Below are 56,652 nucleotides of genomic sequence, written 5' to 3'. Positions count from 1 at the left end.
AGAGGGCGGGACCGCCGTCGTGGCGGGCGACCCGCTCGGCGGCGGCATGCGCCAGGGCGTTCGAGCGGCCGACCACGAAGCTCTCGAAGGTCAGGCGCGCATCGAGCGGTGCGCCGCCGAGATCGCCCTCCGGGGCGGACCCGCGGGCGGCACGCTCGGGCTCGGGCAACTCGACGACCGGGCTCGGGCTCGCGGTGGGGCGCGGGCTCGGGGCCGGCTTCGTCAGCGCGGCGGCGCCCGGCCGGGCCGGCGCCATCGCGCCGCGCACCCCGACTTCCAGGCTCTCGATGCCGTCGGCCTCGCTGCGGAAGGTGGCCAGCACCCGGTCGATGTAGTGCGACTCGATCCAGCTCTTGAGGAACCGGGTCGGGACGGTCAGGCGGGCGACGCCGCCGGAAACGTCCTGCAATTCGAGCCGGGCAAACCAGCTCGCGAACACGTCCTCGCCGAGTTCCGCCCGCAGGCGGCGCTTCACCCGTTGCCAGGCTCCCGCGATCTCGGCGGCTGCGACGTCGCGGCCGTCATCGCCATTGCCGCCACGGCCGGAACCGACCCCTTCCGCCAAGCTGCCGTCCACACGCATGACTGGTCCCTTCTCGGCCCGGTGACGGCTGCCCGCTCCCGGTCCGTACGCAGATACGCTTGCCGCCCGGGCCCCGAACGAGGGGATGGGCGGCGGGGTCGAAGGCCCGGGAAGTCAACTCCCTCCCGGCCTTTGTCCCCTTGGTTCATCCCGGTCTATCAACAACTGGTCTCGTTTCTCTTAAAGGCCTGAAGCCTCCAAATCCGCGAGGCGCCGCCGAGGCTTGGCGGCACGACGCGGCGATCCCGCGGGTGTTGCGCCGCGGTCGGGGCCGGTCGGTCGATCGAGAGCGGGACGAGACCCGCGCGAGCGGCGGGCATGGACAAAAGCTAGGCTGTCCAGGGGATGCTTCGCAACAGGAACGATCGGCGGCAGGGTGAACCGATCGTTACACCGATCCCTCGCCCACGCCCGATCCACAGCCTGTCCGGCGGCAACGTGCTGGAATCGTGACCGTTTCGTTGAAGTGCCCGTCGGCCCTGCGAAAGACCCGTGCGAACTCAAGGGCTTGTCGAGAATGGGGAGGGCGCCGGGGACAGGCCGGTGGAAATCGCCGCCGTGTCTCCCGCGCACTTGACAGGCGCTTCCGCCGCTCCAGGCCAGGGGATCACGGTCAGTTCGGGCCACAGCGCCCGGGCCCGCTCCGCCTTGGCGGCGTAGGCCGGCCCGTTGGCGAGGGCGGGGTTGGGGCGCAGGACCATCCCGAACAGGTCGGCGAGGCCGAACGGCGCGGCGATCGACAGCGTGTCGTCCGGCTCGAGCCGCACCCCGACCGCGTGGACCACCGCCGCGTAGCGGGCGAGCGCGGCGTCGGCGCTCGGAAGGGGAGGGTAGGGGCCGCCGAAGCGGCGCTCGAACCACAGATGGACGCGGGCCTGGTTGCGGATCTCGACCGGGCCGACGCCCTCCGCGAGCACGGGGGCCGCGCGACGCAGGACCGCGTCCTCGGCGTCCCAGGAGAGGTCGATATCGTCGAAGTAGATCAGGTCGTAGTCGCGGATGCCGTGGCCGCGCGGACGGCCGGTCAAGGCGTTCCAGACCGTCTGGTACAGGCAGCCGGCGACGAGGCGCCATTGCGGCAGGGCGAGGTGGCGGGCCTTCGCCAGGAGCGCCGTCAGGTCGGGGTCGGACCGGATGATGGCGGCGAGCCGCAATCGGTGCTCAGCCTCGTCAGGACCTGCGTGACTAGGCTTCACAGTTGGCTGTGTGATCACGGCAGGGTGTCCGGCTCTCTCACCTCATCCTGAGGTGTCAGTCCATCATTGATGGACTGACCTCGAAGGAGGGCTCCAGGGATCGCAGAGACTTCTGGAGCCCTCCTTCGAGGCTCCCGTTGGTCACACCTCAGGATGAGGTAAGAGGGTAGGAGCGCCTGTTTTTCGGAGCGCCGACTGACGTGCGCCCTCGAACAGGCACTCCGTGTCACGCGCCGGTATATTCCGCCCACGACATCGGCGTCTCGAACACCTTGACCGAGGACAGGAGCGGCAGGGCCGGCCGCGTCTTCTCCCAGATCCACACCGCAATGTGCTCGGCAGTGGGGTTCTCGAGGCCCGGCACCTCGTTGAGGCAGTAATGGTCGAGGCGTTCGAGCACCGGCCCGAAGGCGGCCTCGACATCGAAGAAATCGACCACCCAGCCGGTCTCCGGGTCGACCGGCCCGTCGAGGGTCAGCTCCACCCGGTAGGAATGGCCGTGCATGCGGTGGCAGCGATGGGTCGCGGGCACGTTCGGCAGCCGGTGCGCCGCCTCGAACGTGAAGGCCTGGGTGATCTTCATCTGTGCATGGTTCTGGGGATTGAGTTGCAAGCGCCTTAGCACCATTGGTCCGGCAGGCGAAATCGCTTGGCGTCGGGCCTAGGGAATCCCGATCAGCTTGTGGGTCTGGAGGCTCAGGCGCCAGCGGGCGTCGCGCAGGCAATGGGCCACCGCGGCTTGCGTGTTGGCGATTCTGTCGGGTCCGTCCATCGGCTGGAGCCAGAGGTGGCGGAAATCGAGCTCGGCCATCGCGTCCGGGTCGAGCTCGGCCTGCGGATAGACGAGCTTCAGCTCGTCGCCGCGTGTGAGGCGCAACGGCGCCCCGGCCTTGGGGCTGACGCAGACCCAGTCGATCCCGGGGGCGGCTCCTGCGTGCCGTTGGTCTCCACCGCCGCCTCGAAGCCGCGGGCATGCACCGCGGCGAGAAGCGCCGCGTCGAGCTGCAGCAGCGGCTCGCCGCCGGTGAACACCACGTAGCGCTTGCCCCGCGCCCCGTTCCAGGTCTGCTCGATCGTCTCGGCCAGGGCCTCCGCATCGGGGAAGCGGCCGCCGCCGATCCCGTCGGTACCGATGAAATCGGTGTCGCAGAAGCGGCAGACGGCGTGCGCGCGGTCGGCCTCGCGCCCGCTCCACAGGTTGCAGCCGGCGAAGCGGCAGAACACCGAGGCGCGCCCGGCCTGGGCGCCCTCGCCCTGGAGGGTGTGGAAGATCTCCTTGACGGCGTAGCTCATGATGTCGATCGTCGGGCGCCGCCGGGTGGCGTCGCGCGCTGCTCCAAAGGGTTCGTGTGGCCGTCCTGCCGTGTCAGATGGGAGCCGCGCCGGCAAGCCCACCGGATGCAGGCCTCCCGCGCAAGGCCGGGGCCCCTTTCTCCCCTGTGGACGGCCCTGTGGGCGGGCACGGGATGGCAGCGCCGCCATGCTCCCGCCACGGATGGCGGGTTGATGGGGACGTCGCGCGGCGCTGTCAAAAGCTTCGCCGTTGCCCTACAATCACGGTCGGTCCGCCGTGCGGTGCCCGGGGCGGCGCGATCGGACGGCCAACTTGAGGTCGGACGGTCGCGGGAGGCGCCGCGAGGCGGCGCCGGCACGACGGGGATCCATCGGAATGTTCACTGCTGCGCTGCTGCCGCGCCTCGCCGGACGCCTCTTCGGCCTCGGCGCCCTTCTGGCTGCCGGGACGGCGGGAGCGGTCACCGCACCGATGCTGGTCGTCGACGTCGATTCCGGCAAGGTGATCTACAACCAGGGCGGCACAGACCCCTGGTACCCGGCCTCGATCACCAAGCTGATGACGACCTACGTCGCCCTCGACATGGTGCGCCAGGGCCGCGCCTCGATGGACCAGCTCCTCACCATCTCGGAGGCCGCCGCGGCCGAGCCGCCCTCCAAGATGGGCTTCAAGCCCGGCACCCAGCTCACCCTCGACAACGCCCTCAAGATCATCATGGTGAAGTCGGCCAACGACGTCGCCTGGGCGATCGGCGAGAATCTCGGCGGCTCGATCGACGGCTTCGCCGCCCAGATGAACGAGACCGCGCAGCGCCTCGGCATGCGCGACAGCCACTGGTACAACCCCAACGGCCTGCCCGATCCGCGGCAATGGACCTCGGCCCGCGACATGGCGGTCCTCGCCCGGGCGCTGCTGCGCGACTTCCCCGAGAACCGCGACCTGTTCTCGATCTCGGCGATCCAGTTCGGCCGCGCGGTGATGCCGAACCACAACGGCCTGCTCGGCCGCTATGCCGGCGTCGACGGGATGAAGACCGGCTTCATCTGCTCGGGCGGCTTCAACGTGGTGGCGACCGCCAACCGCAACGGCCGGCGCATCATCACGGTGGTGATGGGCCAGGCGAGCGCCCGCGAGCGCGACCTGAAGGCCGCCGACCTGTTCGATTACGGCTTCGGGCAGTCGGGGTTCAGCTTCGGCGGCCAGACGATCAACGAACTGCCGGTCTCGTCGATTTCGGCCCCGCCGGACATGCGGCCCTATATCTGCGACAAGCGCCGGCCGATGCCGGCCGACTCGGATTCCTCCGCGGTGACCGCGGGAGCGGCCGCCGGCGGCAACGCCGACAACGCCACCGCGCAGCTGATGGCCGCCGGCGCGCCGCCCTCCTCGGCGCTCGCCTTCGCCACCATGAACAGCGCGGCCCTGCGCAACCGCGCCCTGCCGCCCCGGGCGCCGTTGCAGCCGGTGCTGGTCTGGACCGGCCGCGACCCGGCCGAGAGCGCCATCGCGGCGAACGACGATGCGGCGCCGGCCAAACCCGCTGCGGTGAAGCCCGCCCGGGTGAAGGTGGCCAAGCCCGTGCCGCAAAAGCCCGCTCCGAGCCGCAGCATCGCGGCGACCGGCGCCACCGTGCCGCAGCCCAAGCTGCTGGCCCGCCACAAGGGCGCGACGCCGGCCGCGGCCTCCGCCTTCACCTCGACCGGCCCGGCCACCGCGGTGATCGCCGAGCCGAAGGGGCACAAGGCGGCCGTGACGCCCGCCGCGAAGCCGGCTGCCAAGGCGGTGAAGCCGTCGGCCAAGCCTGCTCAGAAGGCCGAAGCCAAGCCCGCGGCGAAGCCGGCCGTGAAGTCGGCGCGCAAGAAGGACGACTGAGCCCCGGTGGGGCACGAGCATTTTCCGACGAAGCGAATGCCGGTTCGTCGTAGAAAATGCTGTAGAATCATAGGCCTGGCGAAGCTTCGCGATTGCAGCGCGATCGTAAGGTGCTCTGGCGGCACCGATCCTCCGCCAGGACTTTGCCTTGGTCCATGATCGTAGCTGCACCGTCTGCGTTCCGGGGCAGGTGCCGCTGTCACCCCCGCATAGGCTGCGGATCGACCGGTGATCCGGTGAACCGCTCGACCCGGATCTCGCCCTCGCGCAGCCGCGCCTGCGCGATGTCGAAGCTGGTCTGCATGCGCATCAGCGTATCCATGGAGACGCCGAACGCCTTCTCAATGCGCAGCGCCATCTCGGGGGACAGGGACGAGCGCTCGTTGAGCAGCGCCGACAGGGCAGGGCGGGTGACGCCGAGCATTTGCGCGGCGTCGGTCACCGAGAGGCCGTAGGCTTCGATGATGTCAGCCCGTACGAACCCGCCCGGATGGGCGGGGGTCTTCATTCGCAGGTCATTGTCAGGGTCCATGGGATGAGTCCCTCATGGTCGTATGATCGTGGTCGAACGTCGCCGGGTGAAGCGCGGGCTTCCCCTCTCCCCGCGGGCAGCTAGTGGATTCACAAAACTCCGCTGAGGTCTAACCCTTTGTAAAAGCGCGCGCTTTCCCCTCCCCCTTGTGGGGAGGGGCTGGGGGTGGGGGTGGTGCCGGAAAAGCCTCGCGCTCTACGTGGCACCACCCCCACCTCCAACTCCTCCCCACAAGGGGGAGGAGAGGCGCGTTACCTTTGAACGGGAACGCACTCGGACCGAGATGTGTGAACGCGATAGCCGCCCGCGGGGAGAGGAGAAAACCCCGCCTTTTCCGTCCGCCGGACTGCTTCCAGGTGCGGGTGGGACATGCGTGCGAGCTTGCACGTCTCTCGGCCACCGAACGGAAATCAGCCGCCCTCCCACCCTCGACATCAGCCCCACCCATCCCGCATGTCCACCGGGCTCCCCATCTCCGGACCATCGCCCGAGACGAGACCGCCCGCATGACCGACACCCCCGGCCGCCCGGCCCCGATCCCGCTCACGATCCTCACCGGCTTCCTCGGGGCCGGGAAGACCACCCTGCTCAACCGGCTGCTGCAGTCGCCGGACCTCGCCGACACGGTGGTGATCGTCAACGAGTTCGGCGAGGTCGGGCTCGATCACCTGCTGATCGAGACGGTGGACGAGGGGATGATCCTGCTCGGGGCCGGCTGCCTGTGCTGCACGGTGCGCGGCGACCTGATCGCCACCCTGGAGGACCTGCTGCGCAAGCGCGACAACGGGCGGATCCAGCCGTTCCGCCGGGTGGTGATCGAGACCACCGGCCTCGCCGACCCGGCGCCGATCCTGCACGCGCTGCTCTACCACCCCTACGTCGCGATGCGGTACGCGCTCCAGGGCGTGGTCACGGTGGTCGACGCGGTCAACGGCGACGGCACCCTCGACGCCCATCCGGAGGCCCTGCGCCAGGTCGCGGTGGCCGACCGGCTGATCGTCACCAAGACCGATCTGGCGGGCGGGAGCGCCGAGCGCGTGCGCGCCCGCCTCGCCCGGATCAACCCGGGCGCCGCGATCCTGGCGCCGGACGCCCCGGCGGACGCGATGCTCGGAGGGTTGTTCGATCTCGACGGCAAGGTGGCGGACGTGCGGGCCTGGCTCGGGGCGGAGGACGGGCATCACCACCATCACGGTCACGGCCATCACCACCACGACGTCAACCGGCACGATGCGGCGATCCGGGCCTTCCATCTGGTGAGCGACGCGCCGGTGCCGCGAGCGGCGTTCGAGATGTTCCTCGACCTGCTGCGCTCCGCCCACGGGCCGAAGCTCCTGCGCCTGAAGGGGCTGGTGGCGCTCACCGACGATCCGGCGCGCCCGGTGGTGGTGCATGGGGTGCAGCACGTCGTCCACACGCCCGCGACCCTGCCGGCCTGGCCCGACGGCGACACCCGCTCGCGGCTGGTCCTGATCGTGCGCGATCTCGATCCCGCCTTCGTGCGCCGGCTGTGGGACGCCTTCCTGGGCCGGCCGGCCATCGACGCGCCGGACGCCGCGGCACTCACCGGCAACCCGCTGGCGATCCCGGGCGGCTGATCCCGTCACGGGCCGGCACGCCGCTTGAACCGCCTCGCCCGGCGCGGCCGCTGGGGCCGCGTCCCTGTCCCATTTCGGGGCAGGTGACCCGGAACGAGGCTGCGATGAGCACTCCCTTCACGCTGATCGAAGGCGGTCTGACGGGCGCGGTGAGCCTGCGGGCGGAGCTGCGCCATCCCTCCTCGCTGCGCGAGCCCGAGGTGGAGGCCTGGCGCAGCCTGATGGCCCGGGTGCTCGAGCCCAGCGTCTACGCCGATCCGGACTTCACCCTGACGGTGGCGCAGCATCTCGCCGACGGCAGGACCCTCGCCCTGCTGCTGGTCTGGCAGGACGGCCTGCGCGTTCCGACCCTGCGCGGCGTGCTGCCGCTGCAGTTGCCGGCCCGCCAGGGGCTGGCCGGCCGCGCCCGGCTCTGGCGCCTGCCGCTCGCCGGGACAGCCGAGGCGGCGATCGATGCCGGCCATGCCGCGGCGGTGCTGCGCACCGCCCTCGACCACCTGCGAGGATCGCCGTTGCGGCTCGTCGATCTGCACTGGCCGGACCTGCGGCCGGATTCGGGCCTCGCGGTCGCGCTGGGCGAGGCCGCGGGCAGCACCGGACGCCGCCTCGCGGTGGTGGACCAGGAGGAGATGACGGCGCCCGATCCCGCCCCCCTGACCCTGCCGGCCGGGCGGACCTCGCTGGAGCGGGTGCGCGACCCGGTGCGCCTGCGCGACGCCGTCGAGCATTTTCTGGTGCTCGATGCCCGGCGCGGTCCGGGCAGCCTGCTCGCGGATCCGACGACGGCGACCGCCTTCCGGGTGGTGACGCGGCGCTTCGCCCATCGCGGCCAGGCCTGCGTCGATCTGGTGCGGCGGGACGGGGAGGTGGTGGCGGCGGCCGTCCACCTCGCGACGGGCCGGCACGACACGATCTGGCGCCAGGCCGGACTCTGCCTGGCGCAAGGACCGGCCCTGGCATCGGCGCCCGCGCGCATCGAGGCCCTGGTCACGGTCGAGGCCTCGGGCGGCGCGCGCCGGCAGCCGGAACGGACGAGCTTGCGCCGGCTGATGCGCCTGCGGGCGTGAGGCCTACTCGTCCTCGCCGAAGCGGTTGGCGAGGAGGGCGGTGATCGCCTCCATGCAGGAATCCTGGTCGGGCCCGAGCGCCGTGACCCGGATGCTGGTCCCCTGCGCCGCGCCGAGGGTGAGCAGGCCCATGATCGAGCGCCCGCCCACCGTCTCGCCGCCCCGGCTCACCGTGACCTCGGAGCCGAACTTCTCCACCGTCTGCACGAACTTGGCGGAGGCCCGGGCGTGCAGGCCGCGGCGGTTGATGATGGGGAGGTCGCGGGCGCTGGCACCCTCGGGAACCGGCGGCAATTCGCCGTCGGGCTCGTCTGTATCGGCAAAGGGCGTCATCGGTCGGGGCACCTGCTCGGATCCGGTTCGGACCGCCACGGCGGTCGTCCGGGTCTCGCGCGCGTCGTCGGGAAGCGTCCGGTTACGGTAACCGGGCTTCCGCAGAAAGCTAGAGCATTTTCCGACGAAGTGGAGACCGGTTTGCCGTGGACGATGCGGCAAAACCAGAACCCTGGACAGCGGCACGATCGAGCGACCGTCCGGAGCGGTTGCGGTGGGAATCGAGGGTGCGGGCCATACGCCGTTACGGGCTCGCCCTACTTCCCGGCGAGCACCCGCGAGGCGACGTTGATGTACTTGCGCCCGGCCTCCTGGGCGTGGAGCACCGCGTCCCCGAGGGATTCCTCGTCGCGCACGCTGGCGAGCTTGATCAGCATCGGCAGGTTGATGCCGGCGACCACCTCGACCGAGCCGCCATTCATGCACGAGAGCGCGAGGTTCGAGGGCGTCCCCCCGAACATGTCGGTCAGCACGACGACGCCGTCACCGGTATTCACCCGGCACACCGCCGACATGATGTCCTTGCGACGGACCTCCATGTCGTCCTCGGGGCCGATGGTGATCGTCTCGAGCTGCTCCTGCGGCCCAACGACGTGCTCCAGCGCGGCTTTGAATTCCGTCGCGAGCAGGCCGTGGGTGACGAGCACCATTCCAATCATCGACACGAGTTCCGACGCCCCGTTGGAGCCGAGCCGCCATTTTGTGCAGCGCAAAGGCGAGCGCAAGAGCAATGCGGCGAAATCCGCATCAATCGGTCATCATCATGACACGGAGGCGGCGCCAACGCCACAGCACCGTTGCGGCCCGGCCGGGGTCCGGCGACAGGACCATCCTGGGAAGCGCCACCCCCTGGAGAAGAACCGTCTCCTCGGATGCGTCCGGCATCCGCGGGGCGGCCTCGGCGAGGTCGACGACGAGGCGCAGGATCGCGGAAGGCACCGCAGCGTCAACGGGTTGCAGGCCGAGCCCGCGGATCTCCAGGAGCCCGGCCAAGGCCGGGTGCGGTGCGGCGACGAGGCGGCCGTGCCGCTGCGTCAGGGCCACCCGGTCGTCGCCGACGAGGGCGGCGAAGACGCCCGAGATAGCGCCGAGCCCGATCAGGTCACGCACCAGGGTCGATTTGCCGCTGCCCGATGCGCCCCGGATCAGGATGCCGTCCTCGCCCAGCACGACGCAGCTGGCATGGACGGCGCCCATGCCTCAACGGCTCTGGGCTGGGATGCGGACGATGAAGCGGGCGCCGAGCAGGGCCGGCTCGCCGTCTTCCCCCAGGGGCCCGAGGCGGTTCTCGGCCCGGATCGTGCCGCGATGGGCCTGCACGATCTGGCGCGAGATCGACAGGCCGAGACCCGAATTCTGCCCGAACCCCTGTTCCGGCCGGTCGGTGTAGAAGCGCTCGAAGATCCGCTCCAGGGCGTGGGGCGGGATGCCCGGCCCGTCATCCTCCACGGTCAGCTCGACGGCGTTGCGCCGCCGCCGCAGGGCCACCCGGACGGTCGCCCCCTTGGGCGAGAACGAGCGGGCATTGTCCAGGAGGTTGTTGACCACCTGGCCGAGCCGGCTGTCGTGACCGAGGATCGCGAAGGGGTCCTCGGTGCCGGACGGCGCCGGTTCGACGGTGAGGTCGATCGCCGCGTCGCCCCGGCGCCGGCGTTCGTTGGCCACCGACACCACCGTGGTGATGAGCTTCCTCAGATCGACCCGGCCCGCCTCGGCGCGGGCGAGTTCGGCGTCGAGGCGCGAGGCGTCGGCGATGTCGCTGATCAGCCGGTCGAGGCGCTTCACGTCGTGCTGGATCACCTGCAGCAGCCGGCCGCGGGATTCGTCGGTCTTGGCCAGCGGCAGGGTCTCGACGGCGCTGCGGAGCGAGGTGAGCGGGTTCTTCAGCTCGTGCGACACGTCCGCCGCGAAATTCTCGATCGCGTCGAGGCGGCGGTAGAGCGCCTGGGTCATGTCCCGCAGCGCCCGGGACAGATGCCCGATCTCGTCGGTGCGCCGGGTGAAGTCGGGGATCTCCTGCCGCGACTTGATGCCGGTGCGCACCCGCTCCGCGGCCTCCGCCAGGCGCCCGACCGGGCCGACGATCTGCCCGGCGACCAGCATCGACAGCACCACCATCACGAGCGCCGCGATGATGAAGACCTGGAGCAGCGAGAAGCGTTCCGCCGCGATGATCTTGTCGATGTCGCCTTCCTGGGTCGAGAGCAGCAGGGCGCCGCGCACGGTGCGGCCGCGCTGGATCGGCACCGCCACGGACACGATGGTCTCGCCCGGGCCGTTGCGGCGCACCAGGGTGCCGCGGGCGCCGGCCAGCGCGCGCTGGACTTCCGGCAGGGTGCGCCCGTCCGCCGGGCCCGGCTCGTCGGCGGTCGAGGGCCGGCCGAGACCCGGCACATGGGTCCGCACGGCGTTCCAGGCCTGCTCGATCAGGCTCGGGCGCTCCTTGTGCGCCGGCGGCGGATCGCGGCTGAGGTCGCCCCGGATGTAGAGCCCGCGCGAATCGATCAGCATCGTGCCGTCGCGGTCGTAGACCCGGGCGCGGGTCCCGGTCGGCGTGATCAGGCGGCGCAGGAGCGGGGCCACCCGCTCCGGGTTGAGGGAGAATTCGAGGCCCGAGGGCGCCTCGTCGCCGTAAGTGCCGCCCTCGCCGGCCTGGAGCTGGAGCAGCCGGTCGGGATCGATGGTGATCGCGTCGGTGTCGACGGTCGCCGACGCCGCGATGGCGCCGGCGATGATGTCGCCTTGCGTCAAGAGGCTCTGGACCCGGGCCTCGATCAGGCCCTGGCGGAACTGGTTGAGGTAGAGGAAGCCGATCAGCAGCGCGATCAGCCCGGCGAGGTTCAGGACCACGATGCGCCGGGTCAGGCTCGAGGCGAAGCGCTGCGCGATCCAGCGCCGCACCGTCCGCGGGCCGAACGGCTCCCGCGCGGCCTCCGCATCGGGGTCGATGTCGCTCGACGGTTTCACGGGCGGGGGGCTCACGGACGAGCCGCCGAAGAAACGGCCGGTGCCGCCGAGGAGACGGCGCACGGCGCCGCGGGCCGATCCGTCGCTCACGCGATCACGTCTCTGGAATCCGACAATCCGGGGGTCAAGTGTCTTACATTTCCTTGAAGCGGTAGCCGACGCCGTACAGCGTCTCGATCATGTCGAAGCTGTTGTCGGTGACCTTGAACTTCTTGCGCAGGCGCTTGATGTGGCTGTCGATGGTGCGGTCGTCGACATAGACTTGGTCGTCATAGGCCGCGTCCATGAGCGCGTTGCGGCTCTTCACCACGCCGGGGCGCTGGGCCAGCGCCTGGAGGATCAGGAACTCGGTCACCGTCAGCGTCACCGGCTCGCCCTTCCAGGTGCAGGTGTGGCGCTCGGGGTCCATCATCAGCTGGCCGCGCTCCAGGGAGCGCGCGGCGGCGGCCTCCGCCTCCCGGGCCGAGGCGGCGGGCCCGGCCTCCTTGGCGGCGAAGCGGCGCAACACCGCCTTCACCCGCTCGACCAGGAGGCGCTGCGAGAACGGCTTCCGGATGAAGTCGTCGGCGCCCATCTTGAGGCCGAACAGCTCGTCGATCTCCTCGTCCTTCGAGGTCAGGAAGATCACCGGCAGGTCGGATTTCTGGCGCAGGCGGCGCAAGAGCTCCATCCCGTCCATGCGCGGCATCTTGATGTCGAAGATCGCGAGGTCGGGCGGCGAATGCTTCAGGCCGTCGAGGGCGGAGGCGCCGTCGGTATAGGTCTGGATCCTGTACCCCTCGGTCTCCAGGGCGATCGACACGGAGGTCAGGATGTTGCGGTCGTCATCGACGAGGGCGATGGTCGGCATGGGCATTCCCTGGGGCGCGGGCATCGCCCGCAGGACATACCGGCCCTGCTGAACGCCACCCGACTGGACCCGGTTCCGGGGTCAATCCCGTGGGTCGCGGGCCGCCTTGCCAATAAAGGCTGGACAGTGGCCGCGACGCCACGATTCTGTCTCCCTTAAGGCCATCCCGCCGAAAAAGCGAGCACCCGTGGCGAGGCCGCCACAGACGGGTCCGATTCCGGGTCCGCGCGTCTTCCGCCTTGCCATGGCGTCGCGCGGCCTGGACGGCACCCGGCCCCGACGCCAAGGTAAGGCGGAAGACGCGCGAGGCGAGGGGGGAACCGCATGGCCGAGGCAGACAGGAAACAGGCCGCGCCGCTGCCGGCCGCCGAGGCGCCGTTCGACGCCATCGGGCTGGCCAGGTCGCTGCTGCGCAAGATCCGCTCGGGGGCGCTCGCCACCCTGGAGCGCGACGGTGGTGCGCCCTTCGCCTCGCTCGTCACCGTGGCGACGGACGTCGACGGGACGCCGCTCCTGCTGCTCTCGCGCCTCTCGGCCCACACCCTCAACCTGGAGGCGGATCCGCGCTGCTCGCTGCTGCTCTCGGCCGGCGGCAAGGGCGACCCCCTGGCCCATCCGCGCCTCACCGTGACGGGGCGTGCCGAACGTAGCGCCGAGCCCCGGGTGCGGGCGCGGTTCCTCGCCCGCCACCCGAAGGCCGCGCTCTACGCTGACTTCCCGGATTTCGCGTTCTTCCGCCTCGAGGTCCGGGCCGGGCACCTCAACGGCGGCTTTGCCAAGGCGGCGACGCTGACGGCCGGTGAACTGCTGACCGATCTCGCCGGCCTCGAGGCGCTGGCCGAATCCGAGCCCGGCGCCGTCGCCCACATGAACGAGGACCACCTCGACGCCGTCGCGCTCTACGCAACCCGGCTCGCCGGCGAGGAGCCCGGGCCGTGGCGGCTGACCGGGTTCGACCCCGACGGGCTCGACCTGATGGCCGGCGAGCGCACCGCCCGGGTCCCGTTCCCGGAGCGGCTCTCCGGTCCCGGCGCCCTACGTCCCGCCCTGGTGGCGATGGCGGCGCAGGCGCGGGCCACGCCCGATCCCTGACATAAAGTCCGGCTTGTCACTGCCGGGATGAGCGAAATCGATTGAACCGCGAAGTTTCGCCACCTACTAAAGCAGCCCACCGAGGCGCCTTGAGCGGCCTCGGCGCGGAGTCGCGCGGCCTGCTACGACAGCAAGGACCGCCGCATCCGGCGCAAGGGGTAAGTCAATCGGCCCGATCCGGACCGGCTGCCGGCCGTGTTGCCCGAGGTCGGCGCCAGGAGGAACGGGCGTGAACGACATCGGCGTATTCAACGAGGCGTTCGGCGCCGCCAAGATCGGCCTGCGCAACCTCAAGCGCGTCAACTGGAACCTGGAGGCCCCGAGCCTCTACGAGCACGCGCTGCAGCGCGGCGAGGCGCAGCTGGCCGCCGGCGGCGCCCTGGTGGCCGAGACCGGCATCCATACCGGCCGCTCGCCCAAGGACAAGTTCGTCGTCCGCGACGCCGATACCGAGAACGAGGTGTGGTGGGAGAACAACGGCGGCATCACCCGGCCCCAGTTCGAGACCCTGCTGGAGGACTTCCTGGCCCATGCCGAGGGGCGTGAGCTGTTCGCGCAGGATCTCGTCGGCGGCGCCGAGGTCGGTCACCGGGTCCGCACCCGGGTCTTCACCGAATATGCCTGGCACTCGCTGTTCATCCGCAACCTGCTGATCCGCCCGGAGCGCGAGACCCTCGCCACCTTCGAGCCGGAACTGACCATCATCGACCTGCCGAGCTTCCGTGCCGACCCGGCCCGGCACGGCTGCCGCACCGAGACCGTCATCGCGGTCGACTTCTCGCGCAAGATCGTGCTGATCGGCGGCACCTCGTACGCCGGCGAGATGAAGAAATCGGTCTTCACCTACCTGAACTACGTGCTGCCCAAGGCCGGCGTGATGCCGATGCACTGCTCGGCCAATGTCGGTCACGAGGGTGACTCGGCCCTGTTCTTCGGCCTGTCGGGCACCGGCAAGACCACCCTGTCCTCCGACCCGAACCGCGTGCTGCTCGGCGACGACGAGCACGGCTGGAGCCCGAAGGGCATCTTCAACTTCGAGGGCGGCTGCTACGCCAAGACCATCCGCCTGTCGAAGGAGGCCGAGCTCGAGATCTACTCCACCACCGAGCGCTTCGGCACCGTGATGGAGAACGTCGTCATCGATCCGGTCACCCGCCTGCCGGACTTCGACGACGCCTCGCGCACCGAGAACACCCGCTGCGCCTACCCGCTGCCCTTCATCAGCAATTCGAGCGCCACGGGCCAGGCCGGGCACCCGAAGAACATCGTCATGCTGACCTGCGACGCCTTCGGGGTGCTGCCCCCGATCGCCAAGCTGACCGGCGCCGAAGCCATGTACCACTTCCTCTCGGGCTACACCGCCAAGGTGGCCGGCACCGAGAAGGGGCTGAAGGGCCCGGAGGCGACCTTCTCGACCTGCTTCGGCGCGCCGTTCATGCCGCGTCACCCCTCGGTCTACGGCAACCTGCTGCGCGACCTGATCGCCCGCCACCACGTCGATTGCTGGCTGGTCAACACCGGCTGGACCGGCGGCGGCGTCGGCACCGGGCGGCGCATGCCGATCCGGGTCACCCGCCGTCTCCTCACCGCGGCCCTGGACGGCTCGCTCGCCAAGGCGGATTTCCGCCGCGACCCGTATTTCGGCTTCGCGGTGCCGACCTCGGTGCCGGGCGTCGAGCCGCACATCCTCTACCCGGTAAAGACCTGGCAGGATAAGGCCGCCTTCGCGGCGACCGCCAAGAGCCTGGTCGAGATGTTCCAGGCCAACTTCAAGCGCTTCGAGGCCCATGTCGACGCCGACGTGCGCGCCGCCGAGCCGACCATGTCGATCGCCGCCTGATTTTCTTCGAGGCTTCGATCGTGAGAGGGCCCTTCTCCCCGGAGAGGGGCCCTTTTTCGTGCTGCGCCCGGCATGGGCGCGTTCTTGAGGGTGGAAGTCCCCCGTGAGCCGGTCACGGCGAGCGGGCCCTTAACCGCGAAGCTCTCGCGACCTCTTCCCGAGGCGACCGGCGATCGCCTGACGCCTCGGGATGGAGTCGGGAGTGGGATGAGGGCGTCGAGATCGACGCTTCAGGGCCGCTTCCGGTCGCGCAAGGCCTGGATGGTGGTCGTCGGCGTGATCGCCTCGGGGTCGATCGGGCAATGCAGGATCGCCGGCAGGCCCGAGCCGAGCGCCCGCGCCAGGGCCGCCGGGAAGTCCTCGTTGCGCTCGACCCGCTCGCCGTAGCCGCCGAAGGCCGTGGCGTAGGCGGCGAAATCGGGGTTCTTGAGCGCGGTGCCGGAGACGCGGCCGGGATATTCGCGCTCCTGGTGCATCCGGATCGTGCCGTACATGCCGTTATCGACCAGGATGACGATCACCGGCAGCCCGTACTGCACGGCGGTGGCGAATTCCTGGCCGTTCATCAGGAAGTCGCCGTCGCCCGACACCACCACGACGGTCCGCTCCGGCAGGAGCCGCTTGGCGCCGATGGCCGCCGGCACGCCGTAGCCCATCGAGCCCGAGGTCGGGGCGAGCTGGCCGTCATGGGTGCGGAACGGCCAGAACCGGTGGACCCAGGTGGCGAAGTTGCCCGCGCCGTTGCACAGGATCGCGTCCGCCGGCAGCACCTCGCGCAAGTGGGCCATCACGCCGCCCATCTGGAGGGTGCCCGGGGTGGTGATCCGGGTCGGATCGCTCCAGGCGAGGTAATCGGCGTGCAGGGCCTCGGTGCCGGCGGCCCAGGGCAGGGCGCGGGGCGGCTGCACCGTCTCGATCGCCGCCGCGAAGGCGGTCGGGCTCGCATTGATGGCGAGCGCCGGGCTGTAGACGCGGCCGAGCTCCTCGGGATCGGGATGGACGTGGACGAGCCGCTGGCGGGGGCCCGGAATGTCGAGGAGCGTGTAGCCCTGCGAGGGGATCTCCGACAGCCGCCCGCCGACGACGAGGAGCAGGTCGGATTCCTTGATCCGGGCCAAGAGCCTCGGGTTGACGCCGAGGCCGAGATCGCCGGCGTAGCAGCGGTGATCGGCCGAAAAATGGCCCTGGCGCCGGAACGAGCAGGCGACGGGGAGCGAGAACAGGTCGGCGAAGCGCGAGAAGCGCCGCACGGCCTCCGCCGACCAGCGGCTGCCGCCGAGGATCGCGAAGGGTTTTTCCGCTTTCGCCAGCATGTTTTGCAGCGCGACCATCTGGGACAGGGCCGGATGGGTCTCGACCGGCTGGAAGGCCGGGGCGTCCGTGACCGTGGCGGTCTCGGTCAGCATGTCCTCGGGCAGCGCGATCACCACCGGGCCGGGCCGGCCGGCGGTGGCGACGTGGAAGGCGCGGGCGATCAGCTCCGGCAGCCGCTCGGCGCTGTCGATCTCCGTCACCCACTTGGCGATGGTGCCGAACACCGCCCGGTAATCGAGCTCCTGGAACGCCTCGCGCTCCCGCGCCGCCCGCTCGATCTGGCCGACGAACAGGATCATCGGGGTCGAATCCTGCTTGGCGATGTGCAGGCCGGGGGAGGCGTTGGTGGCGCCGGGGCCCCGGGTGACGAAGCAGATGCCGGGCTTCCCCGTGAGCTTGCCGTGCGCCTCCGCCATCATGGCGGCACCGCCCTCCTGCCGGCAGACGGTGAGGCGGATCTCGGCGTCGTGCAGCGCGTCGAGCACCGCCAGGAAGCTCTCGCCGGGCACGCAGAAGATGTCGCCGACGCCGTGGCGGGCGAGCTGGTCCACCAGGATCTGCCCGCCGGTGCGGGGGCGGGGGGCGTCGGTCATGGATGTGTCCTCCAGCATTCTCTCAGGCCCCGATTCAGGGCTTCTCACGGTCTATCCGTTCCACAACCTCATCCTGAGGTGTCAGTCCATCAGAGATGGACTGACCTCGAAGGAGGGCTCCAGAAGGCTCCGCGATCCCTTGGAGCCCTCCTTCGAGGTTAGTCCGATCTCCGATCGGCTAACACCTCAGGACGAGGTCGAGGGTGGGAGAGACAAGACTTGCGCGCAATGCTTGCCCTGGATCGATCCGCGTCACCCACCCCAGGCCGGATCCGCCAGCACGCTCTGCGTATGGTCGCCCACCTGCGGCGAGGCAGTCTCCGCCGCCATCGGCACGCCGTCGATGACGATCGGCGAGCGCACGCTCGGGATCGTGCCGCCCTTGGCCCGCGGATCAGGCAGGTCGAGGCGCATCCCGCGATGGACCACCTGAGGATCCGAAAAAACCTCGGCGAGGTCGTTGATCGGGCCGACCGGGACGTTGACGGCGCCGAGCCGGGCCAGAAGATCGGCCTTGCTGTGGCGGCTGGTCTCGGCGGCGATCAGCGGGATCAGCACGTCGCGCCGGGTGACCCGGCCGGGATTGGTGGCATAGTCCGGGTCGAGGTGCCAGGTCGTGCCCAGCACGCCGCAGAACTTCTGGAACTGCCCGTCATTGCCGCAGGCGACGATGATGTGGCCGTCGGCGGTCGGGAAGACCTGGTAGGGCACGATGCTGGTATGCTCGTTGCCCATCCGGGGTGGCAGCAGGCCCGACACGAGGTAGACCAGCGCCTGGTTGCCGAGCACCGAGACCTGCGTGTCGAGGAGCGCCATGTCGATGTGGCAGCCCTTGCCCGTGGCGTGCCGGCCCTGGAGGGCGGCGAGGATCGCCACGGTGCCGTAGACCCCGGTGAACACGTCCGCGAAGGCGACCGCGGTCTTGACCGGCTCGCCCTCGGGCTCGCCGGTGAGCGACATGATCCCGCCCAGCCCCTGGACCATGAAGTCGTAGCCGGCCCGCGGCGCGTAGGGGCCGTCCTGGCCGAAGCCGGTGACCGAGCAGGTGATGAGCCGCGGGTTGAGGGCGCTCAGGGCCTCGTGGTCGAGCCCGTACTTCTTCAGGCCGCCGACTTTGAAGTTCTCGATCACCACGTCGGCGTGCGCTGCCAGCCGCTTGACGACGGCCTGGCCTTCCGCGGTCTCGAAATCGGCCGCGACCGAGCGCTTGCCGCGATTGGTCGAGTGGAAATACGAGGCCGAGAGCGTGCCGCCCTCCGCACCCTCGACGAAGGGCGGGCCCCAGCTCCTCGTATCGTCGCCGACGCCCGGCCGCTCGACCTTGACCACGTCGGCGCCGAGATCCGCCAGGAGCTGGCCGATCCAGGGTCCGGCCAGGATGCGGGCGAGTTCGAGCACCTTGATGCCGGCGAGGGGTTTATGCACGAAGACCGAGCCTCCCTAGAGCATTTTCCGACGAAGTGGATGCCGGTTCGTCGTCGAAAATGCGCCAAAATCAAAGACCTGGAGCATCGTCCGATTGCAGCGCGATCGGGCGATGCTCCAGTCAGGCGCCTCCCGTTTGCGGGATGACGCTCGTATTCGTCGCCTGCATACGCCGAGGCTTGGCCGACGGGAAAGCCCGCGCGGTTCCGGTCAGCCCTGCGCCAGCCGCCGCCCGGTGGCGGGGTCGAACAGGTGCAGGGCGCTCCCGTCGACGGCGAGCCGCACGGTGTCGCCCTCCTGCTCGCGCGAACCCGCCGGAACCTGCACCGCCACGTCGGTGCCGGCGAGCGGCCCGTGCAGCAGGCGGGTGGCGCCGAGTTCCTCCACGAAGGCGATGCGGAACGGCAGGCCGTCCTCGGCGATCCGCAGGTCCTCGGGCCGGATGCCGGCCTCGACGGCGGTGCCGGGGGAGATGCCGGTCACCGGGATGACCGTCCCGTCGATCCGCACGCCGCCTGCCACCGCTTCCGCGGGGAGGATGTTCATCGGCGGCGAGCCCATGAAGGTCGCGACGTAGCGGGTGGCCGGTCGGCGATAGATCTCGATCGGGGTGCCGACCTGCTCGATCTCTCCGCCATTCATCACCACCAGCCGGTCGGCCATGGTCATCGCCTCGACCTGGTCGTGGGTGACGTAGACCGTGGTGACGCCGAGCTGGCGTTGCAGGCGGCGGATCTCGACCCGCATCTGCACGCGCAGCTTCGCGTCGAGGTTCGACAGCGGCTCGTCGAACAGGAACACTTGCGGCTTGCGCACGATCGCCCGCCCCATGGCGACGCGCTGGCGCTGGCCGCCCGAGAGCTGGCGCGGATAGCGCGTCAGCATCGCCTCGAGGCCGAGGAGCCGCGCCGCCTCCTTCACCCGGGTCTCGATCTCGGATTTCGGGGTGCCGCGGTTGCGCAACCCGTAGGCCAGGTTGTCGTAGACGCGCATGTGCGGATAGAGCGCGTAGTTCTGGAACACCATCGCGATGTCCCGGTCGGCCGGCTCGACGTCGTTGACGGTTCGGCCGCCGATGGTGATCGCCCCCGAGGTCACGGTCTCGAGGCCGGCGATCATCCGCAGCACCGTGGACTTGCCGCAGCCGGACGGGCCGACGAGGACGCAGAAGGCGCCGTCCGGCACGTCGAGCGAGACGCCGCGCACCGCGTCGACGCCGCCGGAATAGGTCTTGCGCAGGGTGTCGAGGGCGAGGCCGGCCATCAGAGGCGTCCGATCGTACGGGAGTAGGTCACTTCTCGGTCTCCACTAGGCCGCGCACGAACAGCTTCTGCATCGCGAACACCACCACGACCGGCGGCAGCATCGCCAGCACGGCGGTCGCCATGACGATCTGCCACTCGGTGAGCTGGTCGGTGATCGAGGTCATCTTGCGCAGGCCGATCACCACCGTCTGCATGTCGTCGCGGGTGGTGACGAGGAGCGGCCAGAGATACTGGTTCCAGCCATACAGGAACTGGATCACGAACAGGGCCGCCATCGTGGTGCGCGAGAGCGGCAGCAGGGTGTCGAGGAAGAACCGCACCGGCCCGGCCCCGTCGATGCGGGAGGCCTCGACGAGCTCGTTCGGCACCGTGAGGAAGAACTGGCGAAACAGCAGGGTCGCGGTCGCCGAGGCGATCAGCGGCAGGGCGAGGCCGGCATAGGTGTCGAGGAGCTGGAGGTCCGCCGCGACCTTGTAGGTCGGGTAGATGCGCACCTCGACCGGCAGCATCAGGGTGACGAAGATCGCCCAGAACGCGGTCTGCCGGAACGGGAACTTGAAGTAGATCAGCGCATAGGCCGAGAGCAGCGAGATGAAGATCTTGCCCACGGCGATGGCGAGCGCCATGATCGTGCTGTTCAGCAGCATTACCCCGACGGGGACGCCGGCCATGCCGGATTCGGTCAGCGCCCGTCGGTAGGTCTCGACTCCGTGGCTCCCGGGCCAGAGCGGCATCTGGCCGTTGGCGATGGTGGCCGCGTCGTGCGTCGAGCCGATCAGCGCCAGGTAGACCGGGAAGACGACGACGCCGACCCCGAGACAGAGCACGAGATGCGGGATCAGGTTGCCGAAGCGGCGGTTCTCGACCAACGGGGCCGCTCCCTGGCGGATGGTTTCTTGGCTGCCGTGCCGCACCGTCGTGACGGGCGTGCGACGCTCCCTATCATCGCCTAAGCTCTGACGGAAGCGCCGCCCGCTCGGAGACCCCTACAGTCCCGCCTGCTGCGCCAGCCCCTTGAGGTCTCCTTGCGGCCGGGCGCCGAGATGCGAGATGATCTCCGCCGCCGCGATCGCGCCGAGGCGGGCGCAATCTGCATGGTCGAGCCCGCGGGCGAGGCCGGCGAGGAAGCCCGCCGCGAACAGGTCGCCGGCGCCGGTGGTGTCGACCACCTCGCGCACGGGCGAGGCCGGCACGGATCGGGTGTCGCTGCCCGACACCACCAGGGCGCCCTCTTCCGAGCGGGTGACGACGCCCAGAAGCCCCGTCTCCTGGCGCAGGGCCGCGAGCGCCGTGTCGGCGTCGGCGGTCTGGTAGAGGCTCTTCAGCTCGTGGATGTTGGCGAACAGGATGTCGAGGCTGCCGTCGCGGATGAGGCCCAGGAACTCGTCGCGGTAGCGGTCGACGCAGAACGCGTCCGACAGGGTCAGCGCCACCTTGTTGCCGGCGCCGTGCGCGATCTTGGCCGCCTTGCGGAACGCCTCCTTGGCGGCCGGCGGATCCCACAGGTAGCCTTCGAGGTAGACGTGGCGGGCGCTCCGCACGGTCTCCTCGTCCACGTCCGCGGCCGAGAGGCCCTGGCAAGCGCCGAGATAGGTGTTCATGGTGCGCTCGCCGTCCGGCGTCACCAGCACGAAGCAGCGGGCGGTGGCGGCGCCTTCGGTCGCCGGGGCGACGCCGAACTGCACGCCGGTGGCGTTGAGGTCGTGGGCGAAGAGACGGCCGAGCTCGTCGTCGCGCACCTTGCCGACGAAGCCCGCCCGCGCCCCGAGGAGCGCCGCGCCCACCGCCGTGTTGGCGCCCGAGCCGCCCGAGATGATCGTGGCCTGCCCCATCACCCCGAACAGGTGCTCGGCCCGCGCCTCGTCGATGAGCTGCATCGCGCCCTTGTGCACGCCCTCGCGGACCAGGAAGGCCTCGTCGGTACGGGCCATCACGTCGACGATGGCGTTGCCGAGGACGAGGAGGTCGAGGGAGGCTGTCATGCAGTGGCTCGCGCGCAAGGAATTGGCGCGGCTGTCGCATCCGCCGCCGGAGGGGTCAAGCGCGGCCTCACGGCTCCTCGAACAGGGATGCGACGGGAAGTTCGAGGCCCGGCGGGTCGAGGATGAGGGTGCCGTCCTCCAGGAAACTGCTCTCGATTCCGTCGCCGGCCCGGCGATGGTGGACCACCGTCCTGCGGTCGGGGTCGACCATCAGGTAGTGGTGGATGCTCGGCACCTGGAAGTAGCCGGCGAGCTTCTCGCTCGCATCGGTCCGGCGAGTGCTGGGAGACAGGACTTCGACGACGACGATCGGATTCTTCACTTCGACCGCGTCGGGATCGATGCGCGGGCCGCAATAGACTAAGGCGTCCGGTTCGTAGGCGGTATGGGCAGTGATGCGGACGGTCATTCCATCCGGCATCGCCCGGCAAGGAACGCTGGCGGCGCGCAAGGCGCTGCGCAGAGCATCGAAGACGGCGACCCGTGTGTTGGCATGCCGTGCCCGCTCGGCGGCCATCGCGAACACCTCGCCCTGCACGAGTTCGTAGCGTCCTGGATTGTCTTCGCTCCAGGCCAGGTACTCGTCCACGCTCATCTGCGTCTGCGGAAGCGGCTTCATCGCGCTGAACCTGTCGGTGACACTCCTGCTCCAGAAGCCTACCATGCCCGTGCTACTGCATCGACTGCATCTCGCAATTCGCATAGGCCACGCTGCCGTCGGCGTAGGCCTTGAGCTTGCGGGCATAGGCCTCGGCGCCGGTGCGATAGGGGCCGAGCTGCGCGTTGTAGGCCTTGATCCCGTCATTGTAGGTGTAGGCCTCCCAGCCCGGGCAGCCGCCCTTGGCGTCGAGGCAGGCGGGCTTTTGCGGCAGGGCGGGCTTCACCGGCTTCTCGCTCGCCGGCGGCGGGGCCGGCGGCGTGGGACAGGCGGCTTGCGCCGCGGGCGCCAGCAGCATCAGGAGGGCGGCGAGGGCTTTGCGCGGCACGGGCATCGTCTCCGGTGAGGGGCGGCCTCTCACGCCATCGTGTGGTCGGCGGGTCGGGTCAAACCCCCGCTCGCGGCTTATCTGTGGCGCATTCCGCACCGCACTCAGGTCCCGAATGCCTGCCCAACCCCAGATCGCCTACCCTCGCCTGGCCTACCCTTGGCTCGACCGCGCCGGCCGCCTGTCGCGGTTCAAGCTCGCGGTCTTCCTCCTCGCGCTGGCGCCCGGCCTGTGGTTCACCGCGGCCTACGCCCTCGACCGCCTCGGCGCGAAGCCGCTCACCGCCTATCTCCACGCCATGGGCGACTGGTCGGTGCGGTTCCTGATCCTCTCGCTCGCGGTCACGCCGATGCGGCGCATCGCCAACGCGCCGAAGCTGATCCTGGTGCGGCGGATGCTGGGCCTCACCGCGCTCGCCTACGCGCTGGTCCACTTCACGCTCTACGTCGCCGACCAGAAGTTCGACCTCGCCCGGGTGGCGAGCGAGATCGTGTTCCGCATCTACCTCACCATCGGGTTCGTCGGGCTGCTCGGCCTCGTCGTGCTCGGCGTCACCTCGACGGACGGCATGATCCGCCGCCTCGGCAAGGCCTGGCCGCGGCTGCACCGGCTGGTCTACCCGCTCACAGCGCTGGCGCTGCTGCACTTCTTCATCCAGTCGAAGATCGACGTCTCGAACCCGGTCTACTGGAGCGGGCTGTTCCTGGCGCTGATGGGCTGGCGGCTGATGCACCACCTCAAGGTGCCGACCGCACCGCTGCCGCTCCTAGGGCTCAGCGTGGCCGCCGGCCTCGCCACGGCGGGGCTGGAGGCCCTGTGGTACGCCCTCGCCACCAACGTGCCGGCCACGGCGGTGTTGTCCGCCAACCTCGACTTCTCCTACGACGTGCGCCCGGCCTGGTGGGTGCTCGGCACGGTGATCCTGACCGTGCCGCTCAACCTGTGGCAGAGCCGGGCGGCGTCGGGCGGCAAGGGGTCGGCGAAGGGGCCGGTGGTGCGGGCGGCCAGGGCCTGACGATCTCGGGCTGGCGAGTGAGCCGGGAAATCTGAAGCCCTCCTCGTCATCCGGGGGCCGCGCAGCGGAACCCGGGACCCATGAACGCTGACGATGCCAGACAAGGCGTTCCGCTTCATCCTGAAAGGTCAGCGGCTATGGATCCCGGGTTCTCGCCTATGGCGAGCCCCGGGATGACGTTCAGGGAAGAATGATGGGCGTTCGACTTCGACAGGAGGCCGAGCCATCGTCTGTCGACGCGAAATACGAGAACAGCGCAGGAAAGTCTGCTCGGCTTTCTTGCCGGCCTCAATCAATGGTCTGGATTGTTTGGAGAAATGGTGCCCGGGGACGGAGTCGAACCGCCGACACTGCGATTTTCAGTCGCATGCTCTACCAACTGAGCTACCCGGGCGCACCGGCCGCGCGAGGCGGCGGTCCAAGCACAAGAGATCGTCCTAAGCTGAAGGACGGCACCACTCCCGTCAGGGACGAGAGAGTGGTGCCCGGGGACGGAGTCGAACCGCCGACACTGCGATTTTCAGTCGCATGCTCTACCAACTGAGCTACCCGGGCCCGCCGGCTGCGTGGGGCAGCGGCGTTGAGCGGCGGTATAGAGACGCTCGGATCGCCTGTCCAGCCGTCTCGTGCGGGCGCGTGGGCGATTGTTTGCCGGCACTCGCCTCACGCCTCCGCAGTGCGGCGACGGCGGGGGGCGCTGGCCGGGCTCGCCGGGTTGCGGGGGCGGCGGGGCTTCGTCGCGCCAGCCTTTTTCGCGGTGGTCTTCTTGGCCGGCGCCTCGCGGGAGGAGGGTGCCTTCGCCTCGCCGCCGGCATGGGCGTCGAGGAAGGCGCGGCAGGCGTTGAAATCGGTCTCGATCTCGGGCGGCAGGGCCTCCATGCGCTTCTCCCGCGCGAGCGAGGCGGCAAAGCGCAGCATCGCCGGGGTCGGCGGTCGGGTCGCGCCGTCGCCCGCCGGACCGGTCCGTTCCTCCCCCAACGCGGTTCTCGGCCCCGCATGGGTGTTGAGGAACAGCCGGCAGGCCCCGGCCTCGCGGGTCGCCTCCGGGGGGAGGGGGATGCCCTTGCGGGCGGCGAGTGACTTGGCGAAGGACACCATCGCGGCGGTCGGCGCCCGGCCGCCGCGGGGCGGGACCTCGCCCTCCACCGCCAGCCGCTCGGCGCCCGAAACCGCGCCGATCAGCGCCTCGACCCGCTCGCGGGTGCGCTGGCGGAACGCCTCGGCCCGGCGGACCGCCTCGGCCTTGGTCGTCGCCCGGCCGATCTCGGCCAGTTCGGACTCGAACACCGCCCGACCGACCGGGTCGCCATAGGCCGGGAACACCCGGCGCACCGCGGCGATGAAGGCGAGGCCCACCTCGGTCACGGTGATGGCCGGGTCCTTGCCCTTGAGCAGCGTGACGTAGTGGCTCTTCAGCAGCTTCGGCAGCACCGCGTCGCGGGTCGCGGCGGTGCCCAGCCCCTTCGGCTCGGTCGGGTTGGCGGGGTTCTCCAGCGCCCGCTTCAGGGCCGGGTCCTCGATCTGGTCGATGAGGCGGCCCATCACCACCGGCAACTCGCCCCGGGTGATACGCCGCGGCGGCTCGGTCCGGGCGGTCTCGATCACCGGCTCGCCGCCCCGCCCGGCCTCGCCGTCGCGCACCGGCGGCAGGCGCCCGGTGGTCGGCTCGTCGTCGGCCTTGGCCTTGCCGGGCACCACCTCGTCCTCGTCGGCCTCGGTGCCGTAGAGGGCGCGCCAGCCCGGCACCTTCACCACGCTGCCGGTGATGACGAAGCGCTTGGACCCGAGCGGCGTCGCCACCTCGGCCGTGACCGTGGTCCGGGCATCGATCCCGTCGGCCATGTGGGCGGCCAAAAAATTCTTGGCGACGAGCAGCCACAGCCGCAACGCCTCGGGCGCGGCGTCGCCGGGGCCCGGCACCTTGCGCAACGGGACGATGGCGTGGTGCTCGCCCGGGTCCTTGACGTAATGCCCCTTCGGCCCGCGGCGGATCTGCGGCGTCGCCGGGTTGTGGGCCGTCAGGTCCTTGTCGGCGACCGCGATCGCCGCCAGCACCGCGGCGGCGTCCTTGGCTTGCGAGTCCGGCAGATGCACCGACTCGGTGCGGGGGTAGCTGAGATAGCCCTTGTCGTAGAGGGCTTGCGCGTGGCGCGCCGTCACCTGCGGGTCCCAGCCGAAGCGCTTGGCGCAGGCGCGGGCCAGGGTATCCTTCGAAAAGAGCTTCGGCGGCGTCCGGCGCACGTCCTTCTGCACCACCGCCAGGGGACCGGCCCATCCCTCGGCCGCGTCGCGGATCGTCTCGGCATCCTCGATCGCGAAGATCTTGTCCTTCGGCGCGTGCCAGAGCGTCAGGCCCGCGCCGCTCTGCGTCGTCACCGGCAGGGCGATCTTGTAGAAGTCGCGCGGCACGAAATTGCGGATGCGCTCCTCGAGATCGGCCAGGATGGCGAGCGTCGGCGTCTGCACCCCGCCGAAGCGCCAGGGCTCGCGGAAGGCCGGCGGGCGCAGGCGCAACGACACCGCCCGGGTCCCGTTGAGGCCGAGATGCCAATCCTCGTATTGCCGGCACAGGGCCTCGAGATAGGCGGCATAGTCGCGCTCGCCGGAATCGTCCTCGCGCGCCAGCAGCCCGAAGGCGCGGCGGATCGAGATCTCGTCCAGCGCCCCCAGCCGCAACCGATCGACCCGGCCGCGCCAGCCGAGATGCTCCAGGACCTCCCAGGCGATCATCGAGCCCTCGCGGCCCGGATCGGTGGCGATGATCACCCGCTCGACCCCGGCGAGCGCCTGGCGGATCGCCGCGAGCTTCGGCGCGTGCGACTGGCCCGAGCGGCCGTGCCCGGGAGCGACCGGCAGCCGTTCCATGGCGATCGGCAGCGCGTCGAAGCGCCAGGGCTTCCAGTCCGGCCGGATCTCCCCGGGCTCGGCCACTTCCAGCAGGTGCCCCTCGGCCGCGACGCAGACCGTGCTGGGCGAGCGGAAGAACCGCTGCACCTGGCGCATCGCCGAGGGCTTCTCGAAGAAGAACAGCGTCTTTCCCGAGGAGGATGAGCCGGGGGAGGTGGCCTGCGCCATGGCAGCGGGACGCTCCTGAACGGGCGGATGGCCCGAACGAAGCGGGAACATACCGGAGGCTCCCGGGTACGGTCAACGCGGGGCACCGCGAAAAGAAAGGGCGCGGGCTTCCCAGACGGCTCTTCCCCGAATGAGTGCAGCTCTCGGCTTCGCATTCGCGCGGTTCACCCTCACCGCCACGGTTCCGCCCGCGAAACGCCGCTTGCGCCCTCGGCATTCCTCACATAAAGATATCTTTATGTTTCGCATTGGAGGCGAGGAGCCCTCAGGTATGACCGCCACCGTCCCCTTCGTCGACGCCTTGAGCGTGCTGCGGGCCGCCGCGGAGGAGACGCGCCTGCGCATCCTGGTGCTGCTCGGCGAGGGCGAATTGTCGGTCTCCGACCTCACCGACATCCTCGGCCAGTCGCAGCCGCGGATCTCGCGCCACCTCAAGCTCCTGGTCGAGGCCGGGCTGGTGGTGCGCCACCGCGAGGGCGCCTGGGCGTTCTTTCGCCTGCGCGAGGGGGTGGCCGGGCTGGTCGCCCCCTTATCGCCGCCCTCGACACCGCGGCGCCGCCGCTCTCCGAGGACCGGGCCCGGCTCCAGGCGGTGCGGGCGCAGCGCGCGGAGGCGGCGCAAAGCTTCTTTGCCCGGCTCGCGCCGCAATGGGACCGGGTGCGCTCGCTCCACGTGCCGGAGGCCACCGTCGAGGCGGCGGTGCTCGACGCGCTCGGAAGCGGCCCGATCGGCAGCCTCGTCGATCTCGGCACCGGCACCGGGCGGATGCTCGGGCTCCTGGCGCCGCGGGCCGCCCGGGCGACGGGGCTCGATGCCAACCACACGATGCTCTCGGTCGCCCGCGCCAACCTGGAGCGCCAGGGACTGACCCGGATCGACCTGCGCCAGGGCGACATCCACGCCCCGCCCTTCGGCCGGGCGAGCTTCGACCTCGTGCTGATCCACCAGGTGCTGCACTATCTCGACGACCCGGCGCGGGCGCTTCGCGAGGCCGCCCGCCTCGTCGCCCCGGGCGGCCGCCTGCTCGTGGTCGATTTCGCGCCCCACAGCCTGGAATTCCTGCGGACGGACGAGGCGCATCGCCGCCTCGGCTTCGCCCCGGAGCAGGTTGCGGACTGGCTCTCCGAGGCCGGCCTGACCGACGTGCGGCTGCGTCACCTCGCGCCCTCCGGGGGCGCGGAGCACCAGCTCACCGTCACGCTCTGGCTCGCCCATCACCCGCAGGCCGCCGCCGATCAGCAGATCGGTGCCGGGCTGCCCGACCGCGCCGTCGCCTGATCCCAATCCCCTCTTTCGCCGAGGCTGCCGATGTACCCCACCGCCTTCCGCCCGAGCCGCGAGAGCCACCGCCCGATCCGCGTCTCGTTCGAGTTCTTCCCGCCGAAGACCGAGGAGATGGAGGCGACCCTGTGGTCGTCGATCGAGCGCCTGGCGCCGCTCGGCCCCGACTTCGTCTCGGTGACCTACGGCGCCGGCGGCTCGACCCGCGAGCGCACCCACAACACCGTGTCGCGCCTGGTGCGCGAGACCGAGCTGAAGCCCGCCGCCCACCTCACCTGCGTGGCCGCCACCAAGGGTGAGGTCGACGACGTGGTGCGCGCCTATCACGAGGCCGGCGTGCGCCACATCGTGGCCCTGCGCGGCGACCCGGCGGAGGGCGTCGGCACCGCCTACACGGCGCATCCGGGCGGCTACGAGCGCTCCTGCGACCTCGTCGCCGGCATCAAGCGCATCGGCGATTTCGAGGTCTCGGTCTCGGCCTATCCGGAGCGCCACCCCGAGGCCGGCTCCCTCGACCAGGACCTCGACGCGCTGAAGGCCAAGGTCGATTGCGGCGCCGACCGCGCCATCTCCCAGTTCTTCTTCGAGAACGACCTGTTCTTCCGATACCTCGACCGGGTGCGGGCGCGCGGCATCGACATCCCGATCATCCCCGGCATCCTGCCGGTGCAGAACTTCAAGCAGGCCGCCAACTTCGCCCGCCGCACCGGCGCCTCGGTGCCGGACTGGCTCGCCGCCCGCTTCGAGGGGCTGGAGAACGACGTTGCCACCCGCAAGCTGGTGGCCGCGGCGGTCGCCGCCGAGCAGGTGCTGGATCTCGTCGACCGCGGCATCACCGATTTCCACTTCTACACCATGAACCGCGCCGACCTCGTCTACGCGATCTGCCATTTGCTGGGCTTGCGCGCGACGCCGGTGGTGGCGGAGAAGGTGGCGGCCTGATTTCCCCAAGGTCTCCTCACCGCTGACATGATCCCGGGCCGCATCGCGCGGCCCGGTCCGATTCCGCACCTGCCCGACCCGCTGGAACCCCACCCCGATGACCGATTTCCGCCCCGCCGACGGTGCCGACATCCTGACCGCCCTGCGCCGGCGCGCGGCGGAGAAGATCCTCGTCCTCGACGGGGCGATGGGCACGGTGATCCAGCGCCTCGGCCTGACCGAGGCCGATTTCCGCAGCGAGCGCTTCCGCGATCACGCCCACGACCAGAAGGGCAACAACGACCTCCTGATCCTGACCCAGCCCGACGCGATCCGGCAGATCCACCTCGACTACTTCCTCGCCGGCGCCGACGTCGTCGAGACCAACACCTTCTCGGGCACCACGATCGCTCAAGGAGATTACGGCATGGAAGCCGTGATCCACGAGCTGAACGCGCAAGGCGCCCGGCTCGCCCGCGAGGCGGCGGTCCTCGCCGAGAAGCAGGACGGACGCCGCCGCTTCGTCGCCGGCGCCATCGGCCCGACGAACCGCACCCTGTCGATCTCGCCGGACGTCAACAATCCGGGCTACCGCGCCGTCACCTTCGACCAGGTCCGCGAGGCCTATGCCGAGCAGGTCCGCGGCCTGATCGCCGGCGGCGCGGAACTCATCCTGATCGAGACGGTCTTCGACACGCTGAACGCCAAGGCGGCGGTGGCGGCGGCCTGGCAGGTCTTCGACGAGACCAGCACCCGCCTGCCGATCATGATCTCGGGCACCATCACCGACCTCTCGGGCCGCACCCTGTCGGGCCAGACCCCGACCGCGTTCTGGCACTCGCTGCGCCACGCCGAGCCGCTGACCTTCGGCCTCAACTGCGCGCTCGGCGCCCGCGAGATGCGCGCGCATATCGATGAATTGTCGCGCACCTGCGACACCCTGGTCTGTGCCTACCCCAATGCCGGCCTGCCGAACGAGTTCGGCCTCTACGACGAGAGCCCGGAGGCGATGGCCAGGCTCGTCGGCGAATTCGCCGAGAGCGGCCTCGTCAACATGGTCGGCGGCTGCTGCGGCACTACGCCGGACCACATCCGCGCCATCGCCGGAGTGGTGGCCGGCAAGGCGCCGCGCCGGGCGCCGACCGTGAAGCCCTTGATGCGCCTGTCGGGCCTCGAGCCCTTCACGCTGACGCCCGAGATCCCGTTCGTGAACGTCGGCGAGCGCACCAACGTCACCGGCTCGGCGCGCTTCCGCAAGCTCGTCACCAACGGCGACTACGCCGCCGCCCTGGATGTCGCCCGCGACCAAGTCGCGGCCGGCGCCCAGATCATCGACGTCAACATGGACGAGGGCCTGCTCGATTCGCAGAAGGCGATGGTCGAGTTCCTCAACCTCGTCGCCGCCGAGCCCGACATCGCCCGCGTCCCGGTGATGATCGATTCCTCGAAGTTCTCGGTCATCGAAGCCGGCCTGAAATGCGTGCAGGGCAAGGCGATCGTGAACTCGATCTCGCTCAAGGAGGGCGAGGAGAAGTTCATCGCGGAAGCGAAGATCTGCCGCTCCTACGGCGCCGCCGTGGTGGTGATGGCCTTCGACGAGGACGGCCAGGCCGATTCGCTCGAGCGCAAGGTCGCGATCTGCACCCGCGCCTACAAGGTGCTGACCGAGCAGGTCGGCTTTCCCCCCGAGGACATCATCTTCGATCCCAACGTCTTCGCGGTGGCGACGGGCATCGAGGAGCATGACGGCTACGGCGTCGCCTTCATCGAGGCGGCGCGGATCATCCGCGAGACCCTGCCCCACGCCCATATCTCGGGCGGCATCTCGAACCTGTCCTTCGCCTTCCGCGGCAACGAGCCGGTGCGCGAGGCGATGCACGCGGTGTTCCTGTACCATGCGATCAAGGTCGGCATGGATATGGGCATCGTGAATGCCGGCCAGCTCGCGGTCTACGACGAGCTGCCCGCCGAGCTGCGCGAGCTGTGCGAGGACGTGGTCCTCAACCGCCGCAAGGATGCCACCGAGCGCCTGCTCGACGCCGCCGCCCGCTTCAAGGAGGGGGGACAGGCGCGCGACAAGACCGCCGACCTCGCCTGGCGCGAGGCCCCGGTCGAGAAGCGCCTGGAGCACGCGCTGGTCAACGGCATCACCGAATACATCGAGGCCGATACCGAGGAGGCCCGCGCCGCGGCGGCCCGTCCGCTCCACGTCATCGAAGGCCCGCTGATGGCCGGCATGAACGTGGTCGGCGACCTGTTCGGGGCCGGAAAGATGTTCCTGCCGCAGGTGGTGAAGTCGGCCCGCGTGATGAAGCAGGCCGTGGCCTACCTGATGCCGTTCATGGAGGCCGAGAAGGCCGCCAATGGCGGCGTCGGCGGCCGGCAGGCGGCCGGCAAGGTGCTGATGGCGACCGTGAAGGGCGACGTCCACGACATCGGCAAGAACATCGTCGGCGTCGTGCTCGCCTGCAACAACTACGAGATCATCGATCTCGGCGTGATGGTGCCGGCGGCGAAGATCCTCGATACGGCGCGCAAGGAGAACGTCGACATCGTCGGGCTCTCTGGCCTCATCACGCCCTCGCTCGACGAGATGGTCCACGTCGCGGCCGAGATGGAGCGCGAGGGCTTCGACGTGCCGCTGCTCATCGGCGGCGCGACGACGAGCCGGGTCCACACCGCGGTGAAGATCCACCCGGCCTACGCCAAGGGCCAGGCGGTCTACGTGACCGATGCCAGCCGCGCCGTCGGCGTGGTCTCGAACCTGCTCTCGCCCGACACCAGGGGGCAGACGATCGAAACGGTGCGCGCCGAGTACAAGCGCGTCGCCGAGGCCCATGCCCGCTCGGAGGCCGACAAGCAGCGTCTGGCCCTGGCGAAAGCCCGTGCCAACGCCTTCAAGGCCGACTGGTCGGCCTACACGCCGGTCAAGCCGACCTTCACCGGCACGCGGGTGTTCCGCAGCTACGAGGTGGCGGAGCTCGTTCCCTATATCGACTGGACGCCGTTCCTCCAGACCTACGAGTTCAAGGGCCGCTATCCGGCGATCCTCGACGACCCCGAGCAGGGACCGGCCGCCCGCGCCCTGTTCGAGGATGCGCAGGCGATGCTGCGCCAGATCGTCGAGGAGCGGTGGTTCAACCCGAAGGCGGTGATCGGTTTCTGGCCGGCCAACGCGGTCGGCGACGACATCCGGCTGTTCACTGGCGAGAGCCGGACCGACCCGCTCGCCACCTTCCACGGCCTGCGCCAGCAGCTCTCGAAGCGCGACGGGCGGCCCAATACCTGCCTGTCGGACTTCGTCGCCCCCGTCGAGAGCGGGCTCTCCGACTATGTCGGCGGCTTCGTGGTCACGGCGGGTCTCGAAGAGGTGCGGATCGCCGAGCGGTTCGAGCGCCAGAACGACGATTACAAGTCGATCCTGGTCAAGGCGCTCGCCGACCGCATCGCCGAGGCCTTCGCCGAGCGGATGCACGAGCGGGTGCGGCGGGAATTCTGGGCCTACGCGGCGCACGAGACCTATTCCCCGGCGGACCTCGTCACCGAGCCCTATGCCGGCATCCGCCCGGCCCCGGGCTACCCGGCCCAGCCCGACCACACCGAGAAGACGACTCTGTTCGACCTGCTCCAGGCCGAGCCGCGGATCGGCGTCAAGCTCACCGAATCCTACGCGATGTGGCCGGGCTCCTCGGTCTCGGGCCTCTACATCGCCCATCCCGACGCGCATTACTTCGGCGTCGCCAAGGTGGAGCGCGACCAGGTCGAGGATTACGCCGCCCGCAAGGGGATGGACGTGGCCGAGGTCGAGCGCTGGCTCGGCCCGGTGCTGAACTACGACACGGCGCGGTATCGCGTGGCGGCGGAGTAGGGGGCGCTTGCCTTAAGGGGACGGCCCATCGTCATGATGGGCCGCAACCCTGGAGATGCGCATGATCGAGCCCGACAAGCCGGTGCCGGGAAGCTTGGACTGGCTTCAGGAGCGCGTGCAACCGCTCGATGCCGACGTCGAGGCAGCCCTGGACGAGCCGGTCGAGATGCCGGCGGACGTCCCGGGTGAATGGGATTGGCTCCGTGATCTCGTCGGCCCGCTGGACGACGACTTCGTGCACGCTGCGACCGAGCAACCGCCTTTGCCCCCGACGACGCGGTGGAGGAGGACGAGCCCACCTCCTGACCCGGGCTTGACCGCCGCGCCCGCCCCGGCTCAAAGCTGGGCCTGAGGATGCGGGAAGGATCGGGGATGCGGACAGGACCAGGGAGGCTCGCCCTCGTCGCCGTGGCGGGCGCCGTCGTGGCGGCAGCCGGCTGCACCGAATTCTCCTACATCTCGAAGACCTATGTCGGCCTCCAGCCGCAGGTGGTCACGATCGGCTGCAACGCCCCCTACGAGGTCTACGACCAGCGCCGCGAGCGCAAGGTCCTGATCGTCTCGAACAACCTGCGGGAGATTGCCGGCTGCGGCATGGAGGGCCAGGACCCGGCGCTCACCCGCCGGCGCCGCTTCTCGGAGGCCGCCTCCACCTACCTCAAGGAGACGGCGCGGGAGACCTGCACCATCGTCGGCGAGACGGTGTTCACCGATCTCCAGACCGAGTTCGTCTATTCCTGCGCCGAGCCGATCGAGAAGCCCGGCACCAAGGTGCCGCGCCTGCCGGGCCGCTACTGAGCCTTCAATCCTCGTCCGGGACGGGCGGGTGCGGGAAGGTGCGCTCGGCCGCATCGCCGGCCGCCGCCAGCATCGCCCGGGCGAAGTGGCGCGCCTCGGCCCGGTCGAGGGCGATCGACGCCGTGACCGGCGCGCCGTCGAGGTCGGCGAGGTCCAGTTCGAGCCGCACGCCCGCCTCGGTCGGCGTCACCCGCAGGGTCCAGTCGCGATCGCTCATCCGTCCGCATCAGCCTTCGGGGGCGGAATGCCCCAACTCCCGGCCCTATAGACCAATTTCCGGACAGGTCGATGGGGTCGCCGCGGTTGACGCTGCGGGCGTCGCCGTGGTCGACCCGCGCCGGGAATCGAGCACGAGGAATCGGACCATGAGCGAGATCGTCTTCCGCACCGGCGAGGCCACCGTGCTGGCGGCCGAGGGCCAGTACACCGACGCGATGCCCGAGGTGCTGATCGGCTCGGTGCGCGGCCCGGTGGGGCAGGCCTTCGCCTCGATGATGGGGCAGGTCCAGGGCCACACGCGGATGTTCGTGGTGCGCGACCTCAACCAGCTGGTGCGCCCGGCCACGATGATGACCACCAAGGCGACGATCCACACCGCCGAATACGTCGAGTTGCTCGGCGGCGTGGTCCAGGCCGCGACGGGCGACGCCATCGTCGACTGCATCATCGAGGGCATCCTGCCCCGCGACGGGCTCGACGAGCTGTGCATGATCATCATGATCTGGCTCGACCCGCGCTGCCCCGAGGACCCGAACCTCGACCGCAAGGACCTCTACCGCACCAATTACGAGGCGACGAAGCTCGCCATCGCCCGGGCGCTGAAGGGCGAGCCGACGGTGGACGAGCTGATCGCCAACCGCCACACCGTGCGCCACTACGCCCTCGAAGGCGTGCTCGACGACGAGGCCTGATCCTCCCCGGTCGGTGGGCGGCTGCGCAGTTGACCGCAGCTTGACAGCGCCGCAAGGTGCGCCGCCCGCCATCCCGACACCTCGCGCGGGCCGTCCATCACACGCCTTGAGGCTGAACGATGCGTCCATTCCGCGCCGCGTTGATCCTGTCCGCGGCCCTGTCCGCTTGTGCCGTCCTGTCCGGACCGGGTTTCGCGCAGCAACCCCAAGGCGGTGCGCAGGCGCCCGCGGGCGGGCGGGCCGCCACCCCGGCCTCGTCGCCGATCACCGTCTGGGATGCCCGGATCGCGGGGGGCGACCTCATCGTCTCCGGCAGCGTCGGCAAGGCCGGCGTGGTCGTCACCCTCGACGACGACATCCCGGTCACCTCGGACAAGCGCGGGCGCTTCACCCTGAAGGTGCCCTACGTGCCGCAGAACTGCGTCGCGACGCTCAAGGCCGGCGAGGCCTCGCGCGAGATCGCGGTGGCGAATTGCGGCGCCACCGGCGCCCCGGGCGCCAAGGGCGAGCCGGGCCCGACCGGCCCGCAGGGCATGGCCGGCCTCGCCGGACCGCCCGGCCCGAAGGGCGATGCCGGGCCCAAGGGCGATACCGGTCCCAAGGGCGAAGCGGGTCCCAAGGGCGAAGCGGGTCCCAAGGGCGAAGCGGGTCCCAAGGGGGAGGCGGGGCCCAAGGGTGAGCCCGGTCCGAGGGGCGAAGCAGGGCCGAAGGGTGAGCCCGGCCCGAAGGGCGAGGCGGGCTCGCCGGGGCCGGCCGGCTCGGCGGGCGCGGCCGCCACGGCGAGCGCCGGGTTGCCATTCCGGATGCTACGTACCGACGGCTGTTCCAAGCCGCATTGCGAACTGGTCTGCGACGCGGGCGAGACCTTCGTGTCGGCCTATTGCCTGCGCGGCGGCAGCGCGAACTTCACCCGCCGCGAGAGCGGCGAGGCGGTGGCTCTGTGCCCGCCCGACAGTTCCGGCATGGTCGGCTTCTGCGCCAAGCTGTGATCGATCATTCGGGTCTCTCCGCCGGATCGACATCCTCCTCGTCATCCTGGGGCTCGCCGAAGGCGAGAACCCGGGATCCATAACCGCTGACCGTCCAGGAAGGGACGGAACGCGGCCCGCCTTGTCCTGCATCGTCAGCGGTCATGGATCCCGGGTTCCGCTGCGCGGCCCCAGGATGACGAGGTGAGGCGGCGATGTCTGCGCCAGATCGACTGGAGCAGACGTAAGCGCTAGCGCGCCATCCTGGCCGAGGCGGACGATCCCGGCACGGCCTGCACCCCAGCCTGCTGTTTCCGATGGCGGCGCGCCTTGCTGGCCGAGCCGCAGGCCTCGGCTGCCCCGCCGACCTTCATCCCGCTCGCCCTGCATCGTGGCAAGCCACGATCGGTGCCCCATCGCGCCGGCCATCCGGGTTGACGCCGAACGCCACGCCTGGAGGGAGGCCTTCCGGATCAAGGCGGTGAGCGCCTTCTCGGTCATCCGGCGCGGCTCCAGGACGCTGGGGAAGCGACTCCCCGCCCGCAGCTTCGAGATGCGTCGATCGACCGTGCCGGCCCGAGTCGCGAGAGATCCCGCCTGCTACGGCGCCGTCGAGGAAGCGCGGAAAAGGCCCCGCCGGTCTCCGCGGCGGGGCCTCACAGCGCATCTTTTCTCGAATCGTATCTCTTATGCCAATGGCCCAAGATGCTGACGCATCGGGCCATTGAGCCATCTCGAATTGTCTATGCCAAGCCAGAGGCTTGACGAAAATTCGAGAACGGAACCGAAGGTCGTTTCCAACGACCGTTGGTATTACAGCGCCTTCAACAGCGCCTCGGCTCCCGACTCGTCCGCCTTCGACGACGAAGCCTCGACGTTGAGCACCCGGACCACCCCGTCCTCGACCAGCATGGCGTAGCGCTGGGAGCGGAGGCCGAGGCCGAAGCCGGTGCCGTCCATGTCGAGGCCGAGCGCCTTGGCGAAGTCGCCGTTGCCGTCGGCCAGGAACTCGATGCCCTCGGCGCCGGTCGCCTTCGACCAGGCGTCGAGCACGAACACGTCGTTGACCGAGGTCACCGCGATCGCGTCGATGCCGCGGGCCAGGATGTCGCCGCGGCGGGTGACGTAGCCGGGGAGGTGGTTGCGGTGGCAGGTCGGGGTGAAGGCGCCCGGCACCGCCACCAGCACCACGCGGCGGCCCTTGAACATGTCGTCGGTGGACTTGGCCGCCGGGCCTTCGGGGCCCATGACCCGGAAGGTCGCCTGGGGCAGGTGATCGCCGACCTGGATCGTCATCGTGGCTCTCCTCGCGGAATTGATGCGGTGGCGTCTAAGCAGATTTCGCCGGAGCGGTCACCGGTTCGGCGGCAAAAATCTGCGAGAAAACAAGAATCTAACCAGCCTTGCGGCGGCCTGCCAATGCAAGGCTGGTTCGCGCGGCGCCCCGGCGCGTCGAGGCGGGCCCAGGCGGCGGGACCCGCCGGGCCTCCCCGCGCGTTCCTGCTGAACCGGACTATGGACAATGCCGGGGCGGAGCGTAGCATGGGCTTCATGCGCAGCAGATTTCCACAGGACCTCCTCGCCCAGGATCCCGGCCCCGCCGGGGCACCGGGCCCGCATGCCGACGAGCGGGAGGGTGCGGCTTCCGGCGCGCCGAGCTACCTCGACGGGCAGCTCCTGGTGGCGATGCCGGGCATGGCCGACGAGCGCTTCTCGCGCTCGGTGATCTATCTCTGCGCGCATTCGGCGGAGGGGGCGATGGGGATCATCGTCAACAAGCCGGCTGCCGACCTCAACATGCCGGACCTCCTGGTCCAGCTCGACATCATCGCCGAGACCGACGCGATCCGCCTGCCGGCCGCGATCGGCCACATGCCGGTGCTGATGGGCGGGCCGGTCGAGGCGAGCCGGGGCTTCGTGCTGCACTCGCCCGATTTCCACATCGACCAGTCGACCCTGCTGATCGACGACGGCATCTGCCTCACCGCGACGATCGAGATCCTGCGGGCGATCGCGGTCGGCAAGGGGCCGGCGAGCGCGGTGCTGGCACTGGGCTATGCCGGCTGGCAGGCCGGCCAGCTCGAGAGCGAGATCCAGGCCAATGGCTGGCTGCACTGCCCGGCCGATCCCGACCTGATCTTCAACACCACCCTTGAGACCAAGTACGACCGGGCGCTGCGCGGCATCGGCATCGAGCCCGCCATGCTCTCGACGACGGCCGGCCACGCCTGACGGGGCGGTCCCGTCCCGCGGGCCTTGCGCGCTACTGGTCCTGCGCGCCGGCCTCGAAGCCGGGATTCGTTCCGTCGACCGAAGGGGCCTGCCGCCGGACCCGCGCCGCCGGCCGCGGCGCGTTGCTGGCGGTCGGGGCGGCCGTCGACAGGCCGAGGCGGGTAGCGAGCGAGAGCGCCCGCGCCTCGGAGAAGCGCAGGTGGCAGAAACCGTGCGAGCCCTCGCGGACATAGGCGCGGCAGAACTGCTCCCGGTCGGCCGAGAAGGCCGCCTGCTCGGTCACGATCGGCCGCGTCTCCTCGCGTGAGGCGCGGCGGGTCATCACCTTGTAGTTCTCGCGCACCGCCTTGTCGACGACGCCGCGCGCCGAATCGAATTCCTGCGCCCGCGGCAGCAAGGCGGCGGCACCGGGCCCCCACAGGCCCTTGGGCGTGGTGGCGCAGTCCGCCGCCGTGAAGACGCAAGCCTCGCCCTCGGCCAGCGGCGTGACCATCACGCTGCCCTCCAGGATCTCGAACCGCAGCGGACAGGCCGGGCCCGAGGAGGCGAGCTGCGTCACGCCGTAGGGCTTGCCCTGGTCGGTGAGCGCCAGCGGCTGCCCGTCACCGAGGGAGACCTTGCAGGACTCGGTCGGCTGCGAGACCTTCGTGCCGGCGAGCGTCAGGCGGGCCGTGAAGCCGCCGCCCGCCCGCTCCAGGCGCAGGGAGCCGGCATTGCCGTTCTGCTGCAGGTCCTGGCCGAGGACCGCGTCGTCGTTGGGAGTCTTCAGCACCACCGGCTTCGGCGGCGCCGGCGGGGCGGGGGCGGGCCGGGGCGCCGCCTCGGCCGGCGGCATCTCGCCGGGCGCCCGGCCGCCCGGCACCGGGGCCGGGGGGGCCGGCGGGCGCGCGGCCCGGCCGATGCCGAACAGTTCCTCGAGGAAGGACTGAGCCGAGGCCGGAGCCGGCGCCACCATCAGGACCGCCGCGAGGGGCAGGGCCGCCAGCACGGGCAGGGCCACCGGGCGGGGGGAGGGGCGAACGGACTTCATCAGGCTCCAGGCGAAAAGGCTCGAGGGGCAAGGGCACGGGCCGAACGGCACGGGCGTCGATCTCCCCCCGGGGTCCTGCTCCCTCGGGGTAGTACTCCCCTGAGGGTCTCGGGGCTCAGTCCTAGCATGCGGTCCGTGGCACGGGCGTGGCAAGCCCGCAACATTGTCGTGGCGGCTTGACCATAGGTCGGGAGGAGGATGCCGGCGCGAAGCCGGGCCCGCCGCGCCGCGAGCCTCGCGATGCGCAGCACGCCCCCGCTCGCCTTGCGGGCCCCAAAAGGCCTTCTTATATCCGGCTCGGCGCGGGCAACTCCCCCGCCCGCCGGGTTTCCGGCGGGGCGCGGTCCGGCCCGCCCGGGCTCAAACCATTCGACAAGTACCGCCATGGGCCGAGCTGCTTCGGGGCTCGGCGGTCTGCTTAAAAAACACCAACGAGGGATCCCACCATGGGTAAAGTGATCGGCATCGACCTTGGCACCACCAACAGCTGCGTGGCCGTGATGGAAGGCACGCAGCCCAAGGTCATCGAGAACGCGGAAGGCGCGCGCACCACCCCGTCGATCGTCGCCTTCACGGACGACGGCGAGCGGCTCGTCGGCCAGCCGGCCAAGCGCCAGGCGGTGACGAACCCCGAGCGCACCTTCTTCGCGATCAAGCGCCTCATCGGCCGTACCTACGACGACCCGATGACGCAGAAGGACAAGGGGCTCGTCCCCTACAAGATCGCCCGTTCGAGCGGCGGCGACGCCTGGGTCGAGGCCGACGGCAAGCCCTACTCGCCGTCGCAGATCTCCGCCTTCACGCTCCAGAAGATGAAGGAGACCGCCGAGGCCCATCTCGGCCAGCCGGTCACGCAGGCGGTCATCACCGTCCCGGCCTACTTCAACGACGCCCAGCGCCAGGCGACCAAGGATGCCGGCAAGATCGCCGGCCTCGAGGTGCTGCGCATCATCAACGAGCCGACCGCGGCGGCGCTCGCCTACGGCCTCGACAAGAAGAAGACCGGCCTGATCGCGGTCTACGACCTCGGCGGCGGCACCTTCGACGTCTCGATCCTGGAGATCGGCGACGGCGTGTTCGAGGTGAAGTCGACGAACGGCGACACGTTCCTGGGTGGCGAGGATTTCGACAACCGCATCGTCGAGTACCTGGCGGCCGAGTTCAAGCGTGAGCAGGGCATCGACCTGACCAAGGACAAGCTCGCCCTCCAGCGCCTCAAGGAGGCCGCCGAGAAGGCGAAGATCGAGCTGTCCTCGGCGACCCAGACCGAGATCAACCTGCCCTACATCACGGCGGATGCGAGCGGCCCGAAGCACCTGGCGCTGAAGCTCAGCCGCGCCAAGTACGAGTCGCTGGTCGACGACCTGGTGCAGCGCACGATCGAGCCCTGCCGCAAGGCGCTCAAGGATGCCGGCGTGTCGGCGGCCGAGATCGACGAGGTCGTGCTCGTCGGCGGCATGACCCGCATGCCGAAGGTCCAGGAGCAGGTGAAGACCTTCTTCGGCAAGGAGCCCCACAAGGGCGTCAACCCGGACGAGGTCGTGGCGATCGGTGCCGCGGTGCAGGCCGGCGTGCTCCAGGGCGACGTCAAGGACGTCCTGCTCCTCGACGTGACTCCGCTGTCGCTCGGCATCGAGACCCTCGGCGGCGTGTTCACCCGTCTCATCGACCGCAACACCACCATCCCGACCAAGAAGTCGCAGGTGTTCTCGACGGCCGAGGACAACCAGAACGCGGTCACCATCCGGGTCTTCCAGGGTGAGCGCGAGATGGCGGCCGACAACAAGCTGCTCGGCCAGTTCGACCTCGTCGGCATCCCGCCGGCTCCGCGCGGCCTGCCGCAGATCGAGGTGACCTTCGACATCGACGCCAACGGCATCGTCAACGTGACGGCCAAGGACAAGGCGACGGGCAAGGAGCACCAGATCCGCATCCAGGCCTCTGGCGGCCTGTCCGACGCCGACATCCAGCGCATGGTGCAGGAGGCGGAGGCCAACGCGGCCGACGACAAGAAGCGCCGCGAGCTGGTCGAGGTGAAGAACCAGGGCGAGAGCCTGATCCACGCCACCGAGAAGTCGGTGACCGAGCACGGCGACAAGGTCCCGGCCTCCGACAAGGCCGCGATCACCACCGCCATCGACGCCCTGCGCCAGTCGCTGGCCGGCGAGGACGTCGAGCAGATCAAGGCCCGCACCACCGACCTGATGCAGGCCTCGATGAAGCTCGGCGAGGCGATGTACGCCGCGAGCCAGGCCGGTCCGGACGCCGCCGCGGGCGCGGCCCCGGGCGCCGAGCCCAAGAAGGACGACGTCATCGACGCCGACTTCCAGGAAGTCGACGACAAGGACCAGAAGAAGCGGGCGTGATACGCCTTGAGGTTGCCGCACGGATCTGAGATCCGTGCGGCCCAGTGAAATGTGATGCGACCCGGTCCTCGGCGCCGACAACGGTGCCGGGGACCGGACGTGTATGGACGATGCCCGACGGGGTACGGCGGGGCCGGGGACAGGAATGTCGAAGCGCGACTATTACGAGGTGCTGGGCGTCGCCCGCACCGCGACCGACGGTGAGATGAAGTCGGCCTTCCGCAAGCTGGCGATGGTCTACCACCCCGATCGCAACCCCGGCGACAAGGAGGCCGAGCTCAAGTTCAAGGAGCTCAACGAGGCCTATCAGTGCCTGTCCGACGGGCAGAAGCGCGCCGCCTACGACCGGTTCGGCCACGCCGCCTTCTCGCAGGGCGGGCAGGGCGGTCCCGGATTCGGCAACGAGTTCGGCGACTTCATGTCGGACATCTTCGATACCTTCTTCGGCGACGCCCGCGGCGGTCCCGGCGGCGGGCGCCCCGGCGGTGGCCAGGGCGGGCGTCCGGGCGGCGGCCGCGAGCGCGGGGCCGACCTGCGCTACAACCTCGAGATCAGCCTCGAGGAGGCCTTCACCGGCAAGACCGAGACGATCAAGATGCCGACCTCGGTCACCTGCGAGGTCTGCGCCGGCTCGGGCGCCAAGGCCGGCTCGAAGCCCAAGACCTGCCCGACCTGCGCCGGCTACGGCCGGGTGCGCGCGGCGCAAGGGTTCTTCGCCATCGAGCGCACCTGCCCGGCCTGCCACGGCCGCGGCGAGATCATCGAGGATCCGTGCCCGGCCTGCTCGGGCGCCGGCCGCGTCACCCGCGAGCGCACGCTCTCGATCAACGTCCCGGCGGGCGTCGACGACGGCCTGCGCATCCGCCTGGCCGGCGAGGGCGAATCCGGCCTGCGCGGCGGGCCGGCGGGCGACCTCTACATCTTCCTGTCGATCAAGCCGCACCCGTTCTTCCAGCGCGACGGGGCCGACCTGTTCTGCCGCGTGCCGATCTCGATGGTGACGGCGGCCCTCTCGGGCGAGATCACCGTGCCGGTGATCGACGGCTCGCACACCTCGGTCCGGGTCCCGGCCGGCACCCAGACCAACAAGCAGTTCCGCCTCAAGGGCAAGGGCATGCCGGTCCTGCGCTCGCGCGACGTCGGCGACCTCTACATCCAGGTCTTCGTCGAGACGCCGCAGAACCTCACCAAGCGTCAGCGCGAGCTCCTGCAGGAATTCGACACCCACGGCACCCAGGCCGACAACCACCCCGAGAGCGCCGGCTTCTTCTCCCGGGTGAAAGAGTTCTTCGACGGGCTCAGCGGCTCCGGCCGCGCCTGACCGTCGAGGCGGCGGGTCGGGGCCACGGTTCTGGCCCCGGCCCGACGGATGAGGCCGGCGAACCGGTGCAGCCGTTGCGCGTTCTCCCGCGCGGGCGAGATTGTGTGGTTCGCCGGGCGTTCCGAATGCGTCAGGCTTGACGGCGGCGCGCCTATGGACGACAGCCGTGTCCCGACTTCGTTTTTCGCGTGTTCAAGGGTCTTCGGTCTTGCCTTTGCCTCACCGATCCAGGGCCAAAGCCGCCGCGGTCTCGAGCCCGCTGCCTCACCCGAAGCCCCAGAAGAAGCGCGACATCCTGGAGGACGAGGCGCGGTTCCTGCGCTCCTGGTTCGAGCGGCCCCTGGTCACCGGCGCCGTGACGCCGTCGGGTCGGATGCTCGCCCGCACCATGGCCTCCTACGTCGATCCGCGCCTCGCCGGGCCGGTGATCGAGCTCGGGCCGGGCACAGGTCCGGTGACCGACGCCCTGGTGCGCCGCGGCATCGCCCCGGAGCGCCTGGTCCTCGTCGAGTACAACCCGGATTTCTGCAAGCTGCTGCGCCGGCGCTTCCCGAAGGCGACGGTGCTGCAGGGCGACGCCTACGACATCCGCGCCACCCTGGAGGGCGTGGTCGCCGAGCCGGCCTGCGCCACGATCTCGAGCCTGCCGCTCTTCACCAAGCCGCTGGAGCAGCGCCTCGACCTGCTGACCGCGGCGCACGACCTGATGCACGCGGATGCGCCCTTCGTGCAGTTCACCTACGCGGTGGTGCCGCCGATCCCGGCCAAGTCCACGACCTACACCGCCAGCCGCTCGAACAAGGTCTGGCTGAACCTGCCGCCGGCGCGGGTGTGGGTGTATCGCCGGCCCTGAGGGGCTGTTCGAGCGTTCCGACCGAATTGACAGTCTCGACGTCATCCCGGGGCTCGGCGAAGCCGAGAACCCGGGATCCATAACCGCTGATCGTTCAGGATGAAGCGGAACGCGCCCACTTTGTCCTGCACCGTCAGCGGTTATGGATCCCGGGTTCCGCTACGCGGCCCCGGGATGACACTGAGGGTGTTCTCGAACGAAGACGAACGACTTCGGTATAATCCGGCCCGCTCTACGCCTTCTCCCACTGGTTCTCGATGATGGTGTAGACCTTGTCGCTGAGGTTGATGTCCATCTCGACCAGCCCCAGCGTGTTCTTCACCCGGCTCAGGGTCTCGGCCAGTTCCAGCACCGGCTCGGGCACCCGGCGCTCCGGCACGGCCGGGCCCTGGAGCTGGAGCACGTCGGCCAGCATCGCCGTGTAGGCGCCCCAGAAATGCTGGTGGCCGATGACGTGGAAGCGCGACAGCGCGTCGATCGCCAGCGTCCAGTGGCCCGGCTTCATCGGCTCGCCGGGAAAGCCGCAGGAGAGGTCGCGGGTCAGCGGGTTCTCCAGCCAGGAAAACGTCTCCAGGTCGATCCGGTCGAAACCCTTGCGGAGCGCCGAGACGCTGCCGAGATCGAGGCCGGCCGCGAAGGCGCACGGGGCCTGCAGGTGATCGACGCGCCAGCTCTGCACCGGGTCCTTGCCGATCTCCGCCATCCGGCGCAGGTACAGGATGCGCTTGGCCAGCTCCACGTACGGATCGACGACCAGGATCGTCTTCACGTAGTCGCCCGCCTGGATCACGTCCTCGTAGCGCTTCAGAAGTACGCTGCCCTGCAGCAGCAGCGAGTCGCTGTACTTGATGTCGATGATGCAGCGCAACAGGTCGTAGTGGATGTCGTGGATCCCGAAATACGCCATCGCGAATTCCGGGAAGAGCATGTCGCGGGCGGCGTTGTCCTGGTGGATCGTGTAGTCGAGGGCGAGGACGCGGGCCGGGCGATGGGCGGCGTCGCTGCCGTGCCGGTAGAGCAGGATGTTGGTGTCGGCATCGAAGATGTCGTAGCGCGCGGCCTGGTCCAGGCCGGGGCAGCTCTGGCCGTCGAGCTTGAAGCCGCAGATGCCGTGGGCGTGCCAGCCGAACTCCTTCAGCTGCGGGTAATGAACCCAGGCCTCGATCACGGTCTCTCGCGCCCTGTCCATGACCACGCGGATGCGGGGCGTGCGGCGCATGTCGTCGGGGGCGATCCAGAGCTCGAAGCTCGCCGGGCCGACGACGTTGAAGTTGAATCGCATGCTGCTTGCTAGGCTGAAGACGGCGTCGCGGCAAGGTCGCGCCCCGAAACCGCGCGGCCAGCCTAGCAGTTCCGGCGGGCGGGATCATCCTCGATGCGGTGGGCAGCGGGCGGGAGGCCCTTGCGGCGTCGCGCCCGGCCGGTCTTGATGCGGCCATGTCCGACCTGTTCGCCTCCGCCGGCCTCGACCGCGACGCTCCCCGTCCCCTCGCCGACCTGTTGCGGCCGACTAGCCTCGCCGAGGTTGTCGGGCAGGAGCACCTGACCGGGGAGGGGGGTGCGCTGACCCGGCTCCTGCGCGGGCGCAACCTCGGCTCGCTGATCCTGTGGGGCCCGCCCGGCACCGGCAAGACCACGGTGGCGCGGCTGCTCGCCGGCGAGACCGACCTGCATTTCGAGCAGATCTCGGCGATCTTCTCCGGTGTCGCCGAACTGAGAAAGGTGTTCGAGGCGGCCCGGGCCCGGCGGGCGGCGGGCCGCGGCACGCTGCTCTTCGTCGACGAGATCCACCGCTTCAACCGGGCGCAGCTCGACGCCTTCCTGCCGGTGGTGGAGGACGGCACCGTCACGCTCGTCGGCGCCACGACCGAGAACCCGTCCTTCGAGCTGAATGCCGCGCTCCTGTCCCGGGCCCGGTTGCTGGTGTTCCGCGCCCTCGACGAGGCGGCGATCGCCAAGCTCCTCGACCGGGCCGAGACCGTGACCGGCCGGGCGCTGCCTCTCGACGGGGAGGCCCGCGCGGTGCTGGTGCGGATGGCCGACGGCGACGGGCGGGCGGCGCTGACCCTGGCCGAGGAGGTCTGGCGCTCGGTGGGACCCGACGAGACCCTGGACGCCGCCCTGCTGCAGGAACTGATCCAGCGCCGGGCCCCCGTCTACGACAAGGCGCAGGAGGGCCACTACAACCTGATCTCCGCGCTGCACAAGACGGTCCGCGGCTCGGACCCGGACGCCGCCCTGTACTATCTCTGCCGGATGCTCGATGCCGGCGAGGACCGGCTGTTCATCGCCCGCCGGCTGGTGCGGATGGCGGTGGAGGATATCGGGCTCGCCGATCCCCAGGCCCTGGTGGTGGCGAACGCCGCCAAGGACGCCTTCGACTTCCTCGGCTCGCCGGAGGGCGAGCTGGCGCTGGCGCAGGCCGCGGTCTACCTCGCGACGGCGCCGAAATCGAACGCGGTCTACACCGCCTACAAGGCCGCGACGCGTCTCGCCAAGGAGCACGGCTCGCTGCCGCCGCCCCGCACCATCCTCAACGCGCCGACCAAGCTGATGCGCAAGCTCGGCTACGGCGAGGGCTACCGCTACGACCACGACGAGCCCGACGCCTTCTCGGGCCAGGATTACTGGCCCGAGCGCCTCGGGCGCCAGCGCGTCTACGTGCCGACCGACCGCGGCTTCGAGCGCCGCGTCGCCGAGCGCCTGGAATGGTGGGATGCGCGGCGCCGGGAGCGCAGCGGCGACGATTCGTGACGGTCGTGTGAACAACGTGGCCTTTGGCTGTTGACGGGCCGCACTCCCCTGGGTCAGCCTGGGGTCATGAGACAGAATCCACCCGTCTCGCACGGCCCCGCAGGATGACGGCGCGAGTACTCTCCATCGCCAATTGCAAGGGCGGTACCGGCAAGACGACCTCCGCGGTCAACATCGCGGCCGAACTCGGCGCCCGGGGCTACCGGGTGCTGGTGATCGACCTCGATCCCCAGGGCCATGCCGGGCTCGGATTCGGGGTGTCGGCGCGCCTCGGCTCGTCCAACGCCCACGCGCCCCTGCTGCGGCCTCAGGCCGGCTTCGACGGCGCCGCGCAGGCGACGGAGGAGGACAACGTCGCGGTGATCCCGGCCGACCGCAGCTTCGACGGGCAGCTCGGGCACGGGGATGTCCGCTGCCTCGCCACCGCGCTCGCGCCGTTGCGCCGCTCGCACGATCTGGTGCTGTTCGACGTGCCGCCCTCGGCGGCGGCGCTCACGGTCTGCGCGCTGATGGCGAGCGACGGCGTGGTGATCCCCACCACCCTCGATCCCCTCGGCCTCGAGGGGGTGCGCCAGTTCGCCCGCTCCTATCACGACACGATGCTGCGCTTCCGCGCCGCGCCCCTCGGGCTCGCCATCGCACCGATGCGCATCGACCTGCGCACCAATGTCGAGCGCGAGACCCTGGGAACGCTCCGCACCGCCTTCGGGCCGGGCCAGATGGTGCGGGGCGTACGGACCGACGTGACGGTGAGCGAGGCCTTCGCCCGGCGCCAGCCGGTGCGGCGCTACCGCGCCGGCGCCCGCGCCGCCGAGGATTTTTTCGGGCTCGCCGACGACCTGGTGCAGCGCTTCGGCATCGAATGCACGGCGGATTACGCGGAGCCGTCCTATGGAAGGCAGGAGGGATTTTCACGCGGGGTCTCCTGGCGATGACGGGAATTCCCGACGATGACCGGCCGGCGGTGATTCGCCGGGCGTGACGGAAGGGCTCGCGGGTGCTACGAGCCGCCGCATGACGAAGCCTCCTTCTCGCGGTGGTTCCGGGCGGTCACGGACCGGCCCGGGCGGACCCGCCTCGGGCCGCCCGCCGCGGGTCCGCACCGGACCGCGAAACACCGCACGCGACGCCGCCGAGCGCGCCGCCGGCCTGGTCGTGTCCAACCGCGCTCCCCCGGCGGCCCGCGCCGCCTTCGGCCGCGACATGAGCGACGCCGCGCCGTGGGAACGGGGCGAGGCCCCGGCCCGCGCCCCGGCCGGCAAGCTTCCCGACAAGCCGAAATCCGACCGGCCCAGATCCGAGCCCAGATCCGAGCGTCCGCGCGCGGGCGCGGCGGATACGGGTGCGGCTGTGCGGCCGGCCCGCAGCGAGGCCGAGGGCCGCCCGCCGGCCCGGCCGCGGCGTGACGAGCGCCAGATCGAGCGTCAGGACGATCGCCGGACCTCCGCCGAGGCCCCCCGGCGCCGCGCCCCCGCGGAGGACAAGGCTCCGGCCTCCAGGCCCCCGACCCGGCGGGCCCTGCGCGAGGCGACCGCCGAGGCGCTGGCGACCGGCGTGCAGACCCTCGAGGTGACGCCGGACGAGGCCGGGATGCGGATCGACCGCTTCCTCTCGGCCCGCTTCCCGCAACTGCCCTTCACCCGCATCCAGAGCCTGGTGCGCAAGGGCGAATTGCGCGTCAACGGCAAGCGCGCCAAGGCCGCCGACCGGGTCGAGCCCGGCGCCAGCGTCCGCGTGCCGCCCTTGAGCCTGGAGGCGCGCCCGCCGGCCCCGAACTCCCCCGGGCGGAGGGCGACCTCGCCTTCCTGCGCTCCCTGATCCTCTACGAGGACCAGGACATGATGGTGCTCAACAAGCCCTTCGGCCTCGCGGTCCAGGGCGGTTCCGGCACCACCCGGCACGTCGACGGCCTGCTCGAGGCGATGCGCGACAAGGACGGCCAGAAGCCGCGCCTCGTCCACCGCCTCGACAAGGACACGGCGGGCTGCCTCATCATCGCCAAGACCCGGCTCGCGGCGGCGACGCTCGCCAAGACCTTCCGGTCGCGGGCGGCGCGCAAGATCTACTGGGCGCTGGCCGCCGGGGTGCCGAAGGTGCGCCAGGGCCGGATCTCGACCTACCTCGCCAAGGAGGAGATCGGCGATGCCGATGCCCGCATGCGGGTCGTCAAGCACGGCGACGAGGGGCGAGCCACGCGCTGACCTACTACGCGCTGGTCGACCAGGCCGGGCAGAAGCTCGCCTGGCTGTCGCTGAAGCCGGTGACGGGGCGCACCCACCAGTTGCGGGCGCATGCCGCCCATATCGGCCATCCGCTCGTCGGCGACCCGAAATACTTCGACATCGAGAACTGGGAGCTGCCCGGCGGCATCCAGAACCGCCTGCACCTGCTCGCCCGGCGCATCGTGATCCCGCATCCGCGCACCGCCAAGCCGGTCGACGTGACGGCACCGCTGCCGCCCCACATGGTGCAGAGCTGGAACCTGCTCGGCTTCGACGCCGCGCGCTACGACCCGATCGTCGAGGCGCCGGAGGCCTGACGTCGCGGCCGTCCAGCCTAGGCCGGTCCGTCGGATCGAACCCTTGGCAGGACGGTCCCGTGCCTTATTCTCAGGGCGGGCCCGACCACGGCAGCGGCGCGGGCCTGGAGCGGCGTCCGATCGCGTTGCGAGGGGATGCCGATCCAGGTTTTCGATTGTGCCGCATTTTCTTCCGACGGACCGGTCGCCACGGCGTCGAAGAGTGCTCCAGCGGCCCCATCCGGGAGTGAGACAAGCCAGATGAGACCCGCCGCGCTCGCCAGCCTCGGCCTGATCGGATTCCTCGCCTTCGCCGGGACGGCGCAGGCCCAGCCCGCTCCCACCGCGCCGGCACCGGCTGCCCCTGCGGCCCCTGCGGTGCGGCCGGACGGCAAGGCCGCGGCGACCCGGCCGGATGCACGCCAGCAAGACGGGCGCGCGGCCCCCGCGGAGGGCACGGCGCCGGGGGCGCGCCCGTCGAATCCCGAGCGGACCACGACGCACCGGCGCCGCCGTCCGAGCTACGCCGCCTGCAATCGCGCCTCGCAGCGGCGCAACCTGCATGGCGGCGCGCGGCGACGCTTCCTGATCCGCTGCCGCCTGGGCTATGAGCGGATCCAGCCGGGCCAGCCGGCCCGCGCCAAGCCCTGACCGGCGGCGGGCCGCCCCCGGCGCGACAGCGAGGCGGCCCGACCTGACCATGATCCTGATCGTCTTCGACGTCGACGGCACCCTCGTCGACAGCCAGCACCTGATCGTGGCGGCGCAAGCCGAGGCCTTCGCGGAGGTCGGATTGCCGGCGCCGACCCGGGAGCGCTCGCTGTCGGTGGTCGGGTTGTCGCTGCCGCAGGCCTTCACGGCGCTCGTCGGCGCGGACGGGCCGGTCCTGGCCCTGTCGGAGGCTTACAAGCAGGCCTTCGGCCGGTTGCGCGCCCGGGCCGAGATCCGCGAATCGCTGTTTCCCGGCGCCGCCGACCTCCTGGCCCGGCTCCGCCGCGCCCCGGCGGTGCAGCTCGGCATCGCCACCGGCAAGTCCCGCCGCGGGGTCGACCACCTCGTCGCCGTCCACGGCTGGGAGGGCTGGTTTGCCACCGTGCAGACCGCCGACGACGCCCCGTCGAAGCCGCATCCGGCGATGCTGGAACAGGCGATGGCCGAGACCGGTGCCGCGCCGGGCCGGACGGTGATGATCGGCGATTCCACCTACGACATGGTGATGGCGCGCGGCGCGGAAGTCACGGCGCTCGGCGTCGCCTGGGGCTACCACGCGCCCGAGGCGTTGCGGGCCGCCGGCGCCCACGCGGTGATGGAGGATTTCTCCGAACTCGACGCCGTCCTGTCCGGGCGGATCGCGGCCGCCTGATCGCCGTCTCGCAACGCAGGCCCCGGAGCCCTATCTTCCCCTCATGACCAACGACGTGACCCGCGACTGGCTCGGAGACCCGGAGGGGACGCCCGATCCGGTCCGCGCCGCCCGCCAATCGGCGAAGCCCGCGCTGCCGAAGCGCTTCTACAAGGAGGCCGGAATCGCCTCGTCCGAGGACGGCTACCGCCTCGTCCTCGACGGCCGCCCGGCCCGCACCCCCGCCCGCCGCTACCTCGCGGTGCCGCAGGCGGCTTTGGCCGAGGCCCTGGCCGAGGAATGGGGGGCGCAGGACGAGTTCATCGATCCGGCCCGGATGCCGCTGACCCGCCTCGTCAACTCGGCCCTCGACGGGGTGGCCGAGCGGCGCGAGGCGGTGGTCGACGACCTCGCGGCCTATGCGGGGACCGATCTCGTCGTCTATCGGGCCGGCGATCCCGCCCGCCTCGTGGCGGCGCAGGCCGCGTCCTGGGATCCGGTGCTCGACTGGGCCCGCGAGAGCTTGGGTGCGCGGTTCATCTTGAGCGAAGGGGTGATGCACGTCACCCAGCCGGCGGAGTCGCTGGCCGCCATCCGCCGCGCCATCGAGGCGGTGGGGAGCCCGACCGCGCTCGCGGGGCTGCACTCGATGACCACCCTGACCGGCTCGGTGCTGATCGCCCTCGCCGTCCTCCACGGCCGGCTCACGCCCCGGGAGGGCTGGTCCGCCGCCCATGTCGACGAGACTTTCCAGGCCGAGGTCTGGGGCAGGGACGCGGAGGCCGACGAGCGCCTTGCCCGGCGGCAGGCGGAGTTCGAGGCCGCCGCGCGGGTGGCGGCGCTCAGCCAATAGAGGGCCGGGGCGCGAACGCCCCGGCCTCGCAGATTCACTTCTTGACCGAACCGGTGGCGATGTCGGCGTTCGGGTCCATCGCCGACGGCACGGTCGGACCGAAGGCCACGAGGCCGCTCGTGTCGATGCCGCGCACGTTCACCTCGGCACCCGGCGCCATCTGGGGCAGGGCGGCGAAGAGCGTCATGCCGGCGGGCACGCTCGTGGAGAAGCCCGGAACGTCGAGGGCCGGGATGCCGGCCTGATCCAGGTTGGTGCCCTCGGCGCGGGCAGCAGCGGAGCCGGCCAGAACGAGGCCGGCCGCGACGATGGTCTTGAGCAGCATATCGAGGTCTCCGGTGCGGGGCAGGTCTTGCCAAATCGTGTCTTGGCTGGACAATGCGCAGACCCCGGTCCCGGTTCTCGAAAAAAAAGCTTATCCGGCGGCGCGCCAGCCTTCCCCGGGACTCGTCGTTGCCGCCGGCAGCTGGTGGAACAGGTGGAATCCGCGGGTCTCGGCACCGCGCTCGGCGATCTCGGCCGAGAAGCCGGGCGGCGCCTCGGACGGGGCCTCGATGCGGCCGGCATAGGTCCAGGCTTCGCCGGTGACGAAGGCCGGTACCGGAAAGTCGTTCGGCACTGCGCAGACGAGGTCCGGCTCCGCGTGCCGGCGGAAGAGGTTGTAGGTCGGCCAGCGGCGCACCGTCCGCGGCCGAGGCCGGACGACCTCTCCACGTGTGGACTCTGGGCCCACGCTGCTCGCAATCATGGTTGGTCTCCCCCCTGGTCCGACCCGTTGCATCTTGGGGCCGATGCATATCCCCGGGGACTCGAACCGCTGATCACATTCGATAAGATTTGCGACTTTTCTATGCAATACTGCCGATACGGCCTAGCCTCGATTGGTCCGTGCCGCAAAAAGTGTGGCGGCCTACCCCTTTAGGCCAAGCTGTTGGGCGGCATTTGAAAATTTTGAAGATGGGTCTCAGTTTTTTCAGTTTTCCTTGGAGCACGCGGGCCCCCATAGTCTTCCTCGACACGGCGACCCGGGGTGGCCGGCGGCCACGGCCCGCCTATCCCTCGGTCACCGCGCCCGCGTCGATCCGAGCCGGCACCATGCCGGCGGCGCGCACCCGAATTCACGAGACCGGACGGGCAACGTCCGGGTTGTTCAGCCCGTAAGGGGCGGAGGAGACACCATGGCTGGATCGAGACGTCCGGGACGCAACTTCCTCTTCGTTCCGGGTCCGACCAACATCCCGGATCGGGTCCAGCGCGCGATGATCGTGCCGTCCGAGGACCATCGCTCCTCGGCCTTCCCCGAGCTGACCCTGCCGCTGTTCGAGGAGACCAAGAAGGTCTTCAAGTCCCGCGAGGGCCAGATCTTCCTCTTCCCCTCGACCGGCACCGGTGCCTGGGAAGCGGCGCTCACCAACACCCTCTCGCCCGGCGACCGGGTCCTGGCCCCGCGCTACGGCCAGTTCAGCACGCTGTGGATCGACCTCGCCCGCCGGGTCGGCCTCGACGTCGAGGTCCAGGAGGAGGAATGGGGCACCGGCGCCAATCCCGACCGGATCGAGGAGGCCCTGCGCGCCGACCGTGAGCACCGGATCAAGGCGGTCCTCGTCGTCCACAACGAGACCACCACCGGCGTCACCTCCGATATCGGCGCGGTCCGCAAGGCGATCGACGCGGCGAACCACCCGGCGATGCTCTACGTCGACGGCGTCTCGTCGATCGGCAGCATCGACTTCCGGGCCGAGGAGTGGCGGGTCGACTGCGCCATCACCGGTTCGCAGAAGGGCCTGATGCTGCCGGCCGGCCTCGGCATCGTCTGCGTCAGCAAGCGGGCGCTGGAAGCCGCCAAGACCGCCGAATGCCGCCGGGTCTATTTCGACTTCGCCGACCAGGCGCGGAACAACGCCACCGGCTACTTCCCCTACACGCCGGCCCTGCCGATGCTCTACGGCCTGCGCGAGGCCCTGCGTTGCGTCGAGGACGAGGGGCTGGAGAACATCTTCGCCCGCCACCGCCGGCTCGCCGACGGCACCCGCGCGGCGGTGCAGGCCTGGGGCCTGACGCTCTGCGCGCGTGAGCCCAAGTGGCACTCCCACACGGTCAGCGCCGTGATGGTGCCGGAGGGGATCAACGGTGCCGAGGTCATCGACATCGCCTATCGCCGCTACAACCTCGCGCTGGGTGCCGGCCTGTCGCAGGTGGCGGGCAAGCTCTTCCGCATCGGCCATATCGGCGACCTCAACGAGCTGATGCTGCTCGGCGCGCTCGCCGGCGTCGAGATGGCGATGCAGGATGCCGGCATCCGCATCACCCCCGGCAGCGGTGTCGCCGCGGCGACCGAGCACTTCCGGAACACCCGCGAGGGGTAAAGGCACTTTCCCCTCCCCCTTGTGGGGAGGGGGCAGGGGTGGGGGTGGTGCCGCGTAAGGCTCGGCACTCGATCCTGCACCACCCCCACCCATAGCCCCTCCCCACACCTTGAAGCGATACCGGGCAAGCCCGGGATCGCCTGGGGAGGGGAAGCGCTCTGCGCCTAAGACCCGGCTGCCGGGACCCGGCCCGGCATGCCATTCTGATCCATCCCGCCCGCCCCAAGAGCGGGAGCTTGTCAAAAATCCGCCGGAGGCGCCCGAGACATGTCCCACCGCATCGTCTTTCTCGACCGCGAGACCCTGGATGCGACCGTGCGGCCCCCGAGCTTCCCGCATGACTATGTCGAGCACGCGGTGACGGCGCCCGACGAGATCGTGGCGCGGCTGAAGGGCGCCCAGATCGCCATCATCAACAAGGTGCCGATGCGCGAGGAGACCCTCGCCCAGCTGCCGGACCTGAAGCTCATCGCGGTCGCGGCGACCGGCACCGACGTGGTCGACAAGACCTTCGCCAAGTCCCGCGGCATCACGGTCGTCAACATCCGCAACTACGCCTTCAACACCGTGCCGGAGCACGTGATCGGGCTGATCTTCGCCCTGCGGCGGGCGATCGTGCCCTACACCAACTCGGTCCGTCGCGGCGACTGGGGCAAGGCGCGGCACTTCTGCTACTTCGATTACCCGATCCGCGATGTCGCCGGCTCGACGCTCGGCATCGTCGGCTACGGCGCGCTCGGCAAGTCGATCGGCCAGCGCGCCGAGGCGCTCGGCATGCGGGTGCTCGCCTACGACGTGATGCCCCAACCGGGCCTCGTCGACCTCGACACGATCATCCGCGAGAGCGACGTCATCACGCTCCACGCGCCGCTGACCCCTGAGACCCGCAACATGATCGGGCGGGACGAGCTGGCGCGGATGAAACGCGACGCGATCCTGATCAACACCGCCCGCGGCGGCCTCGTCGACGAGGCGGCGCTCGCCGAGGCCCTGACCGCCGGCACGATCGGCGGCGCCGGCTTCGACGTTCTGACCTCGGAGCCGCCGCGGGACGACAACCCGCTGCTCGCCCTCGACCTGCCGAACCTCATCATCACCCCCCACGTCGCCTGGGCGAGCAAACAGGCCATGCAGATCCTGGCCGACCAGCTCGTCGACAACATCGAGGCCTTCGTGGCCGGCCGGCCGCAGAACGTGGTGGAGTAGGGCGGGACGGACCGCTAACCCGCTCTCGCGACCCAATGGATTGCCCCGCGCCGGCCTGAGACGCCCGCGGCGGAAAGGATGACGATGAAGAAGCTTCTGTTCCAATTCGACACCGACCCGATGCCCAGCGTGTTCGACGTGGTGGTGGGCTACGACGGCGGCGCCGACGTCATCACCGGCTACCCCAACGTGACTCCCGAGAATGTCGGGGCTCTGGTCGACGGCACGATCTACACCCGCGGCGGCTCGGAGAAGAAATCGACCGCGATCTTCGTCGGCGGCGGCAGCATGGCGGCCGGCGAGGCGGTGTTCAAGGCGGTGCGCAAGCGCTTCTTCGGCCCGTTCCGGGTGTCGTGCATGCTCGACTCCAACGGCTCGAACACCACGGCGGCGGCCGGCGTGGCGTTGGTCGCCAAGGCGGCGGGCTCGCTCCAGGGCAAGCGCGCCCTGGTCCTCGCCGGCACCGGCCCGGTCGGCATGCGCTCGGCGGCGCTCCTGGCCAAGGAGGGCGCCACCGTGACGCTCGCCGGGCGCAACCTCGCCAAGGCGCAGGAGGCCGCCAAGACCATCGAGACCCGCTTCAAGGTCGAGATCCGGGCGATCGAGACGGCGGATGCCGAATCCCGCGGCGCGGCTCTGGCCGAGGCCGAGGTGGCCTTCGCCGCCGGCGCCATCGGGCTCGAACTCGCCTCCGAGGCGCAGTGGAGCGGCGCGAAGGACCTCGCCTTCCTGGGCGACTACAACGCCCAGCCGCCGCTCGGCTTCGGCGGGATCGAGGCCACCGACAAGGGCAAGGAGCGCCACGGCAAGGTGGTGTTCGGCGCGCTCGGCATCGGCGGCCTGAAGCTCAAGCTGCACCGGGCCTGCGTCGCCAAGCTGTTCGAGAGCAGCGAGCTGGTCCTCGACGCGGAAGAGATCTACGCGCTCGCGAAAGAGATGGCGTGATGGCGAACGAGGACACGATCCCGGGCTTCCTCGACGCCCTCGCCAGCGAGCGCCCGACCCCCGGCGGCGGCGGTGCCGCGGCGATCTCCGGCGCCATGGGGGCCGCCCTGGTCTCGATGGTCTGCAACCTCACCATCGGCAAGAAGAAGTATGCCGAGGTCGAGGCCGAGATGATCGCGACCCGCGACCGCGCCGAAGCGCTCCGCGCGCAGCTCACCGGCATGATCGCCGAGGACGTGACGGCGTTCGACGCGGTGATGGGCGCCTACGGCCTGCCGAAGGCGAGCGACGACGAGAAGGCGGCCCGCGCCGCCGCCATCCAGGACGCGCTTCGGCTCGCCACCGACGTGCCGCTCGCCTGCGCCAAGGCCTGCCGGGCGGTGATCGACCTGTGCGAGGGAGTCGCCGAGCGCGGCAACCTCAACGTGGTCAGCGATGCCGGCGTCGCCGTGCTGGCGGCCCAGGCCGGCCTGCGCAGCGCCGCCCTCAACGTCTACGTCAACGCCAAGGCGATCGAGGACCGGACCTTCGCGGAAGGCCGTCTCGCCGACCTCGCCCGGGCGCTGGACGGCGCCGATGCCCTGACCGAGCGGGTCTACGGGCTGGTGAAGTCGAAGCTGACCTAAGGTCGGCGCGCCTGGATCAGCATCCGGGCGATCAATCGAAGCAACGCAACCGCGCTTTTGCAGCCGGGCGCGAGGGACCCCTCGCGCCCGGAACGGGAAGCCTTTGCCCGAAAACGACAGGAGGACGCCATGGACGTGCATGAGTACCAGGCCAAGGAACTGCTCGCGAGCTTCGGCGTGCCGATCCCGAAGGGTGCCGTCGCCTTCAGCCCCGACCAGGCGGTCTATGCCGCCACCGAGCTGGGCGGCGCCCACTGGGCGGTGAAGGCGCAGATCCATGCCGGCGCCCGCGGCAAGGCCGGCGGCATCCGCCTCTGCCGCACCACCCACGAGGTCCGCGACGCCGCCAACGACCTGCTCGGCCGCCGCCTCGTCACGCACCAGACCGGCCCCGAGGGCAAGCCGGTGCAGCGGGTCTACATCGAGACCGCCGACCCGTTCGAGCGCGAGCTGTATCTCGGCATCGTCCTCGACCGGAAGGTGGAGCGGGTGCGGGTCGTGGCCTCGAAGGCCGGCGGCATGGACATCGAGGAGATCGCCGCGACCGATCCCGATGCGCTGCTGCAGGTCGTGGTCGAGCCGGCGGTCGGCCTCCAGCCCTTCGAGGCGCGGGA

General features: G+C 70.5%; 49 protein-coding genes, 2 tRNA genes and 4 pseudogenes (2 of these 55 running past the window's edge). 28 read left to right on the top strand and 27 right to left on the bottom strand.

What is annotated here, in order from left to right; genetic code table 11:
• From dnaA to queE, 4 genes and pseudogenes are all read right to left on the bottom strand, one after another.
• Positions 1-583 carry the beginning of a chromosomal replication initiator protein DnaA gene (gene dnaA / locus F1D61_RS07055; RefSeq protein WP_203157138.1) on the bottom strand. 920 nt of this gene lie to the left of the window's left edge, so the window shows 583 of its 1,503 coding nt (coding positions 1-583); it begins with the start codon at positions 581-583; its stop codon lies off the left edge, out of view.
• 500 nt (positions 584-1,083) lie between these two features.
• Positions 1,084-1,737, bottom strand: a complete 654-nt coding sequence (locus F1D61_RS07050) for a nucleotidyltransferase family protein (RefSeq protein WP_246775761.1) — start codon at positions 1,735-1,737, stop codon at positions 1,084-1,086.
• A 268-nt stretch (positions 1,738-2,005) separates the two neighbouring features.
• Positions 2,006-2,362 carry a 6-carboxytetrahydropterin synthase QueD gene (queD, locus tag F1D61_RS07045; RefSeq protein WP_060849121.1) on the bottom strand — a complete coding sequence of 119 codons (357 nt, stop codon included), beginning with the start codon at positions 2,360-2,362 and terminating at the stop codon, positions 2,006-2,008.
• 78 nt (positions 2,363-2,440) lie between these two features.
• Positions 2,441-3,072: pseudogene (queE, locus tag F1D61_RS07040) on the bottom strand (7-carboxy-7-deazaguanine synthase).
• A gap of 376 nt (positions 3,073-3,448) precedes the next feature.
• On the opposite strand from queE, the gene F1D61_RS07035 reads away from it, so the two are divergent.
• On the top strand, positions 3,449-4,945 hold the full coding sequence (locus F1D61_RS07035) for a D-alanyl-D-alanine carboxypeptidase family protein (RefSeq protein ID WP_203157136.1): 1,497 nt from the start codon (positions 3,449-3,451) through the stop codon (positions 4,943-4,945).
• A gap of 199 nt (positions 4,946-5,144) precedes the next feature.
• Here F1D61_RS07035 and F1D61_RS07030 read toward each other — a convergent pair whose 3' ends face one another.
• Positions 5,145-5,477, bottom strand: coding sequence for a HigA family addiction module antitoxin (locus F1D61_RS07030; protein ID WP_203157134.1), 333 nt, complete (start codon positions 5,475-5,477; stop codon positions 5,145-5,147).
• A 506-nt stretch (positions 5,478-5,983) separates the two neighbouring features.
• Between F1D61_RS07030 and F1D61_RS07025 the strand changes: the two genes are divergently transcribed.
• Positions 5,984-7,075 (top strand): CobW family GTP-binding protein, encoded by a 1,092-nt coding sequence (locus tag F1D61_RS07025; RefSeq protein ID WP_203157132.1) that lies wholly within the window; start codon positions 5,984-5,986, stop codon positions 7,073-7,075.
• A 104-nt stretch (positions 7,076-7,179) separates the two neighbouring features.
• Positions 7,180-8,142 carry a GNAT family N-acetyltransferase gene (locus tag F1D61_RS07020; protein WP_203157129.1) on the top strand — a complete coding sequence of 321 codons (963 nt, stop codon included), beginning with the start codon at positions 7,180-7,182 and terminating at the stop codon, positions 8,140-8,142.
• Positions 8,143-8,145: 3 nt separating this feature from the next.
• On the opposite strand, the gene F1D61_RS07015 is transcribed toward F1D61_RS07020, so the two are convergent.
• The 5 genes from F1D61_RS07015 to F1D61_RS06995 form a co-directional block, all read right to left on the bottom strand.
• A complete protein-coding gene (locus tag F1D61_RS07015; RefSeq protein ID WP_203158958.1) occupies positions 8,146-8,475 on the bottom strand; it encodes an HPr family phosphocarrier protein in 330 nt (109 codons plus the stop codon).
• 257 nt (positions 8,476-8,732) lie between these two features.
• Entirely contained in the window at positions 8,733-9,134 is a 402-nt protein-coding gene (locus F1D61_RS07010; RefSeq protein ID WP_203158957.1) for a PTS sugar transporter subunit IIA, read from the bottom strand.
• Between the two features lie 88 nt (positions 9,135-9,222).
• Positions 9,223-9,672 carry an HPr kinase/phosphorylase gene (locus F1D61_RS07005; protein ID WP_203157127.1) on the bottom strand — a complete coding sequence of 150 codons (450 nt, stop codon included), beginning with the start codon at positions 9,670-9,672 and terminating at the stop codon, positions 9,223-9,225.
• A 3-nt stretch (positions 9,673-9,675) separates the two neighbouring features.
• Entirely contained in the window at positions 9,676-11,376 is a 1,701-nt protein-coding gene (locus tag F1D61_RS07000; protein WP_246775940.1) for a sensor histidine kinase, read from the bottom strand.
• 199 nt (positions 11,377-11,575) lie between these two features.
• On the bottom strand, positions 11,576-12,292 hold the full coding sequence (locus F1D61_RS06995; RefSeq protein ID WP_203157123.1) for a response regulator transcription factor: 717 nt from the start codon (positions 12,290-12,292) through the stop codon (positions 11,576-11,578).
• Between the two features lie 324 nt (positions 12,293-12,616).
• Here F1D61_RS06995 and F1D61_RS06990 point away from each other — a divergent pair, with 324 nt between their 5' ends.
• On the top strand, positions 12,617-13,384 hold the full coding sequence (locus F1D61_RS06990) for a HugZ family protein (protein WP_203157121.1): 768 nt from the start codon (positions 12,617-12,619) through the stop codon (positions 13,382-13,384).
• 229 nt (positions 13,385-13,613) lie between these two features.
• Entirely contained in the window at positions 13,614-15,224 is a 1,611-nt protein-coding gene (locus F1D61_RS06985) for a phosphoenolpyruvate carboxykinase (RefSeq protein WP_203157119.1), read from the top strand.
• A 230-nt stretch (positions 15,225-15,454) separates the two neighbouring features.
• On the opposite strand, the gene F1D61_RS06980 is transcribed toward F1D61_RS06985, so the two are convergent.
• From F1D61_RS06980 to F1D61_RS06950, 7 genes are all read right to left on the bottom strand, one after another.
• The gene (locus F1D61_RS06980; RefSeq protein WP_203157117.1) at positions 15,455-17,131 is read right to left on the bottom strand and encodes a thiamine pyrophosphate-binding protein; all 1,677 of its coding nucleotides are present in this window, start codon (positions 17,129-17,131) and stop codon (positions 15,455-15,457) included.
• A 252-nt stretch (positions 17,132-17,383) separates the two neighbouring features.
• Entirely contained in the window at positions 17,384-18,556 is a 1,173-nt protein-coding gene (locus F1D61_RS06975; protein ID WP_203157115.1) for a CaiB/BaiF CoA transferase family protein, read from the bottom strand.
• Positions 18,557-18,766: 210 nt separating this feature from the next.
• Complete coding sequence (locus tag F1D61_RS06970; RefSeq protein WP_203157113.1) at positions 18,767-19,819, bottom strand: ABC transporter ATP-binding protein; 1,053 nt, start codon at positions 19,817-19,819, stop codon at positions 18,767-18,769.
• 28 nt (positions 19,820-19,847) lie between these two features.
• Complete coding sequence (ugpE, locus tag F1D61_RS06965; protein WP_432443294.1) at positions 19,848-20,663, bottom strand: sn-glycerol-3-phosphate ABC transporter permease UgpE; 816 nt, start codon at positions 20,661-20,663, stop codon at positions 19,848-19,850.
• Between the two features lie 144 nt (positions 20,664-20,807).
• On the bottom strand, positions 20,808-21,803 hold the full coding sequence (locus tag F1D61_RS06960) for an adenosine kinase (protein WP_203157109.1): 996 nt from the start codon (positions 21,801-21,803) through the stop codon (positions 20,808-20,810).
• A 67-nt stretch (positions 21,804-21,870) separates the two neighbouring features.
• Complete coding sequence (locus F1D61_RS06955) at positions 21,871-22,422, bottom strand: Uma2 family endonuclease (protein WP_246775760.1); 552 nt, start codon at positions 22,420-22,422, stop codon at positions 21,871-21,873.
• Positions 22,423-22,474: 52 nt separating this feature from the next.
• Positions 22,475-22,795, bottom strand: a complete 321-nt coding sequence (locus F1D61_RS06950) for a hypothetical protein (RefSeq protein WP_203157107.1) — start codon at positions 22,793-22,795, stop codon at positions 22,475-22,477.
• 109 nt (positions 22,796-22,904) lie between these two features.
• Between F1D61_RS06950 and F1D61_RS06945 the strand changes: the two genes are divergently transcribed.
• A complete protein-coding gene (locus F1D61_RS06945; protein ID WP_203157105.1) occupies positions 22,905-23,804 on the top strand; it encodes a sulfite oxidase heme-binding subunit YedZ in 900 nt (299 codons plus the stop codon).
• Between the two features lie 318 nt (positions 23,805-24,122).
• Here the strand turns inward: F1D61_RS06945 and F1D61_RS06940 are convergent.
• The 3 genes from F1D61_RS06940 to F1D61_RS06930 all read right to left on the bottom strand — a co-directional run bounded on the left by F1D61_RS06940 (position 24,123) and on the right by F1D61_RS06930 (position 26,879).
• Positions 24,123-24,198 (bottom strand) — tRNA-Phe (locus tag F1D61_RS06940).
• Positions 24,199-24,283: 85 nt separating this feature from the next.
• Positions 24,284-24,359 (bottom strand) — tRNA-Phe (locus F1D61_RS06935).
• A 108-nt stretch (positions 24,360-24,467) separates the two neighbouring features.
• Positions 24,468-26,879, bottom strand: coding sequence for a type IA DNA topoisomerase (locus tag F1D61_RS06930; RefSeq protein WP_246775759.1), 2,412 nt, complete (start codon positions 26,877-26,879; stop codon positions 24,468-24,470).
• A 271-nt stretch (positions 26,880-27,150) separates the two neighbouring features.
• On the opposite strand from F1D61_RS06930, the pseudogene F1D61_RS06925 reads away from it, so the two are divergent.
• From F1D61_RS06925 to F1D61_RS06905, 5 genes and pseudogenes are all read left to right on the top strand, one after another.
• Positions 27,151-28,157: pseudogene (locus F1D61_RS06925) on the top strand (ArsR/SmtB family transcription factor).
• A gap of 30 nt (positions 28,158-28,187) precedes the next feature.
• Positions 28,188-29,102: a methylenetetrahydrofolate reductase [NAD(P)H] gene (gene metF / locus F1D61_RS06920; RefSeq protein WP_203157103.1), complete on the top strand. Its 915-nt coding sequence runs from the start codon at positions 28,188-28,190 to the stop codon at positions 29,100-29,102.
• A gap of 97 nt (positions 29,103-29,199) precedes the next feature.
• Positions 29,200-32,949 carry a methionine synthase gene (metH, locus tag F1D61_RS06915; protein WP_203157101.1) on the top strand — a complete coding sequence of 1,250 codons (3,750 nt, stop codon included), beginning with the start codon at positions 29,200-29,202 and terminating at the stop codon, positions 32,947-32,949.
• Between the two features lie 61 nt (positions 32,950-33,010).
• A complete protein-coding gene (locus tag F1D61_RS06910) occupies positions 33,011-33,301 on the top strand; it encodes a hypothetical protein (protein WP_203157099.1) in 291 nt (96 codons plus the stop codon).
• Between the two features lie 20 nt (positions 33,302-33,321).
• Complete coding sequence (locus F1D61_RS06905; RefSeq protein ID WP_203157097.1) at positions 33,322-33,747, top strand: hypothetical protein; 426 nt, start codon at positions 33,322-33,324, stop codon at positions 33,745-33,747.
• 4 nt (positions 33,748-33,751) lie between these two features.
• Here F1D61_RS06905 and F1D61_RS06900 read toward each other — a convergent pair whose 3' ends face one another.
• Positions 33,752-33,964, bottom strand: a complete 213-nt coding sequence (locus tag F1D61_RS06900) for a hypothetical protein (RefSeq protein WP_203157095.1) — start codon at positions 33,962-33,964, stop codon at positions 33,752-33,754.
• A 148-nt stretch (positions 33,965-34,112) separates the two neighbouring features.
• On the opposite strand from F1D61_RS06900, the gene F1D61_RS06895 reads away from it, so the two are divergent.
• Positions 34,113-34,658 carry a formaldehyde-activating enzyme gene (locus F1D61_RS06895; RefSeq protein ID WP_048426393.1) on the top strand — a complete coding sequence of 182 codons (546 nt, stop codon included), beginning with the start codon at positions 34,113-34,115 and terminating at the stop codon, positions 34,656-34,658.
• A 119-nt stretch (positions 34,659-34,777) separates the two neighbouring features.
• On the top strand, positions 34,778-35,647 hold the full coding sequence (locus F1D61_RS06890; RefSeq protein ID WP_203157092.1) for a collagen-like protein: 870 nt from the start codon (positions 34,778-34,780) through the stop codon (positions 35,645-35,647).
• Between the two features lie 441 nt (positions 35,648-36,088).
• Here the strand turns inward: F1D61_RS06890 and F1D61_RS33985 are convergent.
• Positions 36,089-36,208, bottom strand: a pseudogene (locus F1D61_RS33985) (IS256 family transposase); the annotation flags it as partial.
• A 231-nt stretch (positions 36,209-36,439) separates the two neighbouring features.
• Positions 36,440-36,922, bottom strand: coding sequence for a peroxiredoxin (locus tag F1D61_RS06885; RefSeq protein ID WP_203157090.1), 483 nt, complete (start codon positions 36,920-36,922; stop codon positions 36,440-36,442).
• A gap of 255 nt (positions 36,923-37,177) precedes the next feature.
• Between F1D61_RS06885 and F1D61_RS06880 the strand changes: the two genes are divergently transcribed.
• Complete coding sequence (locus F1D61_RS06880; protein ID WP_432443217.1) at positions 37,178-37,858, top strand: YqgE/AlgH family protein; 681 nt, start codon at positions 37,178-37,180, stop codon at positions 37,856-37,858.
• 31 nt (positions 37,859-37,889) lie between these two features.
• Here the strand turns inward: F1D61_RS06880 and F1D61_RS06875 are convergent, their stop codons facing one another.
• The gene (locus F1D61_RS06875) at positions 37,890-38,888 is read right to left on the bottom strand and encodes a hypothetical protein (protein ID WP_203157088.1); all 999 of its coding nucleotides are present in this window, start codon (positions 38,886-38,888) and stop codon (positions 37,890-37,892) included.
• 446 nt (positions 38,889-39,334) lie between these two features.
• Here F1D61_RS06875 and dnaK point away from each other — a divergent pair, with 446 nt between their 5' ends.
• The 3 genes from dnaK (at position 39,335) to F1D61_RS06860 (ending at position 43,428) form a co-directional block, all read left to right on the top strand.
• Positions 39,335-41,254 (top strand): molecular chaperone DnaK, encoded by a 1,920-nt coding sequence (gene dnaK, locus F1D61_RS06870; RefSeq protein WP_203157086.1) that lies wholly within the window; start codon positions 39,335-39,337, stop codon positions 41,252-41,254.
• A gap of 145 nt (positions 41,255-41,399) precedes the next feature.
• The gene (dnaJ, locus tag F1D61_RS06865) at positions 41,400-42,575 is read left to right on the top strand and encodes a molecular chaperone DnaJ (RefSeq protein WP_203157084.1); all 1,176 of its coding nucleotides are present in this window, start codon (positions 41,400-41,402) and stop codon (positions 42,573-42,575) included.
• A gap of 214 nt (positions 42,576-42,789) precedes the next feature.
• Positions 42,790-43,428, top strand: a complete 639-nt coding sequence (locus tag F1D61_RS06860) for a class I SAM-dependent methyltransferase (RefSeq protein WP_432443293.1) — start codon at positions 42,790-42,792, stop codon at positions 43,426-43,428.
• Positions 43,429-43,660: 232 nt separating this feature from the next.
• Here F1D61_RS06860 and F1D61_RS06855 read toward each other — a convergent pair whose 3' ends face one another.
• Positions 43,661-44,710, bottom strand: a complete 1,050-nt coding sequence (locus F1D61_RS06855; protein WP_203157081.1) for a hypothetical protein — start codon at positions 44,708-44,710, stop codon at positions 43,661-43,663.
• 155 nt (positions 44,711-44,865) lie between these two features.
• Here F1D61_RS06855 and F1D61_RS06850 point away from each other — a divergent pair, with 155 nt between their 5' ends.
• From F1D61_RS06850 to F1D61_RS06825, 6 genes and pseudogenes are all read left to right on the top strand, one after another.
• Complete coding sequence (locus F1D61_RS06850; RefSeq protein ID WP_203157079.1) at positions 44,866-46,182, top strand: replication-associated recombination protein A; 1,317 nt, start codon at positions 44,866-44,868, stop codon at positions 46,180-46,182.
• 104 nt (positions 46,183-46,286) lie between these two features.
• Entirely contained in the window at positions 46,287-47,117 is an 831-nt protein-coding gene (locus tag F1D61_RS06845; protein WP_203157077.1) for a ParA family protein, read from the top strand.
• Between the two features lie 79 nt (positions 47,118-47,196).
• Positions 47,197-48,721 (top strand): annotated as a pseudogene (locus F1D61_RS06840) (RluA family pseudouridine synthase).
• Positions 48,722-48,961: 240 nt separating this feature from the next.
• A complete protein-coding gene (locus F1D61_RS06835) occupies positions 48,962-49,351 on the top strand; it encodes a hypothetical protein (protein ID WP_203157075.1) in 390 nt (129 codons plus the stop codon).
• A gap of 49 nt (positions 49,352-49,400) precedes the next feature.
• Entirely contained in the window at positions 49,401-50,063 is a 663-nt protein-coding gene (locus F1D61_RS06830; protein WP_203157073.1) for an HAD-IA family hydrolase, read from the top strand.
• A gap of 43 nt (positions 50,064-50,106) precedes the next feature.
• The gene (locus F1D61_RS06825) at positions 50,107-50,895 is read left to right on the top strand and encodes an ATP12 family chaperone protein (RefSeq protein WP_203157071.1); all 789 of its coding nucleotides are present in this window, start codon (positions 50,107-50,109) and stop codon (positions 50,893-50,895) included.
• A 34-nt stretch (positions 50,896-50,929) separates the two neighbouring features.
• On the opposite strand, the gene F1D61_RS06820 is transcribed toward F1D61_RS06825, so the two are convergent.
• Entirely contained in the window at positions 50,930-51,220 is a 291-nt protein-coding gene (locus F1D61_RS06820) for a hypothetical protein (protein ID WP_203157069.1), read from the bottom strand.
• 90 nt (positions 51,221-51,310) lie between these two features.
• Positions 51,311-51,577, bottom strand: coding sequence for a hypothetical protein (locus F1D61_RS06815; RefSeq protein ID WP_203157067.1), 267 nt, complete (start codon positions 51,575-51,577; stop codon positions 51,311-51,313).
• A 496-nt stretch (positions 51,578-52,073) separates the two neighbouring features.
• Here F1D61_RS06815 and F1D61_RS06810 point away from each other — a divergent pair, with 496 nt between their 5' ends.
• From F1D61_RS06810 to F1D61_RS06790, 5 genes are all read left to right on the top strand, one after another.
• Entirely contained in the window at positions 52,074-53,261 is a 1,188-nt protein-coding gene (locus F1D61_RS06810; protein WP_203157065.1) for an aminotransferase class V-fold PLP-dependent enzyme, read from the top strand.
• A gap of 267 nt (positions 53,262-53,528) precedes the next feature.
• Entirely contained in the window at positions 53,529-54,467 is a 939-nt protein-coding gene (locus F1D61_RS06805; RefSeq protein WP_203157063.1) for a D-2-hydroxyacid dehydrogenase, read from the top strand.
• An 84-nt stretch (positions 54,468-54,551) separates the two neighbouring features.
• Entirely contained in the window at positions 54,552-55,412 is an 861-nt protein-coding gene (locus F1D61_RS06800; protein WP_432443216.1) for an NADP-dependent methylenetetrahydromethanopterin/methylenetetrahydrofolate dehydrogenase, read from the top strand.
• A complete protein-coding gene (gene fchA / locus F1D61_RS06795; protein ID WP_203157059.1) occupies positions 55,412-56,038 on the top strand; it encodes a methenyltetrahydrofolate cyclohydrolase in 627 nt (208 codons plus the stop codon). The genes F1D61_RS06800 and fchA overlap by 1 nt, the downstream gene beginning before the upstream one ends.
• Before the next feature lie 129 nt (positions 56,039-56,167).
• A protein-coding gene (locus F1D61_RS06790; protein WP_203157057.1) for a malate--CoA ligase subunit beta crosses the window boundary here: on the top strand, positions 56,168-56,652 show its 5' end (the start). Its footprint extends 685 nt past the window's final position; the window shows 485 of its 1,170 coding nt (coding positions 1-485); the start codon lies at positions 56,168-56,170; the stop codon falls past the right edge of the window.

Source organism: Methylobacterium aquaticum (assembly GCF_016804325.1).
Taxonomy (GTDB): domain Bacteria; phylum Pseudomonadota; class Alphaproteobacteria; order Rhizobiales; family Beijerinckiaceae; genus Methylobacterium; species Methylobacterium aquaticum_C.
The sequence above is the reverse complement of the archived record's forward strand: the minus strand, read 5'-3'. Positions and strand labels throughout refer to the sequence as shown.

Bases quoted from the DNA above. Each gene is read 5' to 3' on its own strand.
- F1D61_RS06910 (WP_203157099.1), top strand. From the start codon at position 33,011: ATGATCGAGCCCGACAAGCCGGTGCCGGGAAGCTTGGACTGGCTTCAG.
- F1D61_RS06830 (WP_203157073.1), top strand. From the start codon at position 49,401: ATGATCCTGATCGTCTTCGACGTCGACGGCACCCTCGTCGACAGCCAG.
- dnaK (WP_203157086.1), top strand. From the start codon at position 39,335: ATGGGTAAAGTGATCGGCATCGACCTTGGCACCACCAACAGCTGCGTG.
- F1D61_RS06850 (WP_203157079.1), top strand. From the start codon at position 44,866: ATGTCCGACCTGTTCGCCTCCGCCGGCCTCGACCGCGACGCTCCCCGT.
- F1D61_RS06890 (WP_203157092.1), top strand. From the start codon at position 34,778: ATGCGTCCATTCCGCGCCGCGTTGATCCTGTCCGCGGCCCTGTCCGCT.
- fchA (WP_203157059.1), top strand. From the start codon at position 55,412: ATGGCGAACGAGGACACGATCCCGGGCTTCCTCGACGCCCTCGCCAGC.
- F1D61_RS06805 (WP_203157063.1), top strand. From the start codon at position 53,529: ATGTCCCACCGCATCGTCTTTCTCGACCGCGAGACCCTGGATGCGACC.
- F1D61_RS06930 (WP_246775759.1), bottom strand. From the start codon at position 26,879: ATGGCGCAGGCCACCTCCCCCGGCTCATCCTCCTCGGGAAAGACGCTG.
- F1D61_RS07020 (WP_203157129.1), top strand. From the start codon at position 7,180: ATGAGCACTCCCTTCACGCTGATCGAAGGCGGTCTGACGGGCGCGGTG.
- F1D61_RS06835 (WP_203157075.1), top strand. From the start codon at position 48,962: ATGAGACCCGCCGCGCTCGCCAGCCTCGGCCTGATCGGATTCCTCGCC.
- F1D61_RS07035 (WP_203157136.1), top strand. From the start codon at position 3,449: ATGTTCACTGCTGCGCTGCTGCCGCGCCTCGCCGGACGCCTCTTCGGC.
- F1D61_RS06950 (WP_203157107.1), bottom strand. From the start codon at position 22,795: ATGCCCGTGCCGCGCAAAGCCCTCGCCGCCCTCCTGATGCTGCTGGCG.
- F1D61_RS06945 (WP_203157105.1), top strand. From the start codon at position 22,905: ATGCCTGCCCAACCCCAGATCGCCTACCCTCGCCTGGCCTACCCTTGG.
- F1D61_RS06810 (WP_203157065.1), top strand. From the start codon at position 52,074: ATGGCTGGATCGAGACGTCCGGGACGCAACTTCCTCTTCGTTCCGGGT.
- F1D61_RS06845 (WP_203157077.1), top strand. From the start codon at position 46,287: ATGACGGCGCGAGTACTCTCCATCGCCAATTGCAAGGGCGGTACCGGC.
- queD (WP_060849121.1), bottom strand. From the start codon at position 2,362: ATGAAGATCACCCAGGCCTTCACGTTCGAGGCGGCGCACCGGCTGCCG.
- metH (WP_203157101.1), top strand. From the start codon at position 29,200: ATGACCGATTTCCGCCCCGCCGACGGTGCCGACATCCTGACCGCCCTG.
- F1D61_RS07010 (WP_203158957.1), bottom strand. From the start codon at position 9,134: ATGATTGGAATGGTGCTCGTCACCCACGGCCTGCTCGCGACGGAATTC.
- F1D61_RS06995 (WP_203157123.1), bottom strand. From the start codon at position 12,292: ATGCCGACCATCGCCCTCGTCGATGACGACCGCAACATCCTGACCTCC.
- F1D61_RS06885 (WP_203157090.1), bottom strand. From the start codon at position 36,922: ATGACGATCCAGGTCGGCGATCACCTGCCCCAGGCGACCTTCCGGGTC.
- F1D61_RS06900 (WP_203157095.1), bottom strand. From the start codon at position 33,964: ATGAGCGATCGCGACTGGACCCTGCGGGTGACGCCGACCGAGGCGGGC.
- F1D61_RS06880 (WP_432443217.1), top strand. From the start codon at position 37,178: ATGCGCAGCAGATTTCCACAGGACCTCCTCGCCCAGGATCCCGGCCCC.
- F1D61_RS06955 (WP_246775760.1), bottom strand. From the start codon at position 22,422: ATGAAGCCGCTTCCGCAGACGCAGATGAGCGTGGACGAGTACCTGGCC.
- dnaJ (WP_203157084.1), top strand. From the start codon at position 41,400: ATGTCGAAGCGCGACTATTACGAGGTGCTGGGCGTCGCCCGCACCGCG.
- F1D61_RS06960 (WP_203157109.1), bottom strand. From the start codon at position 21,803: ATGACAGCCTCCCTCGACCTCCTCGTCCTCGGCAACGCCATCGTCGAC.
- F1D61_RS06825 (WP_203157071.1), top strand. From the start codon at position 50,107: ATGACCAACGACGTGACCCGCGACTGGCTCGGAGACCCGGAGGGGACG.
- F1D61_RS06895 (WP_048426393.1), top strand. From the start codon at position 34,113: ATGAGCGAGATCGTCTTCCGCACCGGCGAGGCCACCGTGCTGGCGGCC.
- F1D61_RS06980 (WP_203157117.1), bottom strand. From the start codon at position 17,131: ATGACCGACGCCCCCCGCCCCCGCACCGGCGGGCAGATCCTGGTGGAC.
- metF (WP_203157103.1), top strand. From the start codon at position 28,188: ATGTACCCCACCGCCTTCCGCCCGAGCCGCGAGAGCCACCGCCCGATC.
- F1D61_RS06875 (WP_203157088.1), bottom strand. From the start codon at position 38,888: ATGAAGTCCGTTCGCCCCTCCCCCCGCCCGGTGGCCCTGCCCGTGCTG.
- F1D61_RS07005 (WP_203157127.1), bottom strand. From the start codon at position 9,672: ATGGGCGCCGTCCATGCCAGCTGCGTCGTGCTGGGCGAGGACGGCATC.
- F1D61_RS07025 (WP_203157132.1), top strand. From the start codon at position 5,984: ATGACCGACACCCCCGGCCGCCCGGCCCCGATCCCGCTCACGATCCTC.
- F1D61_RS07015 (WP_203158958.1), bottom strand. From the start codon at position 8,475: ATGACGCCCTTTGCCGATACAGACGAGCCCGACGGCGAATTGCCGCCG.
- F1D61_RS06800 (WP_432443216.1), top strand. From the start codon at position 54,552: ATGAAGAAGCTTCTGTTCCAATTCGACACCGACCCGATGCCCAGCGTG.
- F1D61_RS06990 (WP_203157121.1), top strand. From the start codon at position 12,617: ATGGCCGAGGCAGACAGGAAACAGGCCGCGCCGCTGCCGGCCGCCGAG.
- F1D61_RS06970 (WP_203157113.1), bottom strand. From the start codon at position 19,819: ATGGCCGGCCTCGCCCTCGACACCCTGCGCAAGACCTATTCCGGCGGC.
- F1D61_RS06855 (WP_203157081.1), bottom strand. From the start codon at position 44,710: ATGCGATTCAACTTCAACGTCGTCGGCCCGGCGAGCTTCGAGCTCTGG.
- F1D61_RS06905 (WP_203157097.1), top strand. From the start codon at position 33,322: ATGCGGACAGGACCAGGGAGGCTCGCCCTCGTCGCCGTGGCGGGCGCC.
- F1D61_RS06820 (WP_203157069.1), bottom strand. From the start codon at position 51,220: ATGCTGCTCAAGACCATCGTCGCGGCCGGCCTCGTTCTGGCCGGCTCC.
- F1D61_RS07030 (WP_203157134.1), bottom strand. From the start codon at position 5,477: ATGGACCCTGACAATGACCTGCGAATGAAGACCCCCGCCCATCCGGGC.